This is a genomic window from Mycobacterium sp. E2238, from assembly GCF_001672665.1.
GTDB lineage: Bacteria > Actinomycetota > Actinomycetes > Mycobacteriales > Mycobacteriaceae > Mycobacterium.
In genome coordinates this window covers 1-57,671 of record NZ_LZKF01000258.1, presented here as the reverse complement: position 1 = coordinate 57,671, position 57,671 = coordinate 1, and the positions used below count along the sequence as shown (strand labels likewise).

48 protein-coding genes, 1 tRNA gene and 1 pseudogene are annotated in these 57,671 nt (G+C 68.5%); 19 read left to right on the top strand and 31 right to left on the bottom strand.

Features of this window, described 5'->3' with window-relative positions:
* Window positions 1-186: 186 nt before the first annotated feature.
* Together A5711_RS24945 and A5711_RS24940 are read left to right on the top strand one after the other, a co-directional pair.
* Window positions 187-1,758, top strand: a complete 1,572-nt coding sequence (locus A5711_RS24945) for a glycosyltransferase family 39 protein (RefSeq protein WP_067951214.1) — start codon at window positions 187-189, stop codon at window positions 1,756-1,758.
* 52 nt (window positions 1,759-1,810) lie between these two features.
* Window positions 1,811-2,530: an MgtC/SapB family protein gene (locus tag A5711_RS24940; protein WP_067951212.1), complete on the top strand. Its 720-nt coding sequence runs from the start codon at window positions 1,811-1,813 to the stop codon at window positions 2,528-2,530.
* Window positions 2,531-2,542: 12 nt separating this feature from the next.
* On the opposite strand, the gene A5711_RS24935 is transcribed toward A5711_RS24940, so the two are convergent.
* The 3 genes from A5711_RS24935 to A5711_RS24925 form a co-directional block, all read right to left on the bottom strand.
* Complete coding sequence (locus A5711_RS24935; RefSeq protein ID WP_067951210.1) at window positions 2,543-3,952, bottom strand: MFS transporter; 1,410 nt, start codon at window positions 3,950-3,952, stop codon at window positions 2,543-2,545.
* A gap of 57 nt (window positions 3,953-4,009) precedes the next feature.
* Entirely contained in the window at window positions 4,010-6,175 is a 2,166-nt protein-coding gene (uvrB, locus tag A5711_RS24930; protein WP_067951208.1) for an excinuclease ABC subunit UvrB, read from the bottom strand.
* A 159-nt stretch (window positions 6,176-6,334) separates the two neighbouring features.
* Complete coding sequence (locus A5711_RS24925) at window positions 6,335-8,380, bottom strand: serine/threonine-protein kinase (RefSeq protein ID WP_067951207.1); 2,046 nt, start codon at window positions 8,378-8,380, stop codon at window positions 6,335-6,337.
* Window positions 8,381-8,579: 199 nt separating this feature from the next.
* Here A5711_RS24925 and A5711_RS24920 point away from each other — a divergent pair, with 199 nt between their 5' ends.
* From A5711_RS24920 to A5711_RS24910, 3 genes are all read left to right on the top strand, one after another.
* Window positions 8,580-11,213, top strand: a complete 2,634-nt coding sequence (locus A5711_RS24920) for an FHA domain-containing protein (RefSeq protein ID WP_197520859.1) — start codon at window positions 8,580-8,582, stop codon at window positions 11,211-11,213.
* Window positions 11,214-11,288: 75 nt separating this feature from the next.
* Window positions 11,289-11,729, top strand: a complete 441-nt coding sequence (locus A5711_RS24915) for a DUF402 domain-containing protein (protein ID WP_067951203.1) — start codon at window positions 11,289-11,291, stop codon at window positions 11,727-11,729.
* A 120-nt stretch (window positions 11,730-11,849) separates the two neighbouring features.
* Entirely contained in the window at window positions 11,850-13,514 is a 1,665-nt protein-coding gene (locus A5711_RS24910; RefSeq protein ID WP_067951200.1) for an HAD hydrolase family protein, read from the top strand.
* Between the two features lie 19 nt (window positions 13,515-13,533).
* On the opposite strand, the gene A5711_RS24905 is transcribed toward A5711_RS24910, so the two are convergent.
* Window positions 13,534-16,371, bottom strand: coding sequence for a TIR domain-containing protein (locus tag A5711_RS24905; RefSeq protein ID WP_067951198.1), 2,838 nt, complete (start codon window positions 16,369-16,371; stop codon window positions 13,534-13,536).
* A 129-nt stretch (window positions 16,372-16,500) separates the two neighbouring features.
* Between A5711_RS24905 and ligD the strand changes: the two genes are divergently transcribed.
* Window positions 16,501-17,502 carry a non-homologous end-joining DNA ligase gene (gene ligD / locus A5711_RS24900; protein ID WP_067951197.1) on the top strand — a complete coding sequence of 334 codons (1,002 nt, stop codon included), beginning with the start codon at window positions 16,501-16,503 and terminating at the stop codon, window positions 17,500-17,502.
* Between the two features lie 11 nt (window positions 17,503-17,513).
* The gene (locus A5711_RS24895) at window positions 17,514-17,930 is read left to right on the top strand and encodes a hypothetical protein (RefSeq protein WP_067951195.1); all 417 of its coding nucleotides are present in this window, start codon (window positions 17,514-17,516) and stop codon (window positions 17,928-17,930) included.
* A 69-nt stretch (window positions 17,931-17,999) separates the two neighbouring features.
* On the opposite strand, the gene A5711_RS24890 is transcribed toward A5711_RS24895, so the two are convergent.
* The 4 genes from A5711_RS24890 to polA form a co-directional block, all read right to left on the bottom strand.
* A complete protein-coding gene (locus tag A5711_RS24890; protein ID WP_067951194.1) occupies window positions 18,000-18,965 on the bottom strand; it encodes a DUF2889 domain-containing protein in 966 nt (321 codons plus the stop codon).
* A gap of 6 nt (window positions 18,966-18,971) precedes the next feature.
* A complete protein-coding gene (coaE, locus tag A5711_RS24885; RefSeq protein ID WP_067951192.1) occupies window positions 18,972-20,186 on the bottom strand; it encodes a dephospho-CoA kinase in 1,215 nt (404 codons plus the stop codon).
* 12 nt (window positions 20,187-20,198) lie between these two features.
* Window positions 20,199-21,641: a 30S ribosomal protein S1 gene (gene rpsA, locus A5711_RS24880; RefSeq protein WP_067951190.1), complete on the bottom strand. Its 1,443-nt coding sequence runs from the start codon at window positions 21,639-21,641 to the stop codon at window positions 20,199-20,201.
* A gap of 208 nt (window positions 21,642-21,849) precedes the next feature.
* On the bottom strand, window positions 21,850-24,510 hold the full coding sequence (gene polA, locus A5711_RS24875) for a DNA polymerase I (RefSeq protein ID WP_197520864.1): 2,661 nt from the start codon (window positions 24,508-24,510) through the stop codon (window positions 21,850-21,852).
* 145 nt (window positions 24,511-24,655) lie between these two features.
* Between polA and A5711_RS24870 the strand changes: the two genes are divergently transcribed.
* A complete protein-coding gene (locus A5711_RS24870; RefSeq protein ID WP_067951187.1) occupies window positions 24,656-25,096 on the top strand; it encodes a Zn-ribbon domain-containing OB-fold protein in 441 nt (146 codons plus the stop codon).
* On the top strand, window positions 25,096-26,292 hold the full coding sequence (locus tag A5711_RS24865) for a lipid-transfer protein (protein ID WP_067951299.1): 1,197 nt from the start codon (window positions 25,096-25,098) through the stop codon (window positions 26,290-26,292). Before A5711_RS24870 ends, A5711_RS24865 begins: the two co-directional genes overlap by 1 nt.
* An 83-nt stretch (window positions 26,293-26,375) precedes the next feature.
* Here A5711_RS24865 and A5711_RS24860 read toward each other — a convergent pair whose 3' ends face one another.
* On the bottom strand, window positions 26,376-26,990 hold the full coding sequence (locus A5711_RS24860) for an ANTAR domain-containing response regulator (protein ID WP_197501006.1): 615 nt from the start codon (window positions 26,988-26,990) through the stop codon (window positions 26,376-26,378).
* A 113-nt stretch (window positions 26,991-27,103) separates the two neighbouring features.
* Between A5711_RS24860 and A5711_RS24855 the strand changes: the two genes are divergently transcribed.
* Window positions 27,104-27,180 (top strand) — tRNA-Leu (locus A5711_RS24855).
* 326 nt (window positions 27,181-27,506) lie between these two features.
* Here the strand turns inward: A5711_RS24855 and A5711_RS27080 are convergent.
* On the bottom strand, window positions 27,507-27,695 hold the full coding sequence (locus A5711_RS27080) for a hypothetical protein (protein WP_156659506.1): 189 nt from the start codon (window positions 27,693-27,695) through the stop codon (window positions 27,507-27,509).
* Window positions 27,696-27,906: 211 nt separating this feature from the next.
* On the opposite strand from A5711_RS27080, the gene A5711_RS24850 reads away from it, so the two are divergent.
* From A5711_RS24850 to cydC, 6 genes and pseudogenes are all read left to right on the top strand, one after another.
* The gene (locus tag A5711_RS24850) at window positions 27,907-29,247 is read left to right on the top strand and encodes an adenylate/guanylate cyclase domain-containing protein (protein WP_067951297.1); all 1,341 of its coding nucleotides are present in this window, start codon (window positions 27,907-27,909) and stop codon (window positions 29,245-29,247) included.
* Between the two features lie 29 nt (window positions 29,248-29,276).
* Window positions 29,277-29,873 carry an HdeD family acid-resistance protein gene (locus tag A5711_RS24845; protein ID WP_156673303.1) on the top strand — a complete coding sequence of 199 codons (597 nt, stop codon included), beginning with the start codon at window positions 29,277-29,279 and terminating at the stop codon, window positions 29,871-29,873.
* 89 nt (window positions 29,874-29,962) lie between these two features.
* Window positions 29,963-31,435, top strand: coding sequence for a cytochrome ubiquinol oxidase subunit I (locus A5711_RS24840; RefSeq protein ID WP_067951181.1), 1,473 nt, complete (start codon window positions 29,963-29,965; stop codon window positions 31,433-31,435).
* A gap of 25 nt (window positions 31,436-31,460) precedes the next feature.
* Window positions 31,461-32,501, top strand: a complete 1,041-nt coding sequence (gene cydB, locus A5711_RS24835; RefSeq protein ID WP_067951180.1) for a cytochrome d ubiquinol oxidase subunit II — start codon at window positions 31,461-31,463, stop codon at window positions 32,499-32,501.
* Between the two features lie 74 nt (window positions 32,502-32,575).
* Window positions 32,576-34,189 (top strand): thiol reductant ABC exporter subunit CydD, encoded by a 1,614-nt coding sequence (gene cydD, locus A5711_RS24830; protein ID WP_082975844.1) that lies wholly within the window; start codon window positions 32,576-32,578, stop codon window positions 34,187-34,189.
* Window positions 34,176-35,884: pseudogene (gene cydC / locus A5711_RS24825) on the top strand (thiol reductant ABC exporter subunit CydC). Before cydD ends, cydC begins: the two are co-directional and overlap by 14 nt.
* Here cydC and A5711_RS24820 read toward each other — a convergent pair.
* From A5711_RS24820 to A5711_RS24775, 10 genes are all read right to left on the bottom strand, one after another.
* Entirely contained in the window at window positions 35,818-37,215 is a 1,398-nt protein-coding gene (locus A5711_RS24820) for a bifunctional lysylphosphatidylglycerol flippase/synthetase MprF (protein ID WP_067951174.1), read from the bottom strand. The pseudogene cydC and the gene A5711_RS24820 sit on opposite strands and share 67 nt — an antisense overlap.
* Before the next feature lie 143 nt (window positions 37,216-37,358).
* Window positions 37,359-38,234, bottom strand: a complete 876-nt coding sequence (locus A5711_RS24815) for an acyl-CoA thioesterase II (protein ID WP_067951296.1) — start codon at window positions 38,232-38,234, stop codon at window positions 37,359-37,361.
* A 25-nt stretch (window positions 38,235-38,259) separates the two neighbouring features.
* Complete coding sequence (gene pyk / locus A5711_RS24810) at window positions 38,260-39,678, bottom strand: pyruvate kinase (protein ID WP_067951172.1); 1,419 nt, start codon at window positions 39,676-39,678, stop codon at window positions 38,260-38,262.
* A 66-nt stretch (window positions 39,679-39,744) separates the two neighbouring features.
* A complete protein-coding gene (locus tag A5711_RS24805) occupies window positions 39,745-40,176 on the bottom strand; it encodes a DUF2752 domain-containing protein (protein WP_067951170.1) in 432 nt (143 codons plus the stop codon).
* A 27-nt stretch (window positions 40,177-40,203) separates the two neighbouring features.
* The gene (locus A5711_RS24800; protein ID WP_067951169.1) at window positions 40,204-41,658 is read right to left on the bottom strand and encodes a prolipoprotein diacylglyceryl transferase; all 1,455 of its coding nucleotides are present in this window, start codon (window positions 41,656-41,658) and stop codon (window positions 40,204-40,206) included.
* Window positions 41,655-42,470 carry a tryptophan synthase subunit alpha gene (trpA, locus tag A5711_RS24795; protein WP_067951167.1) on the bottom strand — a complete coding sequence of 272 codons (816 nt, stop codon included), beginning with the start codon at window positions 42,468-42,470 and terminating at the stop codon, window positions 41,655-41,657. The genes A5711_RS24800 and trpA overlap by 4 nt, the downstream gene beginning before the upstream one ends.
* Complete coding sequence (trpB, locus tag A5711_RS24790) at window positions 42,467-43,729, bottom strand: tryptophan synthase subunit beta (RefSeq protein WP_067951165.1); 1,263 nt, start codon at window positions 43,727-43,729, stop codon at window positions 42,467-42,469. Before trpB ends, trpA begins: the two co-directional genes overlap by 4 nt.
* Before the next feature lie 74 nt (window positions 43,730-43,803).
* Complete coding sequence (trpC, locus tag A5711_RS24785) at window positions 43,804-44,622, bottom strand: indole-3-glycerol phosphate synthase TrpC (protein ID WP_055404126.1); 819 nt, start codon at window positions 44,620-44,622, stop codon at window positions 43,804-43,806.
* A 112-nt stretch (window positions 44,623-44,734) separates the two neighbouring features.
* On the bottom strand, window positions 44,735-45,424 hold the full coding sequence (locus tag A5711_RS24780) for a TIGR02234 family membrane protein (protein ID WP_067951164.1): 690 nt from the start codon (window positions 45,422-45,424) through the stop codon (window positions 44,735-44,737).
* A complete protein-coding gene (locus A5711_RS24775; protein ID WP_067951163.1) occupies window positions 45,417-46,967 on the bottom strand; it encodes an anthranilate synthase component I in 1,551 nt (516 codons plus the stop codon). Before A5711_RS24775 ends, A5711_RS24780 begins: the two co-directional genes overlap by 8 nt.
* 94 nt (window positions 46,968-47,061) lie before the next feature.
* On the opposite strand from A5711_RS24775, the gene A5711_RS24770 reads away from it, so the two are divergent.
* Window positions 47,062-47,532, top strand: a complete 471-nt coding sequence (locus tag A5711_RS24770) for a peroxiredoxin (RefSeq protein ID WP_067951161.1) — start codon at window positions 47,062-47,064, stop codon at window positions 47,530-47,532.
* On the opposite strand, the gene A5711_RS24765 is transcribed toward A5711_RS24770, so the two are convergent.
* Window positions 47,522-48,616: a calcium:proton antiporter gene (locus A5711_RS24765; protein ID WP_067951160.1), complete on the bottom strand. Its 1,095-nt coding sequence runs from the start codon at window positions 48,614-48,616 to the stop codon at window positions 47,522-47,524. The genes A5711_RS24770 and A5711_RS24765 overlap by 11 nt on opposite strands.
* Before the next feature lie 265 nt (window positions 48,617-48,881).
* Between A5711_RS24765 and A5711_RS24760 the strand changes: the two genes are divergently transcribed.
* Window positions 48,882-49,238, top strand: coding sequence for a WhiB family transcriptional regulator (locus A5711_RS24760; RefSeq protein WP_067951158.1), 357 nt, complete (start codon window positions 48,882-48,884; stop codon window positions 49,236-49,238).
* Between the two features lie 30 nt (window positions 49,239-49,268).
* On the opposite strand, the gene hisI is transcribed toward A5711_RS24760, so the two are convergent.
* From hisI to hisD, 8 genes are read right to left on the bottom strand one after another with little or no spacing between them, the layout of a single operon-like run.
* Window positions 49,269-49,616 (bottom strand): phosphoribosyl-AMP cyclohydrolase, encoded by a 348-nt coding sequence (gene hisI, locus A5711_RS24755; RefSeq protein ID WP_067951156.1) that lies wholly within the window; start codon window positions 49,614-49,616, stop codon window positions 49,269-49,271.
* The gene (gene hisF / locus A5711_RS24750; RefSeq protein WP_067951154.1) at window positions 49,613-50,398 is read right to left on the bottom strand and encodes an imidazole glycerol phosphate synthase subunit HisF; all 786 of its coding nucleotides are present in this window, start codon (window positions 50,396-50,398) and stop codon (window positions 49,613-49,615) included. The genes hisI and hisF overlap by 4 nt, the downstream gene beginning before the upstream one ends.
* 1 nt (window position 50,399) lies before the next feature.
* Window positions 50,400-51,203, bottom strand: coding sequence for an inositol monophosphatase family protein (locus A5711_RS24745; protein ID WP_067951150.1), 804 nt, complete (start codon window positions 51,201-51,203; stop codon window positions 50,400-50,402).
* Between the two features lie 4 nt (window positions 51,204-51,207).
* Complete coding sequence (gene priA, locus A5711_RS24740; protein WP_067951148.1) at window positions 51,208-51,951, bottom strand: bifunctional 1-(5-phosphoribosyl)-5-((5-phosphoribosylamino)methylideneamino)imidazole-4-carboxamide isomerase/phosphoribosylanthranilate isomerase PriA; 744 nt, start codon at window positions 51,949-51,951, stop codon at window positions 51,208-51,210.
* A gap of 20 nt (window positions 51,952-51,971) precedes the next feature.
* Window positions 51,972-52,592 (bottom strand): imidazole glycerol phosphate synthase subunit HisH, encoded by a 621-nt coding sequence (gene hisH, locus A5711_RS24735; protein WP_067951146.1) that lies wholly within the window; start codon window positions 52,590-52,592, stop codon window positions 51,972-51,974.
* Window positions 52,589-53,209, bottom strand: coding sequence for an imidazoleglycerol-phosphate dehydratase HisB (gene hisB / locus A5711_RS24730; RefSeq protein WP_067951144.1), 621 nt, complete (start codon window positions 53,207-53,209; stop codon window positions 52,589-52,591). The genes hisH and hisB overlap by 4 nt, the downstream gene beginning before the upstream one ends.
* Window positions 53,206-54,336 carry a histidinol-phosphate transaminase gene (locus A5711_RS24725; protein WP_067951142.1) on the bottom strand — a complete coding sequence of 377 codons (1,131 nt, stop codon included), beginning with the start codon at window positions 54,334-54,336 and terminating at the stop codon, window positions 53,206-53,208. Before A5711_RS24725 ends, hisB begins: the two co-directional genes overlap by 4 nt.
* Window positions 54,333-55,649, bottom strand: a complete 1,317-nt coding sequence (gene hisD, locus A5711_RS24720) for a histidinol dehydrogenase (RefSeq protein WP_197520863.1) — start codon at window positions 55,647-55,649, stop codon at window positions 54,333-54,335. The genes A5711_RS24725 and hisD overlap by 4 nt, the downstream gene beginning before the upstream one ends.
* A 105-nt stretch (window positions 55,650-55,754) precedes the next feature.
* On the opposite strand from hisD, the gene A5711_RS24715 reads away from it, so the two are divergent.
* Window positions 55,755-56,177, top strand: coding sequence for a nitroreductase family deazaflavin-dependent oxidoreductase (locus tag A5711_RS24715; protein ID WP_067951139.1), 423 nt, complete (start codon window positions 55,755-55,757; stop codon window positions 56,175-56,177).
* Window positions 56,178-56,264: 87 nt separating this feature from the next.
* Here the strand turns inward: A5711_RS24715 and nadC are convergent, their stop codons facing one another.
* Together nadC and A5711_RS24705 are read right to left on the bottom strand one after the other, a co-directional pair.
* Window positions 56,265-57,116 (bottom strand): carboxylating nicotinate-nucleotide diphosphorylase, encoded by an 852-nt coding sequence (gene nadC, locus A5711_RS24710; protein WP_197501004.1) that lies wholly within the window; start codon window positions 57,114-57,116, stop codon window positions 56,265-56,267.
* On the bottom strand, window positions 57,116-57,671 hold a 556-nt coding region (locus A5711_RS24705; protein WP_156745048.1), incomplete at its 5' end, for an FAD-binding protein. The genes nadC and A5711_RS24705, both read right to left, overlap by 1 nt.

Here is a 57,671-nt window from a genome sequence, read left to right as displayed (position 1 = left end):
GATAATTTGCGGGGCTGCGCTGCGCGGGCGGACAATATCGCCGATGGCAAAACAATCAAATGCTCAGGCCCTACGCGGAAAGCGTTGCATAACGCAGCTTTTCGCGGAATGCGGACGCCTGGGGCTAATGTGCGGGGCGCGATTTGTGAGCCGGCCCCGCGATTGCGCTTTACAGTGACAAGCATCATGTCCATGCCCACCGTCGAGCAGCGCGTCGCGGACCGAGTCGCAGAACCCGCGCCGGCGCGTTCGCCGGGGCGGTTGCTCGACCCGTGGGCGATCGCCGTGTTCGCGGCCGTGGTCAGCGGCGCGTGGGCGTGTAGGCCCTCCCTGTGGTTCGACGAGGGGGCGACGATCTCGGCCGCCGGGAGCCGGACGCTGGTGGAGCTGTGGCGGCTGCTGGGCCACATCGATGCCGTGCACGGGCTGTATTACCTGCTGATGCACGGTTGGTTCGCGCTGTTCCCGCCGACTGAGTTCTGGTCGCGAGCGCCCAGCGCCGTGGCGGCGGGCGCCGCCGCGGCGGGCGTCACCGTCTTCACCAGGCAGTTTTCGACACGTCCGGTCGCGGTGTGCGCCGGTGTCATGTTCGCCATCCTGCCGCGCACCACCTGGGCGGGCATGGAGGCGCGCCCCTACGCCTTCGCGGCCGCGGCGGCGGCCTGGCTGACCGTATTGCTCGTCGCCGCCGCCCGGCGCAACGGACTTCGATTGTGGGTTGGCTACGCGCTGGCCTTGATGCTCGCGATTCTGCTCAATCTGAACATGGTGCTGTTGGTACCGGTGTACGCCGTGATGGTGCCGCTATTGGCGCCCGAGAAGGCGCGCAAATCCGCGGTTATTCGGTGGGCGATCACCTCATCCGTGGCGGTCGCGGCCATGGTGCCGTTCATCGTGTTCGCCCACGCGCAGGTATGGCAGGTCAACTGGATTTACCCGGTCAGCTGGCATTACGCGTTCGACATCATCCTGCGCCAGTATTTCGACCACAGCGTCCCGTTCGCCATTCTGTCCGCCGTGCTCATCGTGGCGGCGGTCGCGGCCCGGCTGGCCGGTGTCCGGCCCCCCATCGGCGACACCCGTCGGCTCCTGATCATCTGCTCGGCGTGGCTGGTCATCCCCACCGCGCTCGTGGTCATCTATTCGGCCGTCGGCGAGCCGATCTACTACCCGCGTTATCTGATCTTCACCACGCCCGCGATGGCCGTGGTCCTTGCCCTTTGCATCGTCACGATCGCCCGCAAACCCTGGCCCATCGCCGGAGTGGTGCTGGCCTGCGCCGTCGCCGCGGTACCGAACTACCTGTTCGTCCAGCGCTGGCCGTACGCCAAGGAGGGCTGGGACTACAGCCAGGTGGCCGATCTGATCAGCTCTCACGCCGCGCCCGGTGACTGCCTGCTGGTGGACAACACCGTGCCGTGGCGGCCCGGGCCGATCCGCGCCCTGCTGGCCACCCGGCCCGCGGCGTTCCGGTCACTCATCGATGTCGAACGCGGCGCCTACGGGCCGAAGGTGGGGTCGCTATGGGACGGACACGTCGCCGTGTGGCTGACGACGGCCAAAATCAACAAATGCCCCGCGATCTGGACAATTACCAATAAAGAAACGTCGTTGCCCGATCATCAATCCGGACCGTCATTGCCGCCGGGACCTGCATTCGGGCGCGCCCCGGCTTATCGGTTCCCGAGTTATCTCGGTTTCCGCATTGTCGAACGTTGGCAGTTCCATTACTCGCAGGTGGTGAAGTCCACGCGGTGATTGCCGCTTTGCCGACGGCGTGAACCGCCAATTGTTGGGTAGTTGAACGGGTATGCAGAGTTGGCTGGCCGCGCCGCTGCTGGGCGGCAACGTACAAGGTGTCCGCCACCTCGTCGAACTGTTCGTCGCCTTCGGGTTGACCACGCTCATCGGCCTGGAACGCACCATCCAGGGCAAGAGCGCCGGATTGCGCACCCAGACGATCGTCGGGACCTCGGCGGCGCTGATCATGCTGGTCAGTAAGTACGGCTTCGCCGACGTCCTGTCGAGCGGCACGATCGTGCTGGACCCGTCTCGCGTCGCGGCCCAAATCGTTTCCGGCATCGGCTTTTTGGGCGCGGGCATCATCATCACCCGGCGCGGCGCGGTGCACGGGCTCACGACGGCGGCCGCGGTCTGGGAGTCGGCCGCGGTCGGCATGGCGGTGGGCGCCGGCTTGCTGCTGCTCGCCATCGCCGTCGTGGCCCTGCACTTCGTCAGTGCGCTGGTGTTCAAGGCGGTCGAGGGCCGCCTGACCGCCCAGCTGCGCGGCACGGTGCGGGTGCAGATCATCTACGAAAACGGCCGCGGCATGCTGCGGGAGGTGTTGCGGATCTGCGGGCAGCGCAACTGGCAGCTCACCGAGCTCGACGCGGATGCCCACGACATCGACGACGGCGAGGTCCGGGTGACGATGACGTTGTCGGGCGCCAAGATCGCGAACGCACGACAAGTCTTCGGCGACGTCGACGGTGTGGTCGCGGTCTTGCAGACCGACGACAACCCCGACTGAGCTCAGCGCGGGCTAGCCGATCGGCAGCGCCTCGCGCACGCCGCGGGTCGCGCGGTAGGAGACCGCCACACCGGCGGCGCTCAGCGCAGTGAACACCGTGAACAGCCAGTGCGCCGCCATCCCATCGCCGCCCTTGGCGGTGTTGACCACCACCCCGGCCAAACCGGCGGCGATCGCCGCGGAGATCAGCTGGACGGTGTTGATGGCCGCGGAGGCGGCGCTGCCCTCGGCCGGATCGTCGACCGAGGCCATCGCGCGCGCCGACAAATGCGGCCAGGCCATACCGATCCCGGTCCCGGCCACCAGCAGCGCCACGGCCCACAGCGCGGCCGTCCAGGGCGACGTGTCGCCGCGCCGTGCCACCGCGGCCAGGGCCAGGCCGGAGGCGGCGACGATCGGCGCCGCCACGATCACCAGCCTGATCGTGCGCGGGCTCTCCAGCGACGCGCTGACGATCTCGCTCACCGTCCAGCCGAGCGCCAGCGCGGCTCCCAGGAACCCGGCCGCGATCGGAGTCAGATGCGCCAACCGCTGCCCGAACAGCGGCACGTAGGTGTTCACCATCGCGGCGCCCATCAGCGCGCCCATGGTCAGGTAGATCCACTTCAACGGCCCCGGACCGAACACGCTGGGCGGCAATATCGCCGCGTGCGTCCGCCAGTCGACGACCACGAACACCCCCACCAGCGCGATGCCTGCGGCGAGCAACGCGAACGTCGCCAGCGTGTTGTGTGGAATCTGGGCGACGCTGACCGCCAGTGCCGCCGCACCGATCAGCAGCAGCGACCGCACCGGCACCTTCTTCGACGGGATGGCGGTGCTGGGCTCGACGCGGGCCAGCGCGACCGGCACCAACATGGCCATCAGGCCCGTGAGCACCGCCATCGCCACGAAGGCCCAGCGCCACAGGCCGAGCTGGGCGAACAGGCCACCCGTCGTGGGGCCGACCACCGTCGCCACGCCCCACATCGCCGACACCAGTGCCGAGCCACGAGTCCACAGCACGCGCGGCAGGGCGGAATTGATCACGGCGTACCCGAGGCCGGCCAGCAGCCCACCGGCCACGCCCTGCAGGGCACGCCCAGCTATCAAAACCTGCATGTTCGGCGCCGCCGCGCAAACCAGGCTGGAGACACCGAACACGGCGAGTCCGGTCAGGTACGACGAGCGCGCCCCCGCGCGCAGCAGCATCGGATTGACCATCGCCGCGGCCACCACCGACCCGACCAGGTACAAAGTCGTCACCCAGGCGTAGAGCCGGCTGCCGCCGATTTCGGCGATGGTGTTCGGCAACAAGCTGGTGGTCAGGAACTCGTTGGTGGCGTACAGGGCCACTCCGCCGGCCAGCAGGATGGAAGTCCTCAAATACCTGGCTCCCAGCAGCTGATCCCAGCCGCCGGTGACGGTCGCGGTGTCGGTCACCCCTCTACCGTATGGGGTGTCGCGAGAGTGACGATCCGAGATCCGCTGCCAGCAAACTCATTTCAGGCCGGCGGCGTCCATCCCCCGCAGTTCCTTCTTGAGGTCGGCGATCTCGTCGCGGAAGCGCGCGGCCAGCTCGAACTGCAAGTCCCGCGCTGCGGCCATCATCTGCTCGGTGAGGTCCTTGATCAGGTCGGCCAGTTCGGCGCGCGGCATGCTGGCCGTGTCGCGGCCCTCGAACACGCCGGCGCTGACGGCGCGGCCCGGCTCGCCCTGGGCGCGCCGCCCCCGGGAGGAGTTGCGTCCGGAGCCGCCGATCCCCACCTCGGTGGCCCCAGTATCAGCGGCCTCGCGATAGACCTGGTCGAGGATGTCGGCGATTTTCTTGCGCAGCGGCTGCGGGTCGATGCCGTGGGCCTCGTTGTAGGCAATCTGCTTTGCCCGCCGCCGTTCGGTCTCGTCGATCGCCTCCTTCATCGAGTCCGTGATGGAATCCGCGTACATGTGCACTTCGCCGGAGACGTTGCGGGCGGCCCGGCCGATGGTCTGGATCAGGCTGCGCGAGGACCGCAGGAAGCCTTCCTTGTCGGCGTCCAGGATCGCCACCAACGACACCTCGGGGAGGTCCAGACCCTCGCGGAGCAGGTTGATGCCGACGAGGACGTCGTAGTCGCCCAGCCGCAGCTGGCGCAGGAGTTCCACCCGGCGCAGGGTGTCGACCTCGGAGTGCAGGTAGCGCACCCGGATGCCCATCTCCAGCAGGTAGTCGGTCAGGTCTTCGGCCATCTTCTTGGTCAGCGTCGTGACCAGCACCCGCTCGTCGGCCTCGGTGCGCTTGCGGATCTCCCCGATCAGGTCATCGATCTGTCCCTTGGTCGGCTTGACCACCACCTTCGGGTCCACCAATCCGGTCGGCCGGATCACCTGCTCGACGAACTCGCCGCCGGCCTGGCTGAGTTCGTACGGGCCGGGGGTGGCCGACAGGTACACCGTCTGCCCGATCCGGTCGGCGAACTCCTCCCACGTCAGCGGCCGGTTATCGCACGCCGACGGCAGCCGGAAGCCATATTCGACCAGGTTGCGCTTGCGGGACATGTCGCCCTCGTACATGCCGCCGATCTGCGGCACCGTGACGTGCGACTCGTCGATGACGAGCAGAAAGTCGTCCGGGAAGTAGTCCAGCAGGGTCGCCGGCGGCGAGCCCGGTCCGCGGCCGTCGATGTGCCGCGAGTAGTTCTCGATGCCCGAGCAGAAGCCGACCTGACGCATCATCTCGATGTCGTAGTTGGTGCGCATCCGCAGCCGCTGCGCCTCCAGCAGCTTGCCCTGGCCCTCCAGCTCGGCCAGCCGCGCCGCCAGCTCCTCCTCGATCGTGGAGATCGCGTGGGCCATCCGCTCCGGCCCGGCGACGTAGTGCGTCGCCGGGAAGATCCGCAGCGAGTCGACCTGCCGGATCACGTCGCCGGTCAGCGGGTGCAGGTAGTACAGCGCCTCGACCTCGTCTCCGAAGAACTCGATGCGCACCGCCAGCTCCTCGTAGGACGGGATGATCTCGACGGTGTCGCCGCGCACCCGGAAGGAGCCGCGGGTGAAGGACAGGTCGTTGCGGGTGTACTGCACGTCGACCAGCAACCGCAGCAGCGCGTCGCGGGGCACCTCGGTGCCCACGCGCAGTTCCACGGAGCGGTCCAGATACGACTGGGGCGTGCCCAGGCCGTAGATGCACGACACCGAGGCCACCACGACGACGTCGCGCCGCGACAGCAGCGACGACGTCGCGGAGTGCCTCAGCCGCTCCACGTCGTCGTTGATCGAGCTGTCCTTCTCGATGTAGGTGTCGGTCTGCGCGATGTACGCCTCGGGCTGGTAGTAGTCGTAGTACGAGACGAAGTACTCAACCGCGTTGTGCGGCAACATCTCTCGCAGTTCATTGGCCAGCTGGGCGGCCAGCGTCTTGTTCGGCGCCATGACCAGCGTGGGCCGCTGCAGCCGCTCGATGAGCCACGCCGTGGTGGCCGACTTCCCCGTGCCGGTGGCGCCGAGCAGCACAACGTCGCGCTCCCCCGCCCTGATGCGGCGTTCCAGCTCGTCGATGGCGGCCGGCTGGTCACCGGCGGGCGCGTGCGGGCTGACCACCTCGAAGTGGCCGCCGACGCGCACGACCTCGTCGACCGCGCGGTATTCCGAATGGGCGAGTACCGGATGTTCCGTGGCGAAAGCCATGCCACCAGGGTAGAACCGTCCACCGACAAGTGTCCCGTGCCGGCCGAGCGCAGCCACATCCGTCACATGGGTCACCGAGTTGGAAGGACAAGACGATTCCCGAACTCGATAGCGCGGGCGATATCAAATCCGAGAATCGCCCATTGGCGCGGACAGCCGCTACCCCGCGGGACGCGTCCAGGTCCGGGTGACGGGGTCGCACTGCAGCAGATAGCCGTCGTTCGAGGTGGTCATCGCGAACACCGAAGTGCCGGGACGGTCGCACGAGCTGCCTGAGGCGTGCACGCCCATGGTGATCGGCGCCTTGGCCCAGCTGTTGCCCTCGCACACGATCTGCTCGCTGTTGGTGGGGTCGTAGGCCAGCTTGCCGGTGTCGCCGCACAACCCGCCGAGCACGGGCGGCGCCGGTGCCGACGCGGCCGTCGAGGTGCTGATGGCCTGGGCGGGGTCGCTCAGGTTCACGCCGGCCGGCACGTCACCGACCCGGGTCGCCACCACCGGCACCCGCACCACCGCGCCCTGGGCGCCGCACTCGTTGCTGAGCACGGTCTCGGTCACGGTGCCGCGCAGGGTGCCGTCGGCCTGGGGCGCCAGCGACCAGGCCAGGGTCTCCTGCTGGGTGGCCCCGATCTGGCTGTTGGGTTGGGTGCAGCTCAGCCGGTCCTGCTGGGGGGCGCCCTGCCAGTAGCCGCCTACGAAGTGCAGCGTGTCCGTCTTGCCCCCGTCGGCCGTTTGGTGGGTGGCGTTGTCCAGCCGGGTCCCGGTGGCCGCGCATCCGCTGGCGGTGCACGCCGAACGGAAGGCCCACCAGCCGGTGGCCGGGCCGTCGTGGCGGATGGCGACGCCGTTGGTGGTCCGCTTGCTCTGGTCGTAGTCCAGTTTGTAGCTCCCGTTGAGCACCGGTCCGCCGGGGCCGGCCGGCGCGGCACTCGGCGCGGGGACGGACGGCTTCGACGCGAGGGCCGGGTTGCCCGGCGGGGTATCGGGCTCGAACGAGTACAGCACCGACCAGGTGGCTGCCACGGCGATGAGCATCGCGCACACCAGCCCGACCGCCCACCGCGCCCGTGCGGAGAACCGGTGGTTCATCGCCGCCGCGATGGCGCGCGGGCCGCGCTGCCCGGCCGTCAACGCCGCGGTTCGGGGACCGACTTCCGCGACGTCGTCAGACCGCTCGCTGACGGCGGCGGCAAACGCGCGGCACCGCTCGAACCTGTCCCCGGGCCGCTTGGCCAGGGCCCGGCGGAACACCTCATCGAGATGCGCCAGCTCCGGGCGGTAATCGCTGAGCCGGGGCGGCTCCTCGTGCAGGTGCTGGCTGATCACCGCGATCGGATTCGAGTGCTGAAACGGCGGCGTGCCGGTGAGTAGATGGAAAGCCGTTGCGGCCAAGGCGTATTGGTCCGCTCGCCCGTCGATGTTGGATCCCGTCAACTGTTCCGGGGCGGCATAGGCCACCGTCCCCACCGCGACGTTGGTCTCGGTGATCCCGCTGATGTCGCCCAGGTGACGCGCGACACCGAAGTCCGCCAACAGGATTCGGCGTTCCCCGTCTTCCGGATGGGTGAGCAGGATGTTGGCCGGTTTGACGTCGCGGTGCAGCAGCCCGCGGTCGTGGGCGTAGTCGAGGGCGCCCGCGACGGCCTGGACGATGCCGCACACCTCCCGGATCGGCATCCCGTCGTGATAGCGCTCTTTCACCAGCCGGGAGGCGTCGGTGCCCTCGACGTAGTCCATGGAAATCCAGAGGTGGCCGTTGAATTCGCCGCGGTCGTGCACGCCGACGATGTGGGGATGCCACAGCGTCGCGGCGAGGTCGGCCTCGCGGTTGAACCTTTCGCGGAATTCGGGATCGGCCGTGACCGCCTCCGCCAGCACCTTGATCACGTCGCGACGCGGCAACCGGGGGTGCAGTGCCAGATACACCTCGGCCATGCCCCCGGCGCCCAGCTGTCGCAGGATCGTGTAGCCCGCGAACGGTGCCCCGCCGGTTATCGACGGGCGGGACCCGTCGGCCTGCCGCGCGGCCCCGGGCTCGACGCTCGGGGTCGAGCTGACCGGAGGAACGCGGCGGAACAAATGTGAGATCGTCACCGCGGGCAGCGACTGAAAACCCGCGCGCACCGCCGCACCGGCCTGACGCGGGTTGCTCAGCAGCCGCCGCCCGGCGCCGATGCGCCGGGTAGTCCCCTTGTGTTCATCCATCTATGGCTTCGCCCCCTCGTCCTTCGCCCATCAGGGCTTCGCGATTGGGCCTGCACCCCCTTACGTCTAGATCATGCCGGATCGCGGTGGGGCATTCGTCTCCGCAAGCTATGAACCGGTTATGAGTGGTGGCATCGAAACATAGCGAAATCACAGGCGATCCCAATAGAGACCACTCACCGGGCGCACCGATACTTGAGTGGTGACTCGACCCGCCCCGCCCATTCTGACGATTAGGCACGACGGGTCCCAACGATCGTTCGCGGCCGGTCACGAGGTGGTCATCGGCCGCGACGTCGAGGCCGACGTGCGGATCGCCGATCCACGGATCTCGCGTGCACACCTGATCCTGCGTTTCGACCAGGGCCGCTGGCTGGCAATAGACAACGGGTCGCTGAACGGCACCTATCTCAACGGCTACCGGATGCCGGTCATCGACATCCACGACGGCCAGAGCATTCACGTCGGCAATCCGCGGGGACCCCGGCTGACGTTCGCCGTCGGACCGCAGCAGGGCTACACCAACCGGCCGGGCAGGACGCGGCCGAGCCCCGAGGCCGGTCCGCCGACGCTGGCGTGGTCGGCGCTTCCCGAGCGGACGAATCCCACGCGGCCGCCGCTCCGGCCGCGACCGCTGCCGCCCAGGCCGGCGGGATCGCCGAATTCGCCGCACAGGCAGCCGATTTCGCCGCCACGCCAGGCGCCACCGCCGCCCCCGAACGTGCCGCGCGGCACACCACCCGACGAGCTGACCGTCGTGCACGCCCCGGCGCCTCAGCCGGTCGCGACGCCGCCGGCCGAACTCACCGTGATCGACGCCAAGACGGCCGACGTGTCGAACCTCGCTACGCGGTTTGTGAAGTTGCTTTCACCGCGCTCGTCGGCCGCCGCGGGCAGCCCGGGCGCCATGACGATCGGGCGCGCCGCGGAGAACGACATCGTGGTCTCCGACGTGTTGGCCTCACGCCGGCACGCGACGTTGGTGCGGACGCCGCTCGGCACCGAAATCCGGGACAACAGCATCAACGGAACGTTCGTCAACGGCACCCGCGTCGGGTCGGCGATCCTGTCCGACGACGACGTCGTCACCATCGGCAACGTCGACCTGGTTTTTCGCGACGGCACCCTTACCCCACGCAGCGAGGCCGCGACGCGCACCGGCGGCCTGGAGGTGCGCAACGTCCGCTACGTCGTCGACAACGGCAAACAACTGCTGGACGACATCTCACTGGTCGCACGCCCGGGCACGCTGACCGCCGTCATCGGCGGATCGGGGGCCGGAAAGAGCACCCTGGCCAGGCTCATCGCCGGCTACACCACGCCCAGCTCCGGCTCGGTTACGTTCGAGGGCCACGACATTCACGCCGAGTACGCGTCGTTGCGCAGCCGCATCGGCATGGTCCCGCAGGACGACGTGGTGCACCGGCAGCTGACCATCAACCAGGCCCTCGGCTACGCCGCCGAACTGCGCCTACCGCCCGACACCAGCAAATCCGACCGGGCGAAAATCGTCGCTCAGGTCCTCGAAGAGCTCGACCTGACCAAACACGCCGAAACCCGGGTGGACAAGCTGTCCGGCGGTCAGCGCAAGCGCGCCTCGGTGGCGCTCGAGCTGCTCACCGGCCCGTCGCTGTTGATCCTCGACGAGCCGACCTCCGGCCTCGACCCGGCGCTCGACCACCAGGTCATGATGATGCTGCGGCAGCTGGCCGACGCCGGCCGCGTGGTGATTGTCGTAACGCACATGCTGTCCTACCTGGAGACCTGCGATCAGCTGCTGCTGGTGGCCCCGGGCGGCAAGACGGCCTACTGCGGCCCGCCGGATCAGATCGGCGAGGCCATGGGAACCACCAACTGGGCGAAGATCTTCACGAAGGTGGGCGCCGACCCCGATGAGGCCAACCGGCGCTTCGTGGAGCAACGTGACGCCGAGAAGCGGCCGCAGAAACTGGTGCCGGACAGGGCCGATGAGCCCGGCACCCTGGGCGAACCGGTGCATACCAGTGTGCGGCGCCAGATTTCGACGGTCGCCCGCCGGCAGATCCGCCTGGTGGTCGCCGACCGAGCGTACTTCGTCTTCCTGGCGTTGTTGCCGTTCATCCTGGGCTCGCTGTCTCTGACCGTTCCCGGCGGCAACGGATTCCATCTGCCCGGCGCGAACGCCGGGACGCCCGACGAGGCGGCGCAGATCCTGGCCCTGCTGATGCCGGCCGCGGCGTTCATGGGTACCGCGCTGACGATCCGCGACCTGGTCGGCGAACGCCCCATCTTTCAGCGCGAGCAAGCGGTCGGGCTGTCGACCACGGCCTACCTGCTCGCGAAGACCGCCGTGTACTGCGGGTTCGCGGTCCTGCAGTCGGCGATCATCACCGCGATCGTGGTGATCGGCAAGAGCGCGCCGGCGCGCGGCGCCGTCCTGCTCGGCCATTCCACCCTCGGGGCGACCGTCGAACTGTTCGCCACCGTCGCGGCGACCTGTGTGGCCTCGGCGATTCTCGGCCTCGCGATTTCGTCGCTGGTCCGCTCCAGCGAGCAGATCATGCCGCTGTTCGTGGTGACCGTCATGGCCCAGCTGGTGCTGTGCGGCGGAATGGTTCCCGTGACCGGCCGCCTCGGGCTGGACCAGCTGTCCTTCGGGATGCCCGCGCGGTGGGGCTACGCCGCGGCGGCATCGACGGTCGATCTGCGGCACCTGGTGCCCGATTCGCTGCTGTCCCAGGACCGGTTCTGGCAGCACACGTCGAAGGTCTGGCTGCTCGACATGGGCATGCTCGCGGCGTTGTCGCTGTTCTATGCCGGTTTTGTGCGGTGGAGAATCCGCCTTCGGCGTTAGAGTTGCAGCATCCATCCGCCGAAGCACGAGACGTTCGACCTCATCGCCCGCACCAACACCGATCCCAAAGGCATCGTGCGGACCGTGGACGACTATGCGGTGCGTCCGTGGGGCCTCTACGTGGCCCGGCCCACCCCCGGCCGCGCCCAGTTCCACTACCTCGAGTCGTGGCTGCTGCCGTCGCTCGGCTTGCGCGCCACGGTCTTTCACTTCAACCCCGGCCATGAACGCGACCACGACTACTACCTCGACGTCGGCGAATACACGCCCGGCCGCGACGTCTGGCGTTCCGAAGATCACTACCTCGACATCGAGGTCCGCACCGGCGACGGCGCGGACCTGACCGACGTCGACGAGTTGCTGGATGCGGTCCGCCACGGCTTGCTGGCCCCCGAGGTCGCCGAGCGGGCGGTGCGGCGCGCCGTGGACGCCGTAGCGGGCCTGGCCCGCAACGGTTATGACCTGTCCCGCTGGCTGACCGGCCACGGGATGGAGCTCACCTGGCGCCAGCGGTAAGCCGCGGCGACGTTCGAACCAAGGTCTAACGGCCCTACCCCCGGCGCGCCCGCGGCCCTAATTTCGGCAGTGCCAAGCCACACCGCATAAGTCCGTCATGCGAACGGATTCGAGGAACCCGTGACCTTTTTCCAAGTGATAGCGGTCGACCTCGACGGCACGCTGACCTCCGACGGGCAGCTGTCACCTCAAACGCTGGACGCCATCTACGGTGCCCGGCGCAATGGCTTGACCGCCATACTGGTCACCGGCCGCATCGGAACGGAGCTGCAGGCGGAATTCCCCCACATCGCCGACCACTTCGATGCGCTGGTACTGGAAAACGGCGCCGTGATGGTGGTCAAGGGACACACCTGCAGGTTGGCCGAGCCGGTGGACAGCAGCCTCGACGGTGCGCTCGGTGAACGGTGGGTGCCGTCCCGCCGGGGCGAGGTCATGGTGGCCACCGACGGTGAGCATGCCGCGACCGTCGTGGAGGTGATCGGCGAACTAGAGCTGGACTGCCAAGTCATTCGGAACCGGTCCGCACTCATGGTGCTGCCGGCCGGTGTCACCAAAGGCACCGGCTTACGTGCGGTCCTGGCCGGACTGAATCTGTCGCCCCACAACACCGTCGCGATCGGAGATGCGGAGAACGACTTGTCGCTTTTCGGCATCGCGGAGATCGGGGCAGCGGTGGCCAATGCCATCTCGTCCGTGCGCCGGCGGGCCGACCTCGTGCTCGACGAACCGGACGGCGCCGGCGTCGTCGAGTTGCTGACCGGACCGTATTTGAGTGGGGCGCAACGCTGGTGCCCGCCACGCCGGTGGGTCGACATCGGCACCTTCGACGACCACACCCCTACCCGGGTGCCGGGGAGCCAGGGCCGCATCCTCGTGACCGGCCCCGCCGCGTCGGGGAAAAGCTATCTCGCCGGCCTCCTGGCGGAGCGATGGATCTCTGCCGGCTATTGCGTCCTGGTCATCGATCCCGAAGGCGACCACGTGCAATTACGGGAGCTCAGCGGGGTCGAGGTGATCGATGGCCGCCACCACCTTCCCGAACCCACCGAACTGGTCAACGGCCTCAGCCCGCGTTCCAGCGTGGTGGTGGACATGTCCGGGATCGCCGAGCCCGAAAAGGCCGAGTATTTGCACCTGCTGCGGTCGACCGCCGAGGCGCACCGCGAACAACACGGATTCCCGCACTGGGTGATCTACGACGAGGCGCACCTGCTCGGCACGGACGAGGAAGCACGCTGGGCGCGACGCGGCGGCTACGTGTTGTCGTCGTTCGCGCCGGCCGCACTGCCCGCCCAGGAGATCGACAACAGCGACGTGGTGCTCACCCTCACCGCCAGCGCCGACGCGGCAACCCTGCCCCCGGTGCGCCGAGCCACGGTCAGTTTCGGCGGCGGCCCGTCTCGCGCGTTCACAATCGCCGACCGCCAGACCGGCCACGTAAGGCACCGCCACAAATACGCCGATGTCCGGCTGCCGGACGAGCGCCGGTTCTACTTCCACACGATCAATGGAAGGCCGGTCCGGCCGGCCGCAACGATGCATGAATTCCGTTCTGCGATAAGTCATATCGATTACCGAGCGCTGCAATACCATCTCGAACGCGGGGATTTCTCACGCTGGCTGGACTCGACCATTACCGACAGGGACTTGGCAAAGCAGGTCGCGGCCTGGGAGGACGAGGTACTTGCCCGGCGCGCCGCCGACGTGGAACACATCCGGCACGAACTCATCCGCGCGGTGGAAGCCCGGTATCTGCTGCACGACGCGGCCGAGGGTCGCTAGCCACCCGCTCGAGGAGCGGCTAGTCCGGCGTGACCGGGAGGCCGGGGCAGACCGTGATGTAGGGGACATCGGGTGAGACCCAGTCGTTCCACTGCCGGTGGCTCATGTTCGCCGCGAGCTTGCCACATAGCAGCGAGGACCAGTCCGCCTCGGGCGGTGCGGGCCACAGCCGCAACGTCTTGTCGTGGCTGCCGGAGGCAATGCGCTGCCCATCCGGGCTGAACGCCACACCGAACACCGCGTCGGTGTGGCCGGTCAGCGGGGCGCCGATGGGCTTGCCGGTGGCCGCGTTCCACAACCGCAGCGTCTTGTCTTGACTGCCGGACACGATGCGCTGCCCATCCGGGCTGAACGCCACGCTCCACACCATGTCGGTGTGTCCGGTCAGCGGCGTGCCAATGAGCTTGCCGGTGCCGGCATCCCATAACCGCAGCGAGGTGTCGGAGCCGCCGGACACGATGCGCTGCCCATCCGGGCTGAACGCCACAGTTCTCACCAAGCCGGTGTGGCCGGTCAGCGGGGCGCCGATCGGCTGGCCGGTGCCGGCATCCCACAATCGCAGCGTGGTGTCGAGGCTGCCGGAGACGACGCGCCGCCCATCTGGGCTAAACGCCACACCTTCTACTGCGCCGGTGTGTCCGGTCAGCGGGGCGCCGATCGGCTGGCCAGTGGCCGCATCCCACAACCGCACCGTCTCGTCGTCGCCGCCGGAGACGATGCGCTGCCCATCGGGGCTAAACGCGACGCTCCGCACCCAGTCGGTGTGGCCGGTCAGCGGGGCGCCGATCGGCTGGCCGGTGCCGGCGTCCCACAACCGCAGCGTGTTGTCCCAACCCCCGGAGACGATGCGCCGCCCGTCCGGGCTGAACGCCACGCTCCCCACCGCGTCGGTGTGTCCGGTCAGGGGGGCGCCGATCGGCTGGCCGGTGCCGGCGTCCCACAACCGGAGCGTCTTATCCCAGCTGCCGGACGCGATGCGGCGCCCGTCCGGGCTGAACGCCACGCTGGTCACCACGTCCGTGTGGCCGGTCATGGACTGCTCCGCGTCTGGATCCCATAACCGCAGAGTGGTGTCGAGGCTGCCGGAGACGATGCGCCGCCCATCCGGGCTGAACGCCACGCTCCACACGTATGCGGTGTGGCCGGCCAGTGGCCTGCCGATCGGCGCACCCGTGCCGGCATCCCACACGCGCAACGTATCGTCCCAGCTCCCGGAGACGACGCGCCGCCCATCCGGACTGAACGCCACAGACTCCACCGGGCTGGTGTGGCCTCTCAGCGGCGCGCCGACCGGCGCGCCGGTGCCGGCGTCCCACAACCGCACCGTGGTGTCGAGGCTGCCGGAGACGATGCGCCGCCCATCCGGGCTGAACGCCACAGACTCCACCGTGCTGGTGTGGCCTCTCAGCGGCGCGCCGGCCGGCGCGCCGGTGCCGGCATCCCACAACCGCAGCGTCTCGTCGTCGCTGCCGGAGACGATGCGCCGCCCGTCCGGACTGAACGCCACGCTGTTCACCTTGTCCGTGTGGCCGAGCAGGGGTGCGCCGATCGGTGCGCCGGTATCGGCGTCCCACATTCGCAGCGTGCGGTCGTCACCGCCGGAGACGATGCGCCGCCCATCCGGACTGAACGCCACACTTCGCGCCGCGTCGGTGTGGCCGACCAGGGGGACGCCGATCGGCTGGCCGGCACCGGCATCCCACAACCGCACTGTGCCGTCGCCGCCGCCGGAGGCGATGCGCCGCCCATCGGGGCTGAACGCCACACTCAACACCCCGCCGGTGTGCCCGGTCAGCGGCGCGCCGATCGGCGCGCCCGTGCCGGCGTCCCACAACCGCAGCGTCTTATCGCGGCTGCCGGAGACGATGCGCCGCCCATCCGGGCTGAACGCCACACTGATCACAAAGCCGGGAGTCTGGATGATCTTGGCAGTGCTCCGCTGCGCGACCACCCCGGTGAACAGCGCGCCGGTGTCGGCATTCGGCGAGATGTGCGGCGCGGCCAGGATCTGCTGCAGCGCCCGCACATCACCGCCACCTTCGACACCGGCAAGCATGGCTTGTCCTTGCGAGGTCAATTTGAGTGCTATCGCTTGGTTGCGTTGGGCTATCGCCTGATTGCGCTGAAGTAGGGCTTCTTGTCGTTGGTGATTCGCTTCTTGTTGCTTCACGACCGCGATTGACGCCGCCACCACCGCCAGGATGGTGAGGAAAACCAGTCCCGCGATGGCCGCTCGGCGAAAGCGCCGGAAGCGCCGCTGTTCACGGAGGTCGTCGCTGGCCAGCTCATACTTGGACTTCCCGTGGATGGGGGCGGCCAGATCGGTGACCTTGTCCCGGAAGGCGTGCCCGTGCGGATCCCATGGCGCGTCGCCGCTGATGTCGACATAAAGCGGTTCCGCGGGCAGCACCCCAGGAGCGGTCAGTACCGGCAACGCGACATCCGACCGGGCGGGATCGAACCGGCGGTTGTCGCCGTCCCAGCACAGGTGGCCCTCCACCACTACGACCAACAGCTGGTCGGGACCGCGTCGCTCCAACCAGTAGGCGACCTCCTGGTTCACCCAGTGAGAGCCTGCCGCCGACGACGAAAGCACCACGATCAGATAGCGCGATTGGTCCATCGCGTTGCTGACCTTGCCCCACAGGTTCGGATTGGCGGCCAGTTCGGTGCTGTCCCGAAACACCCGCAACGCGTTCAACTGGCCGACGCGACGACCGATGTGGTGCAAGCCCTTCTGGATGCCGGCCACGGCCTCGCCGTCCTGGTGGCTGTAGGACAGGAAGGCGTCATAGGTGAACGACGTTTCGTGACGCCGAATTGGTGGCTCTGCACGTAGTGCGCTGCCGGTGGGCATTCGGACCCCCAATATCGACTGGTTGCTGCTGTATGTTCGATCGCATCGACCGATCGAGAACAGGGTCTTTCGACCCAAGTACGCGGTCTGAATACCTGATCAGCGGGATGCGCGACGCAAGGACGGAACATGGCTGCTCCGGAATGGGGTTTGCCCGAGGACGTTCGAAGCCTGCTGCACGACGAGCCGGTGCCCGACTGGCGATCTCCCACGCTGGCCACCCTGACCGACAAGCGGTTCTCCGATCCGCGGTGGGTCTTCGAGCGCAAGTTCGACGGGATGCGCTGCCTAGCGTTCCGTGACGGCGCCCGGGTGCGGCTGCTGTCGCGAAATCGCCAGCCGCTCAACGGGACCTACCCGGAACTGGTCGACGCGCTCGCGGCTCAGCACTCCACCCGCTTCGTGCTGGACGGCGAGGTGGTGGCATTTGAAGGCCGCCGCACCAGCTTCGCCCGGCTGCAGGGCCGCCTGGGCATCACCGACCCGGAGGTCGCCCGGGCATCGCCGGTCCGCGTCTTCTATTACGTCTTCGACCTGCTGCACCTCGACGGCAAGTCGACGGTCGGCGCGCCGCTGATGTGGCGGAAGCGGCTGCTACGCAACGTGATTGAATTCGGCGGTCCACTGCGCTACACCCCACACCGGGTTGCCGAAGGCCTGGCCGCCTACCGCGCGGCCTGCGAGCGCGGCGACGAGGGGGTGATCGCCAAGCTGGCCGAATCGACCTACGACGGCGGCCGCTCGAAGAATTGGCTGAAGTTCAAGTGCGTGCGCGACCAGGAATTCGTGGTGGGCGGCTACACCAGCCCCAAGGGCAGCCGGGTCGAATTGGGCGCGCTGCTGCTGGGCTATTACCAGGGCCGCGACTTCGTCTACGCCGGCAAAGTGGGGACGGGCTTCGACGAGGCCACGCTGCACCGCCTGCACGAGCGGCTGTCGGCGATCCCGCGGGAGACGCCGCCCTTCACCCGTGGCCTGGTGCGCCAAGCCGGCGCCCATTGGGCGCGCCCCGAACTGGTGGTGCAGATCGGTTTCACCGAGTGGACCCGTGACGGGAAGCTGCGCCATCCGCGTTACCTCGGCGTCCGCACCGATAAGGACGCCGGCGACGTGGTGCGGGAGAGCGGGTAATGTCAGCAACTATGAGCTGCACCGGCCGCAGGCTGCTGCCCATCATCGCGGTGACGATCATCGCCGTTGGCTCCCAACTGAGTCCGGCGACCGCGCGGGCGGACCTGCACAACATCACCTACCGTGCCCGCATCGACGCGCTGACGACCGGCAGTCAGGCCACCTTCATCATCAACGGCGGTCAGACGAACACCACCAACCTTCCGTCCATGCCCGGCAACGCATTCGAGGCCAACACGGTGCTGCCCGACCCGCAGCAGGCCGGCATGCGGATAGTGCTTCGCTTCCCGTATTCGGCGAACGTGCACTGCGAGATCGACGTCGACGACAACGTTTTCACCCAGACCGACCAGGTGGTCAAACCGGCGCCCGGGAATGCCGACCCCAACAACGGCGCGCTGCAGTGCGGTGCACCACTGCCCGCCTGAGATCGATTGCCGCACCCCCACGCGGATCTTGCAGACCTTCGAGGCGTCGAAGACGAGATCGTCGACCTGTTACCGGCTATCTAACAGGGCGTCCAGGTCGGCGATCGCGCGCAACGTGTCGTTGAGGTGGGTGCAGGTGCTGGTGCCGACGAATTCGCCGCGGACGCGGTCGCGTAACTCGGCGAGAGTCATACCGCGGATGCGGGACGCACTACCGATCGCCCCCGGGCATTCCTGCCAGGGCAGCACCCGTACTTCGGCGTTCACCTCGGTGATTACCCGCCTCGAGGTGTCAAGCGTGCCGGCGACCGTGTACTCGTGCACGATCGTCTCCACCAAGTCGTCGTCCATGTGAGAGTCGCGGAAGTGGGCCTGGAAGTGCGCCGACCCGGTGTCGACTTCCGCCAGATCCAGCCGTCGGTACCTGCGCATCCCGCGCGCTCGGAGCGGCTCCACTTCGTGTAGCCCGTTCAGCGGCGGCGCCGACGGGCCGCGGCCCGTCGGGATGACATCGTGCCGTCGGGTGTACGCGATGAGCGAAGCGTCAGGTGCGAAACCGGCGCAGATGCCGGCCATCCGGTCGGCGATGCCCAGCGGCATCTTCTCTTCGACGCCCTCGATGATCGCCGCGTACTGGGTGGCGTATCCGGACACCAGCGTTGCACCGACCCAATCGTCGAGCAGCAGATGCAGCAAGCTGGCGCGCTCTGCTTCCTCGGGGAACAGCCGGCCAACCTTCGCACGGAATCCGGCCCCGACACGACAGCCCAGCAGTGCGTCGAGACGGGCGGGGGAAGTGATGTCGTCGACGACCTGATCGGTGAGATGTGCCCGCATTCGGATCTCGCCGAGTACCTCGACGCGTCCGCCCTCGGCGCCCACCACGTCGCGTGCCCGCAGATCGGCCAGGGAGCCGCCCGCCTCATCCGGATGGGTGTCGATGGTGCTGGTGCGCCGCCGTCGTCCGGCCGCCAGCTGCGGCGCCTCGTCCACGAAGGGCCGCCGCGGGCCCAGGATGTCGTTGACGAACGGCATGGCGGATCAGGGCTTCCAGCCAGTGGCGTCGGCCCATTCCCACGCTCGCCGGTAGGCGTCACCAAACCACGGCTCTTTGGCGGTGGTATAGCGCACGGTGTCGCCGTCGGCGCCTGCATCCGCCTCCCGCTTGACCCGCCAATACTGCTCGCGCACATCGGCGTTGGCCGACAGCCAGTCGACGAACAACAGCGCGAACTGTTGGTTGGGCCAGCCATCGACCCGGATATGCACGTTGGTTGGGCGACCCGGGTCGGCCGAGGCATGAATCCGCTTGCCCCACAGCGCCGCATCGTCGCTGTGGTCGTAGCGCTTGACGGTGCTGCGCGCATCGGGCTTGGCGACGTCGGAGGTGATGCGCTCGATGCGGGGGTAGCCGGCGGCCAGCAGGGGCTCGACGAGTTCGTCGGAGACAGCCAATGATTCGACGGAGATCTGCACGTCGATCACGTCCTTGGCGGGAAGGTCCGGCACGGCGGTCGAACCGATGTGGTCCACTCGAATAGCCCGGTGGCCACAGGCGGTCTGCAACCGGTTGACGATCCGCCGCGCCTGATCCGGCCAACTCGGATCGGGCGGCACCACCCGCGCCGGCGCCAGGGCGACCTGATGCCGAGTCAGGTTGTGCGCGAAGGGCAGTATCCGGTGGTCCCACACGTCATGGGCCCGCTGCACCAGGTCCTCCCGGGTGCCGGAGTTGTCCACCCAGATGTCGGCGACGGCACGGCGCTGCTCGTCGCTGGCCTGCGCGGCGATCCGGGCCCGGGCATCGGATTCGGGCATGCCCCGCTGGTCGACCAGCCGTCGCAGCCGCACCTCGACGTCGGCGTACACGATGACCACGAGCGGAAACAGCGGCGCCATCCCCGACTCCACCAGCAGCGGGATGTCTTCGACGACAACCGAATCCTCGGGCACCGAGGCGATGATCTCGGCGCGGCGCTTGCCGACCAGCGGGTGGACGATGCCGTTCAGCCGTTGACGCGCCTCGTCGTCCCGGAAGGCCTTGGCGGCCAGCGCGGGACGATCCAGCGATCCGTCGGGCAGCAGTATGTCGTCACCGAACGCCTCGACAAGCGCCGCCAGCCCCTCGGTGCCCGGCTGGACCACCTCGCGCGCGATGACGTCACCGTCGACGATGACCGCACCGCATTTCGCGAAGGTGGTCGACAGCGCCGACTTGCCGGCGCCGATGCCACCGGTCAACCCGATACGCAGCATGCGTGAACGCGATTAGGCGTTGCCGGCGAGCTTCTCCCGCAGGGCGGCCAATTGAGCGTCGCTGGCCAGCGACCCGCCGGCCGCCTTCTCCTGCGGCGCACCGCCGTTGCCCGACGACTGCTCGGCGTGCCCGGCCGCCTCGGCCGCGGCGAACTTCTCCATCTGCGCGGTGTGCATCTTGTGGCGGCGTTCGGCCTCGGCGTAGCGGGCCTCCCACTCGGTGCGCTGCTTGTCGAATCCCTCGAGCCATTCGTTGGTCTCGGCGTCGAAGCCTTCGGGGAAGATGTAGTTGCCCTGCTCGTCGTAGCTGTCGGCCATGCCGTACTTCGCCGGGTCGAACTCGTCGGTGTAGTCCTCGTTGGCTTGCTTGAGCGACAACGAGATTCGGCGGCGCTCCAGGTCGATGTCGATGACCTTGACCATGGCGTCGTCGCCGACGGCCACCACCTGGTCGGGCACCTCGACGTGGCGCTCGGCCAGCTCGGAGATGTGCACCAGACCCTCGATGCCCTCCTCGACGCGGACGAACGCACCGAACGGCACCAGCTTGGTGACCTTGCCGGGCACGATCTGGCCGATGGCGTGCGTGCGGGCGAAGTGGCGCCACGGGTCTTCCTGGGTTGCCTTGAGCGACAACGAAACGCGCTCGCGGTCCATGTCGACGTCGAGCACCTCGACGGTGACCTCGTCGCCGACCTGGACCACCTCGGACGGGTGGTCGATGTGCTTCCAGGACAGCTCGGAGACGTGCACCAGGCCGTCCACACCACCGAGGTCGACGAACGCGCCGAAGTTGACGATGGACGAGACGACACCCTTGCGGATGGCGCCCTTCTGCAGCTGGTTGAGGAACTCGCTGCGCACCTCGGACTGGGTCTGCTCCAGCCAGGCCCGGCGCGACAGCACGACGTTGTTGCGGTTCTTGTCCAGCTCGATGATCTTGGCCTCGATCTCCTTGCCGATGTACGGCTGCAGATCGCGGACCCGACGCATCTCGACCAGCGACGCGGGCAGGAAGCCACGCAGGCCGATGTCGAGGATCAGGCCACCCTTGACCACCTCGATGACGGTGCCCTTGACGGCCTCGTCCTTCTCCTTGAGCGCCTCGATGGTGCCCCAGGCGCGCTCGTATTGCGCGCGCTTCTTGGACAGGATCAGGCGGCCCTCTTTGTCCTCCTTGGTGAGAACAAGGGCTTCGACCTCATCGCCGACGGAAACGACCTCGCTGGGGTCGACATCGTGCTTGATGGAGAGCTCGCGGGCGGGGATGACGCCCTCTGTCTTGTAGCCGATGTCGAGGAGCACCTCGTCCCGGTCCACTTTGACGATCGTCCCCTCGACGATGTCGCCATCGTTGAAGTACTTGATCGTTTTGTCTATTGCGGCAAGAAAGTCCTCGCTGGAGCCAATGTCGTTGACGGCTACTTGGGGCGAGGTGACGGTGGGACTCGGCATGTGGTGGGTTGCTCCGGACAGGTTGGGTCGTAGGGACAAAACTGGGATTTATCTATTGAGGTTACTCGACTGCGTACACGCTGGCCAAACCCGGGCGGCGCGCCACTTGCGCGACACCGGGTGAATGCCCACGGCGAAAGTGACCGCAACGCGAATTTCGCGATAAATTTTCTCTCCGCTAGATCATCCTCGGCGACTGACGCCCCCGTCAATGCGCCGCCGCGTCCCAGGAACGGCCGTAGCCCACCGAGACCTCCAGCGGCACGTCCAGCGGATAGGCGCCGCCCATCTTCTCGCGGGCCAGCGCCTCGAGCTGGTCCCGCTCCCCCGGAGCGATTTCGAACAGCAGTTCGTCATGCACCTGCAGCAGCATCCGGGACTTCAGCCCGGCTTCTTTTATCGCCTTGTCGACCTCGATCATCGCGACCTTGATGATGTCGGCGGCGCTGCCCTGGATGGGCGCGTTGAGCGCCGCCCGCTCGGCCGCCTCCCGCACCTGGCGGTTGCTGCTGTCCAGCTCGGGAAGGTAGCGGCGGCGGCCCAGCACCGTCGAGGTGTAGCCGTCCTTGCGGGCCTGCTCCACGATGTTCATCAGGTAGTCGCGCACCCCGCCGAACCGGGCGAAGTAGGCGTCCATCTGTTCCTTCGCCTCTTCGGTGGAGATCTTCAACTGCTGCGACAGGCCGTAGGCGCTCAACCCGTAGGCCAGCCCGTACGACATCGCCTTGACCCGGCGGCGCAGCTCGCCGGTGACCTCCTCGATCGGCACGCCGAATGCTCGGGACGCGACGAACGAGTGCAGGTCCTCCCCCGTGTTGAACGCCTCGATCAGGCCCTCGTCCCGCGACAGATGCGCCATGATCCGCATTTCGATCTGGCTGTAATCGGCGGTCATCAGCTCGCTGTAGCCGTCGCCCACCACGAACGCGTCCCGGATCCGCCGGCCCGCCTCGGTGCGGATCGGGATGTTCTGCAGGTTCGGCTCGGTCGACGACAGCCGGCCCGTCGCCGCGATGGTCTGGTTGAACGTGGTGTGGATGCGTCCGTCCGAGGCCACCGAATTCAGCAAGCCGTCGACGGTCACCTTGAGCCGGGTGGCGTCGCGGTGGGTGAGCAGGTGCTGCAGGAACGGATGGCCGGTCTTGTCGAACAGCGACTGCAGGGCGTCGGCGTCGGTGGTGTAGCCGGTCTTGGTGCGCTTGGTCTTCGGCATCTCCAGCTCGTCGAAGAGCACCGCCTGCAACTGCTTCGGCGAGCCCAGGTTGATCTGCTTGCCGATCACCGCGTAGGCCGCTTCGGCCGCGTCGCGGATCTGGTGAGCGAAATCGCTCTGCAGCTCGCCGAGCAGATCCAGATCGACTGCGATGCCGGTGTTTTCCATCCCGGCCAGCACCCGCTGCACCGGCAGCTCCATGCCGCCAAGCAGCGACGTGGAGTTGATGCGGGCCAGCTCCTCGTCGAGCGCATCGGCTAGATCCAGCACCGCCACGGCCCGCAGGATCAGCGTCTGCACCGCCTGGTCGTCCGTTCCATCGGAATCGTCGAGCAATGAAAGCTGTTGCTGCTCAGGACTTTCCGCGCGCAGCTCTCTGCGTAGGTAGCGCAGCGACAGGTCCTCGAGGGAGAAGCTGCGCTGCCCGGGCCGAACCAGGTAGGCGGCCAGCGCGGTATCGGAGGTGACGCCGGCCAGCGTCCAGCCCCGGCCGGCGAGGTCGTGCATCGCCAGCTTGGCTTCGTGCAGCGCCTTGGGTGGACCCGGGTCGGCCAACCAGGACGCCAGCGCCGCCTCGTCGTCGGGCTCCAGCGTTGAGGTGTCGATGTAGCGGCCCTCACCGTCGGCGGAGACGATGGCCAACGCGGTGGCGTCGGCGTCGTAGGCCAAATGCGTGCCGACGACGGCCAGACCGAACCGCTTGCCCGAGCTGTGCTCCGCCAGCCACACCGCCAGCTCGCCGGGCTGCAGCGCGCCCCCGCGGACGTCAAAACCGGCGTCGACCTCCGGCTCTGCCGCGGCCAGGGTGTCGAACAAGCGGTCGCGCAACACCCGGAACTCCAGGTCGTCGAACAGCCGGTGGATGTGGTCGCGGTCCCAGGGCTGCATGCGCAGCGTGTCCGGGGTCTGCGCCAGCGGCACGTCCTTGACCAGATCGGTGAGTTCGCGGTTGCGGATCACGCTGGCCAGGTTGGCCCGCAGCGCGTCGCCGACCTTGCCGCGCACCGAGTCGACGTTGTCGACCAGACCTTGCAGCGAGCCGTACTCGGCGATCCACTTGGACGCGGTCTTCTCCCCGACGCCGGGGATGCCGGGCAGGTTGTCGCTGGGATCGCCACGCAGGGCGGCGAAGTCGGGGTACTGCGTGGGGGTCAACCCGTACTTTTCGACGACGGCCTCGGGCGTGAACCGGGTGAGTTCGCTGACGCCCTTGCGCGGGTAGAGCACCGTGACGTCGTCGCTGACCAACTGCAGAGAGTCCCGGTCGCCGGTGACCACCAGCACGCGGTAGCCCTGGTGTTCGGCCTGGGTGGCCAGCGTCGCGATGAGGTCGTCGGCTTCGAAGCCCGGCTCGGCGAGCACCGTGATGCCCAGAGCGTTCAGCACTTCCTTGGTGATGTCGATCTGGCCGTGAAATTCGTCCGGCGTCGCCGAGCGATTGGCCTTGTACTCGGGGTACCGCTCGGAACGGAACGTCTGCCGGGACACGTCGAACGCCGCGGCGATGTGCGTCGGGGCCTCGTCGCGCAACAGATTGATCAGCATCGCCGTGAAGCCGTACACCGCGTTGGTGGTCAGGCCGCCGCGGGTCTTGAAATTCTCGGCGGGCAGCGCGTAGAAGGCGCGGAAGGCCAGCGAATTGCCGTCCAGCAGCATCAGCGTCGGCTTGGTCTGCTCCTCGCTGGCGATACTCACGGCTCACACTCTAGGCATCCGGTACGACGGGGCACGCGCCCCAACCACCCGGGGCCGGAACTGCAACACGTTTCAGTTTCGTACTGGGGCTGGGTAGTCTGGCCGAGTGCCAGAGGTCACCAGCCAAGAACCCGCGATCGACGGATGGTTCGCCACCGACGACACCGGAAGCGCCCACTTGATCGGCAGCAAGTGCCCCGAATGCGGCACCTATGTCTTCCCGCCGCGCGAGAACAACTGCCCCAACCCGGCCTGCGCCAGCGACACACTGGAACCCGTCGCGTTGTCGACCCGGGGAACGCTGTGGAGCTACACCGAGAACCGGTATCCACCCCCGCCGCCCTACCCCGCCCCGGATCCCTTCGAGCCGTTCGCCATCGCCGCGGTCGAGCTGGCCGACGAGGGAATCATCGTGCTGGGCAAGGTGGTCGAGGGCACGCTGGCCGCCGATTTGAAGGTCGGCATGGAGATGGAGCTGACCACCATGCCGCTGTTCACCGACGCCGACGGCGTGCAGCGCATCGTCTATGCGTGGAGGATCGCCTGATGCCCGAACCGCTTTACATCCTGGGCGCCGGAATGCACCCGTGGGGCAAGTGGGGCCGCGACTTCACCGAGTACGGGGTCGTCGCCGCGCGCGCCGCGCTGGCCGAGGCCGGCCTGGACTGGACGCAGATTCAGCTGGTCGCCGGCGCGGACACCATCCGCAACGGCTACCCGGGCTTCATCGCCGGGTCGACGTTCGCCCAGAAGCTGGGCTGGAACGGCGTGCCGGTCAGCTCGAGCTACGCCGCGTGTGCGAGCGGTTCCCAGGCGCTGCAGAGCGCGCGGGCTCAAATCCTGGCCGGTTTCTGCGACGTCGCGCTGGTGATCGGCGCCGACACCACCCCGAAGGGCGCGTTCGCTCCCGTTGGCGGAGAACGCAAGAACGACCCCGACTGGCAGCGGTTCCACCTGATCGGTGCGATGAACCCGGTGTACTTCGCGCTGCTGGCGCGCCGCCGGATGGACCTCTACGGCGCGACGGCCGAGGACTTCGCTCAGGTGAAGGTGAAGAACTCGCGGCATGGCCTGCAGAACCCGAACGCCCGCTACCGCAAGGAAGCTTCGGCCGACGACGTGTTCGCCAGCCCGGTGGTGGCCGACCCGTTGCGACAGCTCGACATCTGCGCCACCTCCGATGGTGCGGCGGCCCTGATCGTGGCCAGCGCCGAGTTCGCCCGCAAGCACCTCGGCTCGCTCGACGGCGTTCCATCGGTGCGGGCGGTCAGCACGGTCACCCCCCGCTACCCGCAGCACCTGCCCGAATTGCCCGACATCGCAACGGATTCCACCGCCGCGGTGCCCGCACCGGACCGGGTGTTCAAGGATCAGATCCTGGATGCCGCCTACGCCGAGGCGGGCATCGGGCCCGAGGATGTCAGCCTGGCCGAGGTCTACGACCTGTCCACCGCGCTGGAGCTCGACTGGTACGAGCATCTCGGGCTGTGCCCGAAGGGCGAGGCCGAGGCGCTGCTGCGCAGCGGCGCGACCACCATCGGCGGCAGGGTCCCGGTCAACCCGTCGGGCGGGCTGGCCTGCTTCGGCGAGGCCATCCCCGCCCAGGCCATCGCGCAGGTCTGCGAGCTGACCTGGCAGCTGCGCGGTCGGGCGACGGGCCGGCAGGTGGAGAACGCCACGGTCGGCGTCACGGCCAACCAGGGCCTGTTCGGTCACGGCTCGTCGGTGATCGTGGCGCGCTGAGGCTTTCAGCCTTCGCCCAGTGTGCAACTGCGGCGGCCTCATTCGGCGTGTCGTCTGCCTGAGCTCACACTCGACGCCGCGACCTACTCGTCGGGTGTGTCGAGGGTTTCCAGGACGACTTCGGCGACCCGCTTCATCGTGGTACGGCGGTCCATGGCGGCGCGCTGAATCCACTTGAACGCCTCGGGCTCGGTCATGCCCTGCTTGGTCTGCAGCAGGCCCTTGGCGCGTTCGACGAGCTTGCGGGTCTCCAGCCGCTCGGACAACGTCGCCACTTCGCGTTCCAGCTCGGTGATCTCGCTGAAGCGGCTGACCGCCAATTCGATCGCAGGGATCAGGTCGCTGATCGTGAAGGGCTTCACCAGGTAGGCCATCGCCCCGGCATCGCGGGCGCGCTCGACCAGGTCGCGCTGGCTGAACGCGGTCAGCACCACGATCGGCGCGATGCGCTTGCTGGCGATCTCGGATGCCGCGTCGATCCCGTCGCGGCGAGGCATCTTCACGTCCATGATCACGAGGTCGGGCTGATGTCGTTCGGCCAACTCGACGGCTTCCTGCCCGTCGCCGGCCTCCCCGACGATGTCGTAACCCTCCTCTCGCAGCATCTCGGCGAGGTCCATCCGGATCAGCGCTTCGTCTTCCGCGATCAGGACCCGGCGCGGCACAGCGGCGTCGGTGTCGGTCGTGGGGCCTGTCATGACGGACATTGTCGCGTGAACGTCCGAGGCCAGCGACCTCGGGGCGGTGAGACGGGTGTCTACACCGAATCCTCTATGGTGGGAGGCTGCCTCTAAGGTAGGAGGCCGAGCAAGCCCTCGTATCCCAACTGGCAGAGGAAACGGACTCAAAACCCGTCCAGTGTGGGTTCGAATCCCACCGAGGGCACCACAGGCGGGACAGACGAGCAACCGCCCGTCAGGGCGTACCGGTGGCCCGGATCGAGTTGCCTCGCATACCGATGCCGGCTGCCGCGACCCCGGCCCGGCATCCCCGCGAAACCGGTGCCTCCAAGCCGCAGGTTTGTTAAATGCGTGAAATCCGTGCCAAAGGTATGAACTCGCCCGAATTTAAATACCGCGCGCAATAAAGGGCACAGTTGCATTCAAATAGAATCGCGCCGGTTACACGATGAATTCATGCCATTTTCGGGGCCCGTCGAGGCGCCATCCATCGACCTATGGCGCGCCGGGCGCGGCCGGGTTGCGACTGCCGCGTTAGCGGCTAATGCACACTTGTTCTTCCGAGTGCACCACGTTGACCTGCATCGGATCGTTCTGCATCGAGTCGGTGGCCACCCGCAACAACGAGCCCGCGCCGCCGCATCCGACCCCACAGGCGGGGGTTGCCGCCGCGGTGCACGCCAGCATTAGCGCGATCCCGATCCTGCTGCTGAGACTTGCCACACCGCACCCCCGCATTAGAGGAACACATGACCCACATCACAGCCCGACATATGTTTAATAACACGTCGGATAATTTTGTAAACCCCTTCAGCGGAAAATCTTTTTTTAATTTTCCGATGCCCCGAAGCGCCAGCCGTCGACGGGCATCCGGCGCGTCGTCGGGACCCATTGACTGGCCCACGAACCGAGCTCAGCGGTTACGCTTTTGAATGTGGCGGCTAAGAAGTGCGGCGCCCCACCCGTGTCAGCCGGCTCGGCGAGACGCCCGGACTGCGTAGCCGCAGTGCGGGCGCAGACCCGCGACCGTAATCAGCACTACGCCGCCAGCGCCGCCCGCCGGGCCCGGATCCTGACTATCACCTCGTGGCTGGCCGTGATGGTGAGCGTGAGCTTCGTGCTCGTGCAGATCCTGGGCGGCACCTGGCTGTGGCAGGTCAGCTCGATCAACATCCTCGGCGCGATGATCTTTGCGATGGTCCCGTGGCTGCAGCGCTTCGGCGAACTGGTTGCCCCGCTTACCTTTATGGGCGCGGCCTACGTGTCCGTCTTTGCCAGCTGCGTGGACGTGGGCACCGGGTCGGGGGCCCAGTTCTTCTTCCTGGTGGGCGCCTGCATCGTCGTGTTGTTGCTGGGGATCGAACACATCGTTCTGGCATCCGCGCTGGCTGCCGTCGCCGCCGGCCTCATAGTCGCCGTCGAGTTCCTGGTGCCGCGCGACACCGGGCTGCAGCCGGCCTGGGCCCAATCGACCGGATTCATCGTGACGGCGATTTCCAGCGTGGTGATGGTGGTCGTGACCGTCTGGTTCGCCCTGCGTGACACCGCGCGCGCCGAGGCCATGATGGAGACGCAGTACGAGCGCTCGGAGGCGCTGCTGACCAACATGTTGCCGGCCAGCATCGCCGAGCGGCTCAAGGAACCCGACCGCAGCGTCATCGCCGACAAGTTCGACGACGCCTCCGTTCTGTTCGCCGATATCGTCGGGTTCACCGAGCGGGCCAGCGGCACGGCCCCGGCCGACCTGGTGCGCTTCCTCGACCGGTTGTACAGCGCCTTCGACGCATTGGTGGACCGGCACGGACTCGAGAAGATCAAAGTCAGCGGCGACTCTTACATGGTGGTCAGCGGCGTTCCGCGCGCCCGGTCCGACCACGCGCAGGCCCTGGCGGACTTCGCACTCGACATGGCCAATGTTGCGGCCGGACTGCGGGATCCGCACGGCAACGCGGTTCCGCTGCGGGTGGGCATGGCATGCGGGCCGGTGGTCGCCGGCGTGGTGGGTTCCCGGCGGTTCTTCTATGACGTGTGGGGTGACGCGGTCAATGTCGCGTCCCGGATGGAATCCACCGACTCGGTGGGCCGAATTCAGGTGCCCGAGGCCATGTACGAGCGTCTCAAGGACGAATTCGTGCTGCAGGAGCGCGGCCACATCGACGTCAAGGGCAAAGGCCTCATGCGCACCTGGTATCTGATCGGGCGCAAGGCGGACAGCGAGACCACCGAGGAAACCACCGAGCTGCTCACGAGGGGTTCACGCACGGCCCACGTGTAGCCCAAAGTGCCCTATACCCAAGGCGGGGTTTGTGTCAGACTGCGGCCATGCAAACCACACCTGGACCTTCCCCCGCTCCAAGTTTGTTGCCGCATCTGTGGAAATCGACCCTATTGTCGGGACTCCTGTCGCTGGCCCTCGGCATTCTGGTGCTCGCGTGGCCCGGCATATCCATCGTGGTCGCCGCAACCGCCTTCGGCGTCTATCTGCTGATCACCGGCGCCGCACAGGTGTTCTTCGCGTTCAGCCTGCATGTCTCGGCGGGAAGCCGGATCCTGCTCTTCATCAGCGGTGCCGCGTCACTCATCCTGGCGTTGTTGGCATTTCGCCACTTCGGTCAGGGATACGCAATCCTGTTGTTAGCCATCTGGATTGGCATCGGATTCATCTTCCGCGGCGTCGGCACGACGGTCTCTGCCATCCAGGACCCGCACCTGCCGGGGCGGGGATGGGCGATCTTCATCGGCCTGATCAGTCTGCTCGCCGGCATCGTCGTTCTGGCGTCGCCGCTCGAATCGATTGTCACGCTGGCGCTGGTGGTCGGGGTCTGGTTCGTGGTCCTCGGCATCTTCGAGATCGTGTCGTCCTTCGGCATCCGGAAGGCCTCGAAGACCCTTACCCCCTGAGGCGGCTCTGAAGTAGCGCCGCCTCGGGACCTTCTACTACACTTTGTAGTAGCCGCGTCGTGCGGCTCCGCAGTTTCGGGAGATGACAGATGAATGTCGTCGATATTTCGCGGTGGCAGTTCGGTATCACTACCGTCTACCACTTCATCTTCGTGCCGCTCACCATCGGTTTGGCGCCCCTGCTGGCGGTCATGCAGACGGTATGGGTGGTAACGGATAACACCGCGTGGTACCGGCTCACCAAGTTCTTCGGCAAGCTGTTCCTGATCAACTTCGCCATCGGGGTGGCGACGGGAATCGTCCAGGAATTCCAATTCGGGATGAACTGGAGTGAGTATTCGCGGTTCGTCGGCGACATCTTCGGCGCGCCGCTGGCCATGGAGGGCTTGTTCGCGTTCTTCTTCGAGTCCACCTTCATCGGGTTGTGGATTTTCGGTTGGGGCCGGCTGCCGAAGCTGATCCACCTGGCCTGCATCTGGATCGTCGCGATCGGTGTGAACATGTCCGCGTTCTTCATCATCGTGGCGAACTCGTTCATGCAGCATCCAGTTGGCGCGCATTACAACCCGGCGACCCATCGTGCCGAGCTGGACAGCATCACCGCGCTGCTGGGCAATAACACTGCGCGGTGGGCGTTTACCCACACGGTCGGCGGCGCGCTGCTGACCGCCGCGACGTTCGTCGCGGCCATCAGCGCGTGGTTCCTGGTCCGTTCCCGCCGCCCGGCGACCGCCACCCCCGCCGCGGAATCGGACGCGCGCACCATGTTTCGTCCGGCGGCCATCCTCGGGTGCTGGGTGGTGCTGCTCGCGGCCGTCGGCCTGTTCTTCACCGGCGACCGCCAGGGCAAGCTGATGTTCGTTCAGCAACCGATGAAGATGGCGTCGGCGGAGTCGTTGTGCGGCACCGAGACCGACCCCGACTTCTCGATTCTCACCGTCGGCACGCACAACAACTGCGACAGCATCACCCGGGTCATCGAGGTCCCGTACGTGCTGCCGTTCCTCGCGGAGGGCCGAACCAGCGGCGTGACGTTGCAGGGCGTGCGCAATATCCAGCAGGACTTCGAGCAACGGTTCGGCCCAAACGACTACCGGCCCAACCTCTTTGTCACCTACTGGTCGTTCCGGGCGATGATCGGATTCCTGGCCGTTCCGATATTATTCGCGCTTGCCGCGTTGTGGCTCACCCGCGGCGGCCGGGTGCCCAACCAGCGGTGGTTCTCCTGGCTGGCGCTGCTGACCATCCCTACGCCGTTCCTGGCGAACATCTCCGGGTGGGTGTTCACCGAAATGGGGCGGCAACCCTGGATCGTCGCACCGAATCCGACCGGCGACCAACAGGTTCGGTTCACCGTCCATGAGGCCGTCTCGCACCATGCGCCCGGCATGGTGGTCACCTCCCTGGTGACGTTCACCCTCGTCTACGCGGTGCTGGCGGTGATCTGGTTCTTCCTGCTCAAGCGGTACGTCACCGAAGGGCCCCGGGAACACGACGCCGAACCGGCTGCCCCGACGGCACCCGGCGACGACGAGGTGGCGCCGCTGTCGTTCGCCTATTAAGGCCCAGCTGGAAAGGAGTTGACCGATGGGACTGCAGGAGTTGTGGTTCGGCATCATCGGGTTGCTGTTCCTGGGTTTCTTCGTTCTGGAGGGCTTCGACTTCGGCGTCGGCATGTTGATGGAACCGCTGGCCCGCGTCGGCATCGGTGAACCCGAGCCCATCCGGCGCACGGCGCTGAACACCATCGGCCCGATCTGGGACGGCAACGAGGTCTGGCTGATCGTCGGCGGCGCAGCGATGTTCGCCGCCTTCCCCGGCTGGTACGCGACCGTGTTCTCCACGCTGTACCTGCCACTGCTGGCCATCCTGTTCGGGATGATTCTGCGCGCCGTGGCGATCGAGTGGCGCGGCAAGATCGACGACACCAAGTGGCGCGGCTGGGCCGATTTCGGCATCGCGGCCGGATCGTGGCTGCCGGGGTTGTTGTGGGGCGTCGCCTTCGCCATCCTGGTCCGCGGCCTGCCGGTGGACGCCGACGGGCAGGTCAACCTCTCGATCACCGACGTGCTCAACGCCTACACCCTGCTGGGCGGCCTGGCCACCGCCGGGCTGTTTCTGCTCTACGGCGCGGTGTTCATCTCGCTGAAGACCTCCGGCGCCATCCGCGACGACGCCCACCGGCTGGCGGTCTGGCTCTCGCTGCCGGTGACCGCACTGGTTGCGGGCTTTGGGATCTGGACGCAGCTGGCCCACGGCAAGGACTGGACCTGGCTGGTGCTCGCCGTCGCGGTAGTGGCACAGCTGTCGGCGGTGTTGCTGGTGTGGCGGCGCGTGTCCGACGGCTGGGCGTTCGCCTGCACGGCCACGGTCGTTGTGGCGGTTGTGATCCTGTTGTTCGGCGCGCTGTACCCGAACTTGGTGCCGTCGACGCTGAACAAGCAGTGGAGCCTGACAATCTACAACGCCTCGTCGACGCCCTACACCCTCAAGGTCATGACGTGGGTGACCGCGTTCATGGCCCCGCTGACGGTGGTGTACCAAGCCTGGACGTATTGGGTTTTCCGGCAACGGATCTCGGCGGACCGGATACCGCCGTCCATCGGCCTGGCAAGGCGGGTGTCCTGAGCGCGAACAATCCGCCGCGCGACTCCAGAGCGCGGGGCCCGCTGGACCCGCGACTGTGGCGGGCATCGACCGCCCTGCGCCGCTACCTGGCCTCGACGGTGTGCTGCGGTGTGGTGATCTCCGGCTGCGCGATCGGCTCGGCGATCGTCCTCGCTGGCGTGGTTGCCCGCGCGGTCGGCGATCGCTCCGCCCACGGCCCGCGCGTCTGGCTCGGGCCGCTGTCGGTCCTATTGCTGCTGTGGACCATTCGGACAGTGGCGCAATGGTTGCAGACCCGGTTGAGTCAACGCGGCGCCAGCGCGGTCATCGCCGATCTGTCCGGTCAGGTGCTCACGGCGGTGACCGCCCGCCAGCCCGGTGAGCTCGCCGGCCAACGGGATGCCGCCGCGGTGGTGGTCACGCGCGGCCTCGACGGCCTGCGCCCCTACTTCACCGGGTACCTGCCGACGTTGCTGCTCGCCGGGATCCTCACCCCCGCGACCGTCGCCGTCATCGCTCTCTACGACCTGAAATCGGCGGCCATCGTGGCGATCACCTTGCCGCTCATACCGATATTCATGGTCCTGATCGGCCTGGCCACCGCCGACCGGTCGGCGGCGGCCCTGGCCGCCATGACGACACTGCAGGGCCGGTTGCTCGATCTGATCGCCGGCATCCCCACCCTGCGGGCGCTGGGGCGCGGTCGGGGCCCGGAGCGCCGCATCGACGAACTGGCCGCCGCGCACCGCCGCTCGGCCATGGCGACGCTCCGGATCGCCTTCCTGTCCGCGCTGGTGCTGGAACTGCTGGCGACGCTGGGTGTGGCGCTGATCGCGGTGGGCATCGGGTTCCGCCTGGTGTTCGGCGAGATGACGCTGGCGGCCGGCCTCACGGTGCTGTTGCTCGCGCCCGACGTGTACTGGCCGTTGCGCCGCATCGGCGTGGAATTCCACGCCGCGCAGGACGGAAGAACCGCCGTCGACAAGGCCTTCGCCCTCATCGGCGAACCGACTCCAGCGCAGGCCCGGGACCAGACGGTCACCGCCCGCGGGGCACAGATCCGCCTCGACGGGCTCGGCGTCGCCGGTCGCGACGGCCACGCGCCGCGCGACCTCACCGCGCTCATCGAACCGGGCGCGGTTACGGTGCTGACCGGGCGCAACGGCGCCGGCAAAAGCACTACCCTGCAGGCGATCACCGGGGTCACCGGGCCGTCCTCGGGCCGGGTCACCGTGGCCGGCATCGACGTCGCCGATCTGGAGCCGGGCGCCTGGTGGCGGCAGTTGTCGTGGCTGCCGCAGCGCCCGGCACTCGTCCCGGGCACGGTCCGGGACAACCTGGTCCTGTTCGGCGACCTGGACGACCTCGAAACTGCTTGTGCCGATTCCGATTTCGATAGGGTGCTGGCCGACCTGCCCGATGGGCTGGACACGGTGCTCGGCCGCGGCGGCGTCGGCCTGTCGCTCGGGCAGCGGCAACGGCTCGGCCTCGCCCGGGCGCTCGGATCGTCCGCGCCGGTGCTGCTGCTCGACGAGCCCACCGCGCACCTCGATGCGCACGCCGAGGAGCGCGTGTTGCGGGCCATCGTGGATCGCGCCCGTTCGGGCGCGACCGTCGTCGTCGTCGGGCACCGCACACCGGTTCTGGCAATCGGTGACCGGGTGGTCGAAGTGGTCGCCGACAGCGGGGCGCGTTATGTCCCGGCCTGATCCGCTGTTGGCGGCGGCGCCGCTGCTGCGGCCCCGACTCCCCCGGCTGTTTGCGGCCATCGCGCTGGGCGTGCTGTCGCTGGGCAGCGCGCTGGCACTCGCCGGTGTCTCGGCCTGGCTCATCACGAGGGCCTGGCAGATGCCACCGGTGCTGGACCTGTCGGTCGCGGCCGTCGCGGTGCGCGCTTTCGCGATTTCCCGGGGAGTGCTGCACTACTGCGAGCGACTGGTCACCCACGACGCCGCGCTGCGCGCGGCAGGCAGCGCCCGGGCGGGGATCTATCACCGGCTGGCGCACGGGCCTGCGGCGGCAGCCGTCCGTCTGCACAGCGGCGAGCTCGTCACCCGCGTGGGCTCCGACGTCGAAGAACTGGCCAATGTGCTGGTGCGTGCCGTGGTGCCGATCGGGGTCGCGGCGGTGCTGGGGCTGGCGGCGACCGTGGTGGTCGCGGTCATCTCGCTGCCGGCCGCGGCGGTGCTGGTGATCTGCCTGCTGATCGCGGGCATCGTCGCACCGCGGTTCGCGGCCAGGGCCGCGGCCGGCCAGGAAAGCCTTGCCCGGCAGCATCATTCCGACCGCGATACCTCGGCGATGATCGCGCTGGAACACGCGCCCGAGCTCCGCGTCGCCGGCCTGCTCCCCCGCGTCATCGCCGAGTCGCAACGCCGCCAACGCGCGTGGGGCGCCGCGCTCGACGCGGCCGCCCGGCCGGCCGCCATCGCCGAGGCCGCGCCCACCGCCGCGATCGGGGCCAGCGTGCTCGGCGCGGTGATAGCCGGCCTCTGGCTTGCCCCTTCGGTCGCGCCAACCACGCTCGCCGTCCTGATGTTGTTGCCGCTGTCCGCGTTCGAGGCGATGACACCGTTGCCGGCCGCCGCGGTCCAGCTGACCCGATCGCGCATCGCCGCCCGCCGGTTGCTCGACCTGAGGGCGAGCGACCGCCCGCATCAGCCCGAATCGCCCGCGGCCCCGCCGAAGCCGCTCGCCGTGCTGTCCGCCGACATCCGGTCCGGGCACGCCGGAGCCGCGCGCTCGAACCGCATCTCGCTGGACCTACCGCCGGGTGCCCGGCTGGCAATCACCGGCGCCAGCGGGTCCGGCAAGACCACGCTCTTGATGACGCTTGCCGGGCTGCTACCCCCGCTGGAGGGACGGGTGACGCTCGACGGCACCGATCTAACCGCCTTCCGTGAAGACGACTTGCGCGGCGCCGTCAGCTTTTTCGCGGAAGACGCGCACATCTTCGACACCACGGTTCGAGACAACCTGCTGGTGGCCCGCGGCGACTGCCGCGACGCCGAATTGGCGGACGCGCTGGACGCGGTCGGGCTCGGCCCCTGGCTAGCCGGTCTGCCCGAGAACCTGTCGACGGTGTTGACCGGTGGCGCGCAGGCGCTTTCGGCCGGTCAGCGCAGGAGGCTGCTGCTGGCGCGGGCGATGCTCACATCCGCCCGGATCGTGCTGCTCGACGAGCCGACCGAACACCTCGACGCCGCCGACGCCGAACCGATACTCCGCGACCTGCTGGGGCCGAGTTCCGCTCTGATGTCGGCCGATCGGACCGTGGTGGTGGCTACCCACCACCTGCCCGAGGGCATTGGCTGTCGCGAACTGCAATTGGATGCGCTCAGAGGTGTCGCCGGCGCGGCATGAACTCCAGCGACAGCAGCACGATCAGCAACTGGACGATCTGAGTCATGGACACCAGCGCGTAGCGCCGGGTGTCCAGCGCGTGGAACTTGCGCACGTAGCGGTAGAGCGACTCGAGGGCGATCAGCGGGTCGAGAACGTGGATCAACCGATAGAAGACGCGCTGGGTGCGGCTGCGATTCTTCTCGTCGAAGATTTCCGGGAACGCCGCGAACGCGAGGGAAAGCCGTTGGGCGCCATTCTCTTTGCCAGCCATGATCATGTCGACGCTGAGGCGTTCGTCGATGCCGTTGGGGGCTCCGCGCCGGCGCCACGGCACGTCGAGGGTGATGTCGCTGCCCCCGCCGGCCGTCGCGTACCGGTGGAATGCCTGCACCTTGCCCGAGGCGTCCCGGGCGAGGATCAGCTGGATGCCGGGGAACCGGCCCTCCAGCACGCCGTCGAGGTTCATGTGGAATCCGCGCTCGGTGTGGGCCGCCTTGCTCGACGCTCGGACCACCTCGATCAGCTCGGCCAGTTGCTCATCGCTGAGTTCCTGCTCCCCCACGATCTCGGTGGTGATGCCGCAGTTGTGGGAGCGCTTCACCGCCTGGCGCAGGTTGCGGAACTTGCGTCCCACCATGTCGAAACCGGTGACGTCGACGACGACGTCGCGCCCGATCGGCACGGCGCGCAACGACTGTCCGACCACCGCGGCGTCGTTCCACAATTCGAGCCGTCGCTCGCCGCAACCGACCACCGCGATTCGCCAGCCGTGGGTGTGGCACATGGCGGCGAAGTCGGCGACCAGCTCGGGGAATCGAGATTCGTCACCGATCGGGTCACCGCCGACCACGGCGATACCCAGGCGCGTCCGGTAGGCGAGCGCGGCGCTGCCGTCCGCGGTGAAGTGGTAACTCTTGCCGGTCTGCATCGCGAAGGGCGCGAGCGGATCGTCCTGGGTGGCCTGGATCAATTTCCACACCCGGGGCAGATCCTCCGCACGCGCATGCGACGACGTCGGCCACATCAGCACCATGCCGGAGCCGGCGATGACCAGGTCGCCGAGCAGATCGAAAGACAGCACGTGCAGGCCCAGCCCGGCCAGCACGAAGAAGAAGGCCGCGACGGCGTGCGTGGCCGTAACGGGACGTCCCAGGAAGATGCCGCGTGCGATCCACGCCACGGCGACCAGGACGGTCAGCGACCAGGCCAACCGATCGGTGTAGTGCCACGCCGGGTGGTGGTGGTGGCGAACCAGGATTTCGGCCAACCAGCAGGTGGCGCTCAGCAGCGCCAGCGCACCGATCAGCCGGGCCGCGCGCGAATCGACCGAGACGACCACGCGCTCCCGCGCGCGGGCCTTCGCTGAGACGTCGACCAACGGCCCGCTCACACTCACCTCCCGATGCGCTGAAACTCCAGCTGGGCGGCTGTTTGCCGCCTCTGCACCGAATACCCGGCAGCTAAAAACTTACGCGCGATACCGGCCCTGACGGGCCGATTTCACAGCGATGTCCCGCGGGTACTCCGCCCTGTCTATCGGCGGGCGGGCGGAAAGTATTTCAGCACTCCTTCTTGCACCACCGTCGCGAGGACCTGCCCGGAGCGGTCGAAGAAGTGCCCGGTGCCCAGCCCGCGCGAATCCGCGGCCACCGGCGACGACGTCGCGTACAAGACCCAGTCGTCGAAGTCGACCTGCCGGTGAAACCACACGGAATGGTTGGCGGACGCGGCGAAGATGCGGTCGAAACCCCACGACAGGCCGTGGGTGGTGATCACCGAGTCCAGCACCGTGGTGTCCGAGGAGTACACCATGGTCGCGGTGTGCAGCACGGGGTCATCGGGCATGCTGCCGCCGGCCTTCATCCAAACCCGGTTGTGCGGAAGCCGGTCGCCCTTCTCGCGCATCACCCAGGCCGGGTCGTTGGTGTAGCGCCACTCGATCGGCTGCAGCGCGTTGACGAAGTGCGGAACCGTCTCCTCGTAACCCCGGAGCAGCTCGCTGATCGGCGGCTGCGTTTCGGGCGCGCCCACCTGCGGCGGATCGACGGCGTGTTCGAGGCCGCGGCCGCCGGACATGTAAGAGATCATCGCCGAGGACAACAGCATGCCGTCCTGCACCGCGTCCACGCGCCGGTTGGCGAAGCGCCGCTCGTCCCGCAGCCGGGTGACGTGGAATTCGATGTCCTTGGCGGTGTCACCGCCGTTGATGAAGTGCACCGACAGAGCGCCGGGCGGCAGGTCGTCCCGGACCAGCGAGCGGCTGGCGGCGACGAACGACTGAGCCATGAGCTGGCCGCCGAAGGTTCGCATCGGGTTCTTGCTGGGATGAGACCCGACGAACCGGTCGTCGGCGACCCGAGTGAGGTCGAGGGTCGCAAGCAGTTCCTTGAAATCGGAATCCGTGCTGATCGCGGCCTCTCCTTGGCTCGAATGCTTAGACGTCGTCCTCACCGATCCGGTGCACGTGGATGAGGTTGGTCGACCCTACTGTGCCAGGTGGCGCGCCGGCCACGATCACCACCAGGTCACCGCGCTTGTAGCGACCGAGTTCCAGCAGCGACTTGTCCACCTGGCGGATCATGCCGTCGGTGGACGTCATCATCGGGACGATGAACGTCTCGGTGCCCCACGTCATGGCGAGCTGGCTGCGGACCTCGGGCCACGCGGTGAAGGCCAGCAGCGGCAGCGGGGTGTGCAGCCGCGCCAGCCGCTTGACGGTGTCGCCCGACTGGGTGAAGGCGACCAGCGCCTTGGCGTCCAGGCGCTCGCCGATGTCGCGGGCGGCGTAGGAGATCACCCCGCGCTTGGTGCGCGGCACGTGCGTCAGCGGCGGGGCGGCGGTGGAATTGTCCTCGACGGCGCAGATGATCCGCGACATGGTCCGCACGGCCGCCAGCGGGTACTTTCCGACCGACGTCTCGCCGGACAGCATCACCGCGTCGGCGCCGTCGAGCACGGCGTTGGCGACGTCGGAGGCCTCGGCGCGCGTCGGCCGGGAATTCTCGATCATGGAGTCGAGCATCTGGGTCGCCACGATGACGGGTTTGGCGTTCTCCCGGGCCATCTGGATGGCCCGCTTCTGCACCAGCGGCACCTCTTCCAGCGGCAGCTCGACGCCGAGGTCGCCGCGAGCCACCATGATGGCGTCGAAGGCCAGCACGATCGCTTCCAGATTGTCCACGGCTTCCGGCTTTTCCAGCTTGGCGATCACCGGCACCCGCCGCCCGATCCGGTCCATCACCTCGTGCACCAGCTCGACGTCGGACGGCGAGCGCACGAAGGAGAGCGCGACCAGGTCGACACCGAGGTCCAGCGCGAACGTGAGGTCCTCGATGTCCTTCTCCGACAAGGCCGGTGCCGACACGTTCATGCCGGGCAGCGAGATGCCCTTGTTGTTGCTGACCGGGCCGCCCTCGACGACCGTGCAGATGACATCGTCACCGTCGATGCGGTCGATGATCAGGCCGACCTTGCCGTCGTCGATCAGCACCCGGTCGCCGACCGTCGCGTCCGCGGCCAGCTTCTTGTAGGTGGTCGACACGCGGTCGTGGGTGCCCTCGCAGTCGGCGACGGTGATGCACACGGTTTCGCCGTCGGCCCAGTACGTCGCCCCGGTGGCGAACCGGCCCAGCCTGATCTTCGGGCCCTGCAGGTCGGCGAGGACACCGACCGCGCGGCCGGTGGTGTCGGAAGCGGCCCGGACCCGCTCGTAGGCGGCTTTGTGGTCGGAGTAGTCGCCGTGACTGAAGTTCAACCGGGCGACGTCCATTCCCGCCTCGACCAGCGCCAGGATCAACTCGTCCGAATTTGTCGCAGGGCCAAGGGTGCAGACGATCTTCCCGCGTCTACTCACGCCGACCCAGCATAGTCGCGTGGGTCCGACCCGGTCCGACCAAACGGGGTGTCGTGCTGTGCGTGATTAACCACTCTGAATCGCCGGCAACAGTGGGAAGCCGGGCAGGTTACGCAGCACCGTCCAGGCGATGATGGCCAGCACCATCGTCAACCACGCCGGCGTGGAGAGCGCCGGTCTGCCGCTCCCGCGGCGAATCAGCAGCCATCCCGCCAGCATCGGGATGCCGACCAACAGAAAAACATTGTCGTTGACGGCGGCGAACAGGTCGCCGTGCAGCAGATCGTTCGTCATCCGCAGGCCACCGCAGAACGGGCAGTTCCAGCCGGTAAGCAATTTGAAGGGGCACTGGGGATACAACGAGTTCGTGTTGTGCGGGTCGACCAGGCCGACGTAGCCGAGCGCGCCGCCGAGCGCAACGGCGGTGCCGACCGCGACGTACCGGCGTGGGCGGTGACACTGTTCCGCCGCGTGCCCGGCGGAATTGGGTTGCGTCACCTGTTCAGCATGCCAGACCCGCGGCCACTAGGGGTTCGACGACCGATTCCTTCGCAGCCGCCACCGGCTGCGGGGTGTCTTATAAGGCTCGGCGGCCGAAGCCGGTTCGGCCGAGTCGTGTGGCGGCTCGGATTCTTCGTCCGCCTCGGCTTCGGGTTCTTCGTCCGCCTCGGCTTCGGATTCTTCGGGCTCGGCCGCGGGCTCTTCCTCGTCGGCCTCTTCGGGTTCGGTTTCTTCGGCCTCGGGCTCTTCGGCTTCCGGCTCTTCGGCTTCCGGCTCTTCGACTTCGGCCGCGGGCTCTTCCGTTTCCGGCTCTTCGGCTTCCGGCTCTTCGACTTGGGCTTCGTGTTCTTCGGCTTCGGGCTCTTCGGCTTCCGCCTCGGGCCCTTCGGTTTCGTCCGGCCCGGGCTCCGTGGCCTCCGCTTTGACCGTCTCGGCCTCCGCGGTTTCCGGCTCGTCGACGGAGGCGGCCTCGCCGGTTTCCGACAAGTCGGCGGGCTTGTCGTCCTCGTCCTCGCCGCCACCTCCCGCGACCGCCACGGTCGCCGCCTCACCCGAGGCGACGGTCGCGAGTTCGCCCGCCGGCTCCGATTCCGGAGACTCCTCGGAAACGTAGTCTTTGCCGCGCAGGCTTTCCGGGGCCTCGCGTCCCTTCGGCGCCACCATGAGGTACACCACGGCCCCGATGAACACGAAAGTTGATGTGAACGAATTGATCCGGATGCCCGCGATGTGAGTGGCGGTATCGTCGCGCAGCAACTCGACACCGAAGCGCCCCACGCAGTAGCTGGCCACGTACAACGCGAACAGTCGCCCGTGGCCCAGCGCGAATCGCCGGTCCGCGTAGATCAACAGGGCGAAAACCAGGACGTTCCAAATCAATTCGTACAGGAACGTCGGCTGCACGACGAGTGCCACCTGGCCCGTCGACACACCGTCCAGCGAATGGGGGTCGATGTATCCCGACGGGTCGCGGCGGTAGAAGATCTCCAGCCCCCATGGCAGGGTGGTTTCCCGGCCGTAGAGCTCCTGGTTGAAATAGTTGCCCAGCCGGCCGATGGCCTGCGCCAGGATGATTCCCGGCGCGATCGCGTCGGCGAATGCCGGCAGCGGAATCCCGTGCCGCCGGCAGCCGATCCACGCGCCGACGCCGCCAAGGGCCACCGCGCCCCAGATGCCAAGGCCGCCATCCCAAATGCGTACGGCCGCGCTCAACCCGGCACCGCCCGGCCCCCAGTAGGTCCGCCAGTCGGTGGCCAGGTGGTAAAGCCGGCCGCCCACCAACCCGAACGGCACCACCCACAACGCGATGTCATAGATCACCCCGCGCTGCCCGCCGCGGGCTTCCCAGCGGCGGTCGCCGATCAGCAGCGCCGCGACGATGCCGGTGATGATGAACAGCGCGTAGGCGCGGATCGGCAGCGGCCCGAGGTGCCAAACGCCCTGGGGCGGGCTGGGAAAATACGTCGGCAACATCGTCATCCGGCGGACGCCTTCTCCCGGACGCCCGCGGCCAGTTCCTCGGTCAGCGCCCGCAACGCGGGCAACCCGCCCTCACCGAGCGCCGATACCAGCGCCGAGCCCACGATGACGCCGTCGGCGTAGCTGCCGATCTGCGCCGCCTGATCTCGCGACCGCACCCCCAGGCCGACACCGACCGGTATGTCCGACACCGCCTTTACCCGGTGCACCAGTTCGGGCGCGGCGTTCGACACCGCATCACGCGCCCCGGTCACCCCCATCGTGGAAGCAGCGTAGACGAACCCGCGCGACGCCTCGACCGTCATCGCCAGCCGTTGCGGGGTCGACGATGGCGCCACCAGAAAAATGCGATCCAACCGATGCTCCTCAGCTGCCGCCAGCCACTGGCCGGCTTCGTCGGGGATGAGGTCTGGAGTGATCATGCCCTGCCCCCCGGCCGACGCGAGGTCCCGGGCGAACGCGTCGACCCCATACCGCAGCACCGGATTCCAATAGGTCATCACCACCGCGCGGCCGCCGGCCGCACTGATCGTCTCGACCGCGGCCAGGGTGTCCCGCACCCGCACTCCCCCCTGCAACGCGACCTCGGTGGCCCGGGCGATGGTCGGCCCGTCCATGCCGGGATCCGAATAGGGAACCCCGACTTCGATGATGTCGCAGCCGGATTCGACCAGGGCGAGCATTCCGTCGACCGAACCCGGCACGTCGGGGTAACCGGTGGGCAGATAACCGATCAGCGCCGCGCGATTGTCCTTGCGGCACATGTCGAAGACCGGCCCGAGCCGGCTGGCTTGCTTTTGTTCCACGGTCATCGCTCGCTGGGCCCCATCAGGCCAAACCATTTCGCGGCCGTCTCGACGTCCTTGTCACCCCGGCCCGACAGGTTCACCACGATGATGGCGCCCTGCCCCAATTCGAGGCCGAGCTTGACCGCGCCCGCGATCGCGTGCGCGGATTCGATGGCCGGGATGATTCCTTCGGTGCGGCACAGCAGCGCGAACGCATCCATCGCCTCGGAGTCGGTGATCGGCCGGTATTCGGCACGCCCGATCTCCTTGAGATATGCGTGTTCGGGGCCCACCCCCGGATAATCGAGACCCGCTGAGATCGAATGGGATTCGATGGTCTGGCCATCCTGGTCCTGCAGCAGGTAAGAGAACGACCCCTGAAAAGCCCCCGGCGAACCGCCGGCGAATGTCGCGGCGTGCCTTCCCGTTTCGACGCCGTCGCCGGCCGCCTCGAAGCCGACCAGGCGCACCCCGGGGTCGTCGATGAACGGGTGGAAGATACCGATGGCGTTGGATCCGCCCCCGACACAGGCCACGACCGCGTCGGGCAACCGGCCCGCCTGGGCCTGAATCTGCACGCGCGCCTCCAAGCCGATGATGCGCTGAAAATCGCGCACCATCGCGGGAAACGGGTGCGGCCCGGCCGCGGTGCCGAAGCAGTAGTAGGTGTTGTCGGCGTTGGTCACCCAGTCGCGAAACGCCTCATTGATCGCGTCCTTGAGCGTCTTCGACCCACTCTCCACCGACACGACCTCGGCGCCCAGCAGTCGCATCCGCGCCACGTTGAGCGCCTGGCGCGCGGTGTCGACGGCGCCCATGTAGATGACACATTCCAGGCCGAGCAGCGCGCACGCGGTGGCCGTGGCGACGCCGTGCTGGCCGGCGCCGGTCTCGGCGATGACCCGGCTCTTGCCCATTCTCTTGGCCAGCAAGGCCTGACCGAGGACGTTGTTGATCTTGTGAGAACCGGTGTGGTTCAGGTCTTCTCGCTTGAGGAAAATGCGCGCCGAGCCGGCATGCTCGGACAGCCGGGTGGCCTCGTACAGCGGCGACGGCCGGCCGGCGTAGTTGACCTGCAGGTCGTCCAGGGTGTCCAGGAAATCGGGGTTGATGCGTTCCTTCTCGTAGGCGGCGGTGACCTCCTCGATCACCGCCATCAACGCCTCCGCCACGTAGCGGCCGCCGTACACGCCGAAATGGCCACCCGCATCGGGTTCGTGGCGGGTGGGTTCGGCGACCGCTGCACTCGGAAGGGGAAGGTCCGGGCGGGACAGGTTGACCATCACCAAGGCTCTACGCGGGGACGGCTCATCGGGTTCAACGTTTCAGCGCCGGGGCTCTTCAACTGACTTGACGACTAGCGAGACGGTTTCGGGCAGGACGGGTGCGTACCCGCGGTGACCAGGTCGGCGACCGCGGCGCGCGGGTCACCGCTTTTGACCAGACCCTCGCCGACCAACACGGCGTCCGCGCCGGCGCCGGCATAGGCCAACAGGTCGCCGGTGCCGCGGACGCCGGACTCGGCGATCCTGATCACATTGCTGGGCAGCCCGGGCGCGATCCGCGCGAAGCAGTCGCGGTCGACCTCCAGCGTGGCGAGGTCGCGCGCGTTGACACCGATTACGTTGGCCCCGGCCTTCAACGCCCGGTCGGCCTCCTCCTCGGTGTGCACCTCGACAAGGGCTGTCATGCCCAGGGATTCGGTGCGGTCGAGCATCGATACCAGAGCCGACTGGTCCAGCGCGGCCACGATGAGCAACAGCATGTCGGCGCCGTGGGCGCGGGCCTCGTGGATCTGATATGGCTGCACGACAAAGTCTTTGCGCAACACCGGTATCGAGACCGCGGCCCGAACGGCATCGAGGTCGTCGAGCGAGCCGTGGAAACGGCGCTCCTCGGTCAGAACGCTGATGATCCGGGCTCCGCCGTCCTCGTACGCCCGGGCCAGTTTTGCCGGATCGGCAATCGTCGCCAGGGATCCCGCCGACGGACTGGCGCGCTTGACTTCGGCGATGACGCCGATGCCGGGCTCGCGCAGGGCGGCCATCACGTCACGCGGCGGCGGAGCGGCGGCAGCGGCGGCCTTGATTTCGGAGAGACTGATGAGAGCTTCGCGCGCGGCAACGTCGGCCCGGACTCCCTCGAGGATGGAGTCAAGCACGGTAGCCGGACTCATGCCTGTTGCTTCCCTTCGCGCCGTTACCCATCGCCACCCCACGGCCTCCTGACGAACTCCAGCCGATCGCGACGACGTGAATGAAGGGTAGCGGCCCTCGGCTTGCGACCCGTCACCGACCCTCGGTGTCCGACCCGTGCGGCCGATCGGTGGGGTCCCGCGTTGGGTCAGCGCCCTCGTCAAGCGCGTCCCAGATCATCCGCTCCGACATTTCCGGCGTCTCCGGCTTCTCCAGCATCGCGCCATCGGTGTCCTCGCGTAGCGCATTTGAGCGGCGCGTCGCGGGCGCCGCATACTTTTCCGCGCTCAACCTGGCCGACCCGGAATCGCCGGCCGACCGAAGCAACAGGACGGCCGCGATCAGGGTGCACGCCGCCGCGGCCACCGCGATGCCCGCCCCCCAATAGCGTCGCTCGCTGCCCACCAGCGACGTCAGCGCAACGTGCGCCAGATCGGCCCCGCGCACGGCCACGTCCGGCAGCACCCACAAACTGACCCCGAGGTATCCGACCGCCAGGCTGGCCAGCGCCAGCAGCCCCGCCAGCACGCGCAGCGGCCAGCCGCGAACCGCGATCGCCGCCACGGCCGTCGCCAGCATGAGCACCGCCAGCGGCAACAGCGCCGTCGACCACGACGCGCCGGACAGCGTCACCCCGCGCGGCGGACTCAGCCCGTCGAACGACCGGATCACCACCCACGGCAACCGGGACGCCGCCCACAGCGCCGCCGCGGATCCCACCAGCAACACCTGGGCGACCCCGACGACCATCCGGGCCCGCCGAGCCGGGCGGGTCTCAGTCATGGCGGCCGGTCTCCGGCGCGGTCAACGTCTCGGCGGCGGCGATCGCGTTGAGCACCGCGCGCGCCTTGTTGGCGGCCTCGGTGTACTCGTACGGACCGTTCGAGTCGGCCACCACCCCGCCGCCGGCCTGCACATAGGCGGTGCCGCCGCGCATCAGTGCGGTGCGGATGGCGATCGCGAAGTCGGCGTTGCCGGCGAAGTCGAGGTAGCCGACCACGCCGCCGTAGAGGCCGCGACGTGTCTTCTCCACCTCCTCGATGAGCTCCATGGCCCGCACCTTCGGTGCGCCCGACAGCGTGCCGGCCGGGAAGCAGGCCGTGACCGCATCCAGCGCGGTCCGGCCCTCGGCGAGCATCCCGGTCACCGTCGACACCAGGTGCATGACGTGGCTGTAGCGCTCGATGTGGCTGTAGTCCTCGACGCGCACGGTGCCCGGGGCGCAGACCCGGCCGAGGTCGTTGCGGCCAAGGTCCACCAGCATCAGGTGCTCGGCGCGCTCCTTCTCGTCGGCGAGCAGTTCCTTCTCCAGCAGCTGATCCTCTTCGTCGGTCTGCCCGCGCCACCGGGTTCCCGCGATCGGGTGCGTCGTCGCCCAGCCGTCGTGGACGGTGACCAGCGCCTCCGGGCTGGAACCGACGACCGAAAAGTCCGTCCCGCCAATGCCGTTCGGGACGTGCAGCAGGTACATGTACGGGCTCGGGTTGGTGACCCGCAGCATCCGGTACACGTCGATCGGGTCGACGTCGGTGTCCATCTCGAAGCGCTGGGAGGGGACGACCTGGAAGGCTTCGCCCGCCGCGATCTGCTCGACGAGGTAGTCGACGATCTTCCCGTACTCCTCGACGGTGCGCTGCGAGCGGTACCGCGGCTCGGGCCGGTCGAACGTGGCGACCGTCGAAGGCAGCGGCTGGCCGAGCGCCGAGGTCATCACGTCCAGGCGCGCGACCGCGTCGTCGTAGGCCTCGTCGACCCGCTCGTCGGTGCCGTTCCAGTTCACCGCGTTGGCGATCAGCGTGATGGTGCCCTCGTGGTGGTCGACCGCGGCCACGTCGGTGGCCAGCAACAGCAGCATGTCCGGCAGATGCAGGTCGTCGACGGCCAGCTCGGGCAGGCGCTCCAGCCGCCGCACCATGTCGTAGGCGAACAAACCGACCATGCCGCCGGACAGCGGCGGCAGCCCGGGCTTGATGTCGTGGGGGGCGGCGGTGGCCAGCAGCTCGAGGGTGGCCCGCAGCGCGTGCAACGGGTCGCCGCCGGTGGGCGCGTCCTGCGGCACGGCGCCCAGCCAGACCGCTTCCCCGTCGCGGACGGTCAGCGCCGACGGCGCACCCGCGCCGATGAACGACCAGCGCGACCAGGATCGGCCGTGCTCGGCGGATTCCAGCAGGAACGTGCCCGGGCGATTGGCGGCGAGCTTGCGGTAGGCCGATAGCGGCGTCTCGCTGTCGGCCAGCACCTTGCGGGTCACCGGAACCACGCGGTGCTCGGCTGCGAGCTGACGGAAATCCTCTCGTGAGGTCGTCGCGGCGAGGTGGGCTTGCACCGAACCATCCTCGCAGATGGGCGGTGGGGGTTCGCGAGCGTAACGTGGCTGCGCTCTCCAGCCTCGAGATTCGCGGTGGCGTTACGCTCGCGGCATGAAAACTGGTGACACCGTCGCGGACTTCGAACTTCCCGATCAGACGGGGACGCCGCGCAAGCTCAGCGAGTTGCTCTCCAGCGGACCGGTGGTGCTGTTCTTCTACCCCGCCGCGATGACACCGGGCTGCACCAAGGAGGCCTGCCATTTCCGGGACCTGGCAGCGGAATTCGCCGCCGTGGGCGCCAATCGGGTCGGCATCAGTGCCGATCCCGTGCAGAAGCAGGCCAAGTTCGCCGACATGCAGAAGTTCGACTACCCGCTGCTGTCGGACACCGAGGGCACCGTTGCCGCGCAGTTCGGCGTCAAGCGTGGCCTGCTCAGCAAGCTGCTGCCGGTCAAGCGAACCACGTTCGTCATCGACACCGATCGCACGGTGCTCAACGTGATTTCCAGCGAGTTCAGCATGGACACCCACGCCGACAAGGCGTTGGAGACACTGCGCAGCCGGTCGGCGCCTACGGGCTGATCGCCAGGAAAACGTAGGCGGCGAGCAGCACCAGATGCAGCTCCCCCTGCAGCCTGGTGGCGCGCCCGGGAACGACCGTCAGCATGCTGATCACGACGGTCAGCGCCAGCAGCACCAGCTGAATGGGGCCCAGCCCGAGCACCAACGGTCCCTTGAGCCAGATGGAGGCCAGCGCGATCGCCGGGATGGTGAGCCCGATGCTGGCCATCGCAGAGCCGTACGCCAGGTTAAGGCTGGTCTGGATGCGGCCCTGGCGCGCCGTGCGCGCGGCCGCCAGGGTCTCCGGCAGCAGCACCAGCGCGGCGATCACCACGCCGACGAATGACTGCGGAAATCCGACCGCGGTCACGGCACGCTCGACCGCCGGCGATTCCTCCTCGGCCAGTCCCACCACCGCGACGAGGGCGACCAGCAGCAGCCCCAGACTCCCGAGCGCGGCGCCGCGGCTCGGCGGCTCGGCATGGCTTTCATCCTCGAACAGCCGCTTCTTCTGGCCCTTCTGCGCGACCGGCAGGAAGAAGTCGCGGTGGCGCACCGTCTGGGTGAAGACGAAGACCAGATAGACCAGCAACGACGCCACCGCCGCGAACGTCAGTTGGCCCGGAGAGAACTCCCTGCCCACTTGGCTGGTGGTGAACGCGGGCAGCACCAGGCTCAGCGTCGCCAGCGTGGTGACGGTGGCCAGCGCGGCGCCGCTGCCCTCGGCGTTGAACAGCGTCACGCCGTAGCGCCGCGAGCCGAGCAGCAGCGACAGCCCCGCGATGCCGTTGGTGGTGATCATCGCCGCCGCGAACACGGTGTCCCGGGCCAGGGTGGCGGCCTCGTTGCCCCCGGACGCCATCAGCGAGACGATGAGCGCCACCTCGATCACCGTCACCGCGGCCGCGAGCACCAGCGAGCCGAACGGCTCGCCGACCCGGGCCGCGACCACCTCCGCGTGGTGCACCGCGGCCAGCACGGCTCCGATGAGCAATGCCGCCGTCAGCGCGACCATCGCCGGGCCCAGCTTCTCGCCCCAGATCACGGCCAGCACGGCGACGGCAAGCAGCGGCACGACCGCGGTCCACGACACCCGTCTCAACATCGACCGCCATTCTCATCCACGGCTCGCGATCGGGCGACTTCGGACCTCGGTCGTGATTCTCCCGGCCCGGCGACGGCGTTGCCGCGACGTCCTTGAGCCGAAGGTCCCCGGATGTCTGCGACCAAAGCCCCTACGTTTGCCCAACGGCGTTTCATACGGTCGCAACATTCGCCTCGTGTTTACACGGGCTCGGGCCGGAGAAAATCAAGACAGCCAGATATCCGAACGCTGAACTCTCAGCGCGGCCGGAGCAAAGGGGGAAGCGATGTCAGCTACCCGAACCGCCGCAGAAAGCGGCATCGACGGTCCGATTCGAAACCATCTGCGCAGTGTGCGGACCGAGGATCGCGACGGCTGGGTTTCCAAAGCACGCTGTCGCACCGGCGACCCGGACGAGATGTTCGTTCGCGGCGCCGCCCAGAGAAGGGCCGCGACGATCTGCCGGCACTGCCCGGTAATCCTGGAGTGCGGCGCCGACGCGCTCGAAAACCAGGTCGAGTGGGGAGTCTGGGGCGGCATGACCGAACGCCAGCGACGCGCCCTGCTCAGGCAGCACTCCGACGTGGTGTCCTGGGTCGAATTCCTGGCCGCCGCCCGGCTGCGGCGTCGCACCGCGATTTAACGCCTGGGTGCCCGCTCGGGCCGCAGCAACCTATGTCTCCGGTTCCAGCAGCACGTCGGCGTCGAAGCAGCTGTGGTCGCCGGTGTGGCAGGCGGCGCCCACCTGGTCGACCGTCAGCAGCACGGTGTCGCCGTCGCAATCCAGCCGCACCGAGTGCACGCGCTGGGTGTGGCCGGACGTCGCACCCTTGACCCACTGCTCGCCGCGGGACCGCGAATAATATGTCGCCTCACGGGTTTCCAGGGTGCGGGCCAGCGCCGCGTCGTCCATCCAGGCGACCATCAGCACGTCGCCGGTGCCGCGTTCCTGCACGACGGCGGTGAACAGGCCGTCGGCGTTGCGCTTCAGCCGCGCGGCGATCCGTGGGTCCAGCGTCATCGCACGGTGATCCCTTCGGCGGCCATCGCGGCCTTCACCTGACCGATGGTCAACTCCCGGAAGTGAAAGACGCTGGCCGCCAACACCGCATCGGCCCCGGCGGCGACGGCGGGCGCGAAGTGTTCAGCCGCGCCGGCGCCACCGCTGGCGATCACCGGCACCGTGACCGCCGAGCGCACCGCCTGCAGCATCGGCAGGTCGAACCCGGCCTTGGTGCCGTCGGCGTCCATCGAGTTGAGCAGGATTTCCCCCACGCCCAGATCGGCGCCGCGGGAAGCCCATTCGACGGCGTCGATCCCGGTCCCGCGGCGCCCGCCGTGGGTGGTGACCTCCCAACCGGACGGCGTCGGCACCGATTCCGGGGGGACCGTGCGGGCGTCGACCGACAGCACGATGCATTGCGAGCCGAACTGCCGCGCCATTTCTTCCAGCAGGTCGGGCCGAGCGATCGCGGCGGTGTTGATCGAGACCTTGTCGGCCCCCGCGCGCAGCAAGACGTCGACGTCGGCCACCGTGCGAACCCCGCCGCCGACGGTCAGCGGAATGAAAACCTGTTCGGCCGTGCGGCGGACCACGTCGAGCATGGTGGCGCGGCCCGACGACGAGGCGGTGACGTCGAGAAAGGTCAGCTCGTCGGCACCCTCGGCGTCGTAGGCGGCGGCGAGCTCGACGGGATCGCCCGCATCCCGCAGGTTTTCGAAGTTGACCCCCTTGACGACTCGCCCGGCATCGACGTCCAGGCACGGAATCACCCGCACCGCAAGGCCATTGGCGTGCGACATCTCAGAAGTCCTCCGGACGGCCCGTGCTGCGCAGGATTTCGAGTATCTCGGCGTGTGCGCGGGGGCCCGCGGCCAGTGCGGAATCCGACGCGGGGCTCCACGGCTCACCGCGGATGTCGGTCACGACACCGCCCGCCGCCCGCACCAGCGCGACGCCGGCGGCGTGGTCCCACACGTGGCCGCCGAAACTGATCGAGCCACCGAGGACTCCGTCGGCGACGTAGGCCAGGTCGAGTCCGGTGGACCCGTGCATCCGCAGCCGCGACGAGACCCGGCTCAGGTTCTCCAGCACGGCGATGCGGTAGCGCCCGGGGAACCGGCCCCGCGCGTCGGCGCTGAACGAGCCGGCGCCGATCAGGGCGTCGGTCAGGTCGATGTCGGCCAGCGGGGGCTGCGCGACACCGTTTTTCATCAACGGACCGTCCACCACCGCGGTGTAGCGCTGGTCGACGAAGGGCAGCCAAGTCAACCCGGCGACCGGGTCGCCGTGGTGCAACAGGCCCAGCAGGATCCCCGCCATCGGCGATCCGGCCGCGTAGTTGAACGTGCCGTCGACGGGGTCGAGCACCCACACCCATTCGGAGTCGACGTCGGTGCCGCCGAATTCCTCGCCGTGCACGCCGATTCCGGTCGCCTCCGTCAGCGCGCCGACCACCTGCCGCTCGATCGCCAGATCCACGTCGGTGGCGAAGTCGTTGCCCTTCTTCTGCACCGCCGAATCTGCGCGGTGGCCGGCGACGAACGGCTCGGTGGCGTCGTCGAGGATCGCCGACGCCTGCTCCACCAACGCGTCCAGGTCCGTCACGGCCCTACCCCGCAACCGCTGCCAGCGCCTGCGGCAGGGTGAACCGCCCGGCGTAGAGGGCTTTGCCCACGATGGCGCCCTCGACCCCGCGGTCGGTGAGGGTCGCGATCGCGCGCAGGTCGTCCAGGCTGGACACGCCGCCGGAGGCGATCACCGGGGCCTCGGTGCGGTCGGCGACGGCGGCCAGCAGGTCGAGGTTGGGGCCGCCCAGCGTGCCGTCCTTGGTGACGTCGGTGACGACGAAGCGCGAACACCCTTCGCCGTCAAGGCGTTCCAGCACCTCCCACAGGTCACCGCCGTCGGTCTCCCAGCCGCGCCCGCGCAGTCGGTGTTGCCCCGCTGGCCTGGTTTTGTCGATTTGCACGTCGAGCCCGACGGCGACCTTCTCGCCGTGCTCGGCGATGGCGCGGGCACACCACTGGGGGTTCTCCAAGGCCGCCGTGCCCAGGTTGACCCGGGCGCAGCCGGTGGCCAGCGCCGCGGCCAGCGAGTCGTCGTCCCGGATCCCGCCGGACAGCTCCACCTGCACGTCGAGCTTGCCCACCACCTCGGCCAGCAGTTCGCGGTTCGAGCCCCGCCCGAACGCCGCGTCCAGGTCGACCAGGTGGATCCATTCCGCCCCGTCGCGCTGCCAGTTCAGCGCCGCGTCCAGCGCCGAGCCGTATTCGGTCTCGCTGCCCGCCTTGCCCTGGACCAGCCGCACGGCGCGGCCTTCGACCACGTCGACCGCGGGCAACAAGATCAACACATTCCCTCCCAAGCCGCTCGTCACAGTGCCTCAATCCAGTTGCGCAGCACGGCCGCACCCGCATCCCCACTCTTTTCGGGGTGAAATTGCGTGGCCGACAGCGGACCCTGCTCGACGGCGGCCAGGAAGGGCACCCGGTGGGTGGCCCAGGTGAGCACGGCCTCCGGCGAACCCTCCCAGCGCTGCGCGGCGTAGGAGTGCACGAAGTAGAAGCGGGTGTCGGCGTCCAGCCCCTTGAACAGGGTGCTGCCCGCACCGGCGTCGACAACGTTCCATCCCATGTGCGGGATCACCGGGGCATCCAGCCGGGTGACCTCGCCCGGCCACTGGCCGCAACCCGTTGTCTGCACACCGAATTCGACGCCGCCGGCGAACAGGATCTGCATGCCCACGCAGACGCCCAGCACCGGGCGCCCGGCGGCGACGCGGTCGGCGATGATGCGGTCCCCCTTGACTCTGCGCAGGCCGGTCATGCAGGCCTCGAAGGCGCCGACCCCGGGCACCACCAGCCCGTCGGCGTCGGCGGCCGCATCGGCGTCGGCGGTCACCTCGACCGACGCGCCCGCCCGCTCGAGCGCGCGCTGTGCCGACCGTAGGTTGCCCGAGCCGTAATCCAGGACGACGACGGATGGTTTTGTCACAGAACACCTTTGGTGGACGGCACGTCCGACACCCGGGGATCGGGCTCGACGGCCTGACGCAACGCACGCGCCACCGCCTTGTACTGCGCCTCGGTGACGTGGTGCGGGTCGCGCCCGTACAGGACGCGCACGTGCAGCGCGATGCGGGCGTTCATGGCCAGCGACTCGAACACGTGCCGGTTGATCACGGTGTGGTACGGCACCGAACTGCCCGCAATGGTTGTGTGCCGCAGGTGATCCGGCTCACCGGTGTGCACGCAGTAGGGCCGGCCGGACACGTCGACCACGGCGTGGGCCAGCGTCTCGTCCATCGGAATGAAGGCGTCGCCGAACCGGCGGATGCCCCGCTTGTCGCCCAAAGCCTGGCCGAGCGCCTGCCCCAGCGCGATCGCGGTGTCCTCGATGGTGTGGTGGCCCTCGATCTCGACGTCGCCCTTGGTGCGCACGCTCAGGTCGAAGCTGGCGTGGGTGCCCAGCGCCGTGAGCATGTGGTCGTAGAACGGCACACCGGTGTCGACGTGGACCTGCCCGGTGCCGTCGAGATCGAGCTCGATGACGATGTCGGATTCCTTGGTGCGACGCTCGATACGCGCGCGCCGAGTCGCAAGAGTGGTCACGGGGCTCCTACTGGGGTGGCTGGTGCCAATTCGGTGGCGGCGATCCGGGCGCTGGCCCGCAGGAACGCATCGTTCTCTTCGGCCAGTCCCGTGGTGGCGCGCAGGTAGCCGGCAATCCCGACATCGCGGATCAATACACCGGCGTCCAGGTAGCGCTGCCAGGCGGCCGGGGCGTCGGCGAATTGGCCGAACAGCACGAAGTTCGCATCGCTGGGAATCACTCGAAAACCCATGCCGGTCAAAGCCGTTGTGACCCGTTCGCGTTCGGCGATCAGCGCCGCGACGCTACTCAGGGTGTCGTCGGCGTGCCGCAGCGCGGCCCGGGCCGCGGCCTGCGTGACCGACGACAGGTGATACGGCAGCCGGACCAGCAGCATCGCGTCGATCACCGCGGGCGTGGCGATCAGGTAGCCGAGCCGCCCCCCGGCGAAGGCGAACGCCTTGCTCATGGTGCGGGTGACGATGAGCTTGGTCGGATACTCCCGCACCAGTCCGACCGCACTGGGCTCGGAGGAGAACTCACCGTAGGCCTCGTCGACGATCAAGATCCCGGGCACCGCGTCGAGCAGCCGCCGCAGCGCCGGCAGCGAAACGCTCTGCCCCGACGGGTTGTTCGGGCTGGCGATGAAGACCACGCCGGGTTGATGTTCGGCGACGGCGGCGACCGCCCTGTCCACGTCGAGGCTGAAGTCGTCGGCGCGGACACCCTCCAGCCATTCCGTACGGGTGGCGTCGGCGATGATCGGGTGCATCGAGTAGGACGGGGCGAACCCGATCGCGGTGCGCCCGGGCCCGCCGAATGCCTGCAGCAACTGTTGCAGGATCTCGTTGGATCCGTTTGCCGCCCAGACGTTTTCCACACCGAGTTGCACGCCGGTCTGCGCGGTGAGGTAGCCGGCGAGATCGCGACGCAGGTCCACCGCGTCGCGATCGGGGTAGCGGTGCAGGTCGGCGGCCGCCTCGGCCACCGATCGCACCACATCGTCCACCAGCGCCCCGCTGGGCGGGTGTGGGTTCTCGTTGGTGTTCAGCCGCACCGGTACGGCCAATTGCGGTGCGCCGTAAGGTGATTTGCCGCGGAGGTCGTCCCGCAGCGGCAGGTCGTCCAGCGTGGGGTTCTCCGTCATCGCTCGAACCTCCGCCGGATCGCCTCGCCGTGTGCGGGCAGGTCTTCGGCCTTGGCCAGCGTGACCACGTGTCCCGAGACGTCCTTGAGGGCGGCCTCGGTGTAGTCGACGACGTGAATGCCGCGCAGGAAGGTCTGCACCGACAGGCCGCTGGAATGCCGGGCGGAGCCCGCCGTCGGCAGCACGTGATTGGATCCCGCGCAGTAGTCGCCGAGGCTCACCGGCGAGTACGGACCGACGAAAATGGCTCCGGCCGAACGTATTCGCCCGGCGACCTCCGGCGCGTCGGCGGTCTGGATCTCCAGGTGCTCGGCGGCGTAGGCGTTGACCACCTGGATGCCTGCGTCGAGATCGTCGACCAGGATGATCGCCGACTGCCGGCCGCCCAGCGCGGCGCTCACCCGATCACGATGCACCGTGGTGCGCAGCTGGGCGGCCACCTCGGCGTCGGTCGCGGTGGCCAGGTCCTCGCTCGGGGTGACCAGGACGCTGCCCGCCATCTCGTCGTGCTCGGCCTGGCTGATCAGGTCGGCGGCCACGTGCGCCGGATCGGCGGTGTGGTCGGCGAGGATGGCGATCTCGGTGGGCCCGGCCTCGGCGTCGATGCCGACGCGCGAGCGGCACAGCCGCTTCGCGGCGGTGACGTAGATGTTGCCCGGCCCCGTGATCAGGTCGACGGGCGCCAGCTCGGAACCGTCCGTGTCGGCGCCGCCGTAGGCCAGCAGCGCCACCGCCTGCGCACCACCGACGGCCCACACCTCGTCGACCCCGAGCAGCCGGGCGGCGGCGAGGATCGTCGGGTGCGGCAGTCCGTCATAGCGGGCCTGCGGCGGGCTGGCCACCACCAGGGAGTCGACGCCGGCGGCCTGCGCGGGCACCACGTTCATCACCACGCTGGACGGGTACACCGCGTTGCCCCCGGGCACATACAGGCCCACCCGCTCGACCGGCACCCAGCGCTCGGTGACCGTCGCGCCCGGGCCGAGCGTGGTGGTGACGTCGGCACGGCGCTGGTCGGCGTGTACCGCGCGGGTGCGGTCGATCATCACCCGCAGGGCGTCCACGACGTCGGGCTCCAGGCCGGCCAGCGCCGTCTGAAGCGCGGCTTCGGGCACCCGGACCGCCGAGGGCCGCACACCGTCAAACGACGCCCCGAACTCCAGCGCCGCCTCGGCGCCGCGCTCGGCGACGGCCTGGACGATCGGCCGCACCTTGGGCAGCACGCTTTCCACGTCGGCGCCGCCCCGCGGGAGCGCGGTCCGCAATCGGGCAGCCGTCAGCTCGGCGCCCCGCAGGTCGATGCGGGCCATCACGGGTGCTGAAGCGGTACTCATTGCCTCCATTGTCCCAGAGGAACTCAAGTCGATATCCGACCGGTACAGTGCCCGGGTAAGCCCCCCACAACTCAGGGAGTTGTCATGTCCGCGAAGGATCACCCCAATAACGCCCCGGGCGTCCCGATGGTGTTCCCGCCCTGGTTCGAGCGCTTCCAGATCAAGTACTTCAACCCGGCGGTCAAGCCGATCGCCCGCTTTTTGCCCGGGACCGCGACCATCAAGCATCGGGGCCGCACCTCTGGCACGCCGTACGAGACGATCATCACCCCCTACCGCAAGGGGAACGTGCTGGCGATCGCGCTGGGCCACGGCAAGACGAACTGGGTCAAGAACGTCTTGGCGGCCGGCGAGGCCGACGTGCAGTTCAGCCGCAACCGCGTGGTGCACATCACAAATCCGCGGATCCTGCCGGCCGGCACCGAGGGTCCCGACGCCGAACGTCTGCCGCGGATGGCCCGCATGCAGCTGCGGCGGATCGGCGTTTTCGTCGGCGACATCGCCTGAGGCGCTTTCGGGGGCGCCGTCGAGTGTGCGCTCACGGCGGCGACACGCCGACGGGGAGCGCCCTGGACGCACACTCGTTGTCGAGAACTACATGTCCAGGCCGACGTCGAGCGCGCGCACCGAGTGGGTCAGCGCGCCGACGGCCAGGTAGTCCACCCCGGTTGCCGCGTAGGTGGCGGCGTTTTCCAGGGTGAGCCCGCCCGAGGACTCGAGCAGCACGGCGGGGGCGCGCGCGTCGCGACGCTGCACGGCCATCTGTGTCTGCCAGACCGGAAAGTTGTCCAGCAGCACCAGTTCCGGCTTTTCGCCCAGCACCTCGTCCAGCTGTTCGAGGGAGTCCACCTCCACCTCGCACGGCAGATCCGGCGCCGCGTCGCGCACGGCGCGCAGCGCGTCCACCACCGAGCCGGCGGCCACCACGTGGTTGTCCTTGATCAGCGCCGCGTCCCCCAGGCCCATCCGGTGGTTGACGCCGCCGCCGAGCCGCACCGCGTACTTCTGCAGCGCACGCAGCCCGGGCAGCGTTTTGCGGGTGTCGCGGACCTTGGCTTTCGTGCCCTCCACCGCCTCGACCCAGGCCGCCGTCGTGGTGGCGATGCCCGACAGGTGGCACACGAGGTTCAGCATGGTCCGCTCGGCGGTCAGCAGGCCTCGGGTGTCCGCGCGCACCGTCAGCACCGGCTCGCCCGGCTGCAGCCGGGCGCCGTCCTCGACGCTGTGCACCACTTCGTAGCCGCCGGCGAGGACGGCGTCGAGAACCAGCAGCGCGACCTCGACGCCGGCGATCACGCCCGGCTCCCGGGGCACCATCGACGCCGTGGCCACCGCACCGGCGGGCACCGTCGCGAGCGTGGTGATGTCGGGCCCGTAGCGCAGGTCCTCTTCCAGACCGCGCCGGATGGTGTCTTGAGCGGCGCTTCGCTCTTCGGGCAGCATCATCAGCCCACCGCCGCCAGCGCCTCCACCAGCACCGAGTTCTGGTCGTCGGCCAGCCGCAGCACGCTGCTGCGGCCCTGTTCCGGTGCGGGCTCGGGGTATTCCGCGCGATGGTGGCAGCCCCGGCTCTCGGTGCGGGCGAGGGCCGCGCTGGTCACCGCGCGGGCGGCCACGGCCAGCGCGACGTCCTCGAAGTCGCGACGGCCGGCGATGCGGCGCACCCGCGCCCCAGACAGGGTGTCGGACAAGCGCTGCAGCCCGGCGGCGTCGCGCACGACCGAGGCGTCGCGGCTCATCGCGGCCTGCAAAGCGCCGCGTTCCGGGGCGGTGTGGGCGATGGGCTCGGGCTCGACGGCCCTGACGCGCCCCGCCGCCATCGCGTGCGCGGCCGCGGCTTTCCCGGCGCGGCCACCGACCACCAGACCCTCGAGCAGGCTGTTGGACGCCAGCCGATTGGCGCCGTGCAGTCCGGTGCGGGCCACCTCGCCGGCGGCGAACAGGCCGGGCAGTTCCGTTTGGCCGTGCACATCGGTGACGACGCCGCCGCAGCTGTAGTGC

Coding starts and splice junctions, on each gene's coding strand:
- hisI (WP_067951156.1), bottom strand. CDS start 49,616: ATGACGCTGGACCCACGGATCGCCGCGCGGCTGAAGCGCAACGCCGAC.
- A5711_RS24725 (WP_067951142.1), bottom strand. CDS start 54,336: ATGACGGAGAACCCCACGCTGGACGACCTGCCGCTGCGGGACGACCTC.
- A5711_RS24840 (WP_067951181.1), top strand. CDS start 29,963: ATGAATGTCGTCGATATTTCGCGGTGGCAGTTCGGTATCACTACCGTC.
- A5711_RS24715 (WP_067951139.1), top strand. CDS start 55,755: ATGTCCGCGAAGGATCACCCCAATAACGCCCCGGGCGTCCCGATGGTG.
- coaE (WP_067951192.1), bottom strand. CDS start 20,186: ATGCTGCGTATCGGGTTGACCGGTGGCATCGGCGCCGGCAAGTCGGCG.
- trpB (WP_067951165.1), bottom strand. CDS start 43,729: ATGGTCAACCTGTCCCGCCCGGACCTTCCCCTTCCGAGTGCAGCGGTC.
- A5711_RS24770 (WP_067951161.1), top strand. CDS start 47,062: ATGAAAACTGGTGACACCGTCGCGGACTTCGAACTTCCCGATCAGACG.
- trpA (WP_067951167.1), bottom strand. CDS start 42,470: ATGACCGTGGAACAAAAGCAAGCCAGCCGGCTCGGGCCGGTCTTCGAC.
- A5711_RS24895 (WP_067951195.1), top strand. CDS start 17,514: ATGAGCTGCACCGGCCGCAGGCTGCTGCCCATCATCGCGGTGACGATC.
- trpC (WP_055404126.1), bottom strand. CDS start 44,622: ATGAGTCCGGCTACCGTGCTTGACTCCATCCTCGAGGGAGTCCGGGCC.
- A5711_RS24780 (WP_067951164.1), bottom strand. CDS start 45,424: ATGACTGAGACCCGCCCGGCTCGGCGGGCCCGGATGGTCGTCGGGGTC.
- cydB (WP_067951180.1), top strand. CDS start 31,461: ATGGGACTGCAGGAGTTGTGGTTCGGCATCATCGGGTTGCTGTTCCTG.
- A5711_RS24940 (WP_067951212.1), top strand. CDS start 1,811: ATGCAGAGTTGGCTGGCCGCGCCGCTGCTGGGCGGCAACGTACAAGGT.
- ligD (WP_067951197.1), top strand. CDS start 16,501: ATGGCTGCTCCGGAATGGGGTTTGCCCGAGGACGTTCGAAGCCTGCTG.
- A5711_RS24925 (WP_067951207.1), bottom strand. CDS start 8,380: ATGGATGAACACAAGGGGACTACCCGGCGCATCGGCGCCGGGCGGCGG.
- polA (WP_197520864.1), bottom strand. CDS start 24,510: ATGCTGCTGGACGGCAATTCGCTGGCCTTCCGCGCCTTCTACGCGCTG.
- A5711_RS24905 (WP_067951198.1), bottom strand. CDS start 16,371: ATGCCCACCGGCAGCGCACTACGTGCAGAGCCACCAATTCGGCGTCAC.
- A5711_RS24860 (WP_197501006.1), bottom strand. CDS start 26,990: ATGACAGGCCCCACGACCGACACCGACGCCGCTGTGCCGCGCCGGGTC.
- nadC (WP_197501004.1), bottom strand. CDS start 57,116: ATGATGCTGCCCGAAGAGCGAAGCGCCGCTCAAGACACCATCCGGCGC.
- A5711_RS24765 (WP_067951160.1), bottom strand. CDS start 48,616: ATGTTGAGACGGGTGTCGTGGACCGCGGTCGTGCCGCTGCTTGCCGTC.
- rpsA (WP_067951190.1), bottom strand. CDS start 21,641: ATGCCGAGTCCCACCGTCACCTCGCCCCAAGTAGCCGTCAACGACATT.
- hisF (WP_067951154.1), bottom strand. CDS start 50,398: ATGTCGCACGCCAATGGCCTTGCGGTGCGGGTGATTCCGTGCCTGGAC.
- A5711_RS24945 (WP_067951214.1), top strand. CDS start 187: ATGTCCATGCCCACCGTCGAGCAGCGCGTCGCGGACCGAGTCGCAGAA.
- A5711_RS24800 (WP_067951169.1), bottom strand. CDS start 41,658: ATGACGATGTTGCCGACGTATTTTCCCAGCCCGCCCCAGGGCGTTTGG.
- A5711_RS24890 (WP_067951194.1), bottom strand. CDS start 18,965: ATGCCGTTCGTCAACGACATCCTGGGCCCGCGGCGGCCCTTCGTGGAC.
- A5711_RS24760 (WP_067951158.1), top strand. CDS start 48,882: ATGTCAGCTACCCGAACCGCCGCAGAAAGCGGCATCGACGGTCCGATT.
- uvrB (WP_067951208.1), bottom strand. CDS start 6,175: ATGGCTTTCGCCACGGAACATCCGGTACTCGCCCATTCGGAATACCGC.
- A5711_RS24865 (WP_067951299.1), top strand. CDS start 25,096: ATGCCCGAACCGCTTTACATCCTGGGCGCCGGAATGCACCCGTGGGGC.